Origin of the sequence: Bradyrhizobium tunisiense (genome assembly GCF_042263385.1) — a bacterium.
GTDB classification, from domain to species: domain Bacteria; phylum Pseudomonadota; class Alphaproteobacteria; order Rhizobiales; family Xanthobacteraceae; genus Bradyrhizobium; species Bradyrhizobium tunisiense.
In genome coordinates, this window is the sequence record NZ_JBHLEV010000001.1 from 1,526,238 (window position 1) to 1,582,477 (window position 56,240).

A 56,240-nucleotide genomic window follows, 5' to 3' on the forward strand; every position below is an offset into this window, starting at 1 on the left:
TCGCCAGGAACAGGTTCACCAGGCTGGCGATGACGATGCCGATCAGGCCCATGAACAGGAATGAGCCCATGGCGGTCAGGTCACGCTTGGTGGTGTAGCCGTAGAGGCTGAGCGCACCGAAGGTCGCCGCGGTGATGAAGAACACCCGCACGATCGAGGTGTGCGTGAACACCAGGAAGATCGACGACAGCGAGATACCCATCAGTGCCGCGAACACCCAGAACAGGATCTGGGCGGTCGAAGGCGCGAGACGGTTGATGCCCGCCGAGATCACGAACACCATCGCGAGCGGCGCCAGCATGAACAGCCACTTGAGGGGGCTCACGAACATCGCATAGCCGAACGGCGTCAGGAACAGCTTGCCGACGCGAACCGCGTCCGCCGTCGGAACGTCGGTCACGGCGGCCATGTAGACGCCGAGCGCGGCCAGGCCGGTGATGGCCAGGCCAATGCTCATGTAGTTGTAGATGCGCAGCATATAGGCGCGCAGGCCGGCATCGACCGTCGCGGCGTCAACACGCCCGGCGGCCCTGCCGAAAGGAGAAGCGTAGTTACGGTCTAGGTCCGACATGGTCGAATTCCCGTTGGTTGGTCCGTCCGGCATGAGGGTCGCCACGCCGCCGGTTCGTCAAATTCTATCTCGGATACCGATGCAAACCGACTAAATTCTGGCTAACAATCGGGGCTCCGAACCCACTCGATATGTGGGAAACTAACACATTCGCTGCAACCTTCCACGCGCGGCTGAATGTCGCCCTCCGCGGCAATCCTGACGCGAGCCTGACGAGCAGTCGTGGTTAATCCCGGGAATCGTGCGATTCCGCGCCCCCGCGGCCAGCCGCTTCAATTTGTCACAAATTCCGCAACACCGTCGCGGGCTTTTTGTTCAATGCCAGCAGCGTGCCGGCGAGCCCGAGCCCGACGGTGACGACCAGGGCGGCCATCACAACGCCCGCCGCGCTGCCGGCCTGCCAGACGAAGCTCAGCGTCATCACCCGCGTCACGATCATCCAGGCCGCGATGCTGCCGGAGATCACGCCGAACAATGCGGTGGCGAGCCCGATCAGGAGATATTCGAGCGCATAGGCGCCCAGCAGCCGCAGTCGCGTCGCGCCCAGCGTCTTCAGGATCACCGCATCATAGACCCGGTGGCGATGGCCGGCGGCGAGCGCCCCGCCCAGCACCAGGATCGCCGAGATCAGGGTCACGGCGCTCGCGCCGCGAATCGCCAGCGCCAGATTGGTCACCACCGAGCCGACCGTCTCCATCACCTCGCGCACCCGCACGCTCGTCACCATCGGATAGGCGTCGGCGACCTGCTTGATGATCTTGCCGTCGCCTGCCGCATTGCCGCCGGCTTCGGTCAGGGTTGCGATATGGGTATGCGGCGCGCCCTTGAAGGCGTTCGGCGAGAACACGAGAACGAAGTTGATGCCGAGTCCCTGCCAGTCGATGGTGCGCAGATTGCCGATTTTGGCCGGAATGTCGCGGCCGAGCACATTGACCACGATCTCGTCGCCGAGTTTGAGGCCCAATCCGTCGGCGATCTTCTTCTCCATCGAGACCAGCGGCGGGCCGGAATAGTCCGCGCTCCACCATTCGCCCTCGACCACTTTGGAACCCTTCGGCAGTTCGCCGGTGTAGGTCAGGCCGCGATCGCTCTGCAGCACCCACTCGGAATCGGTGGTCGGCTTGAGCTCCTCGGCGCGAACGCCCCGCGCCGCGACGATTCGTCCGCGCAGCATCGGCACGTCCTCGACCTTCGCCCCCGGCGCGATCTGGCGCAGATAGAGGTCGAACTGCTCGGCCTGCGGGCTCGGGATGTCGATGAAGAAGAACGAGGGCGCCTGATCGGGGAGGGCTGCGAGGAACTGCCGGCGCAGATTGCCGTCGATCTGCGTGATGGTGACGAGCACCGCGAGCCCGAGGCCCAGCGACAGCACGACCGAGGGCGTCAGCGCGCCCGGGCGGTGGATGTTGGCGATCGCAAGACGCAGCATCGGCAGCCGCGTTCGCGGCAACCGGCGGGCGGTTCCCATCAGCAGGACGGCGATGCCGCGCAGCAAAGCGAACACGACGACCGAGGACGCCACGAACACCGCGGCGATGCGCTTGTCGAACGAGAGCCCGATCACGACCGCGACGAGCAGCGCGATCACGACGCCCATGAATACGAGGTAACCCAGGCGCGGCCGGTGCCATTCGGAGCTGATGGTGTCGCGGAACAGGGCGGCCACCGGCACGTCATGCACCCGTCCGAGCGGCCACAGGCCGAAGGCGAGCGCGGTCAAAAGGCCATAGACGAAGGACAGCGCGAGCTCGCCGACATGCACGGCCGGCACCACCGGCAGCGGCAGCAGCTTGCCGAACAGGCCGACGATGGCGAAGGGCATGGCGGCGCCGAGCGCGAGGCCGATGATCGAGCCAATGCCTGCCAGCAGGAGAACCTGCGCCAGATAGATGCCGAAGACGTCGCGCCCGGTGGCGCCGACAGCCTTGAGGGCCGCGATCACTTCGAGCCGGCGGTCGATATGGCTCTTCACGGCATTGGCCACGCCGACACCGCCGACCAGCAGCGCGGCGAGGCCGACCAGGGTCAGGAACTCAGTGAACCGGCTGATGTTGCGCTCGAGCTGCGGCGACGCGTTGGAGCGGCTGCGGATCTCCCAGCCGGCCTGCGGCGCTGCGTTTCGCGCATCCGCGATGAAGGCTTCGGTGGCGCGCTCGCTGTTCGTGGCATCAGGCAGCTTCACCCGGTACACCCAGCGTACCAGGCTGCCGGGCTGGATCAGGCCGGTGGCGCGCAGGCCCGCCTCGCTGATCAGGAACCGCGGTCCGAAGCCGATGCCGCCGGCCAGCTTGTCCGGCTCGGCTTCGACCGTGCTGCGGATCTGGAAGGTCGCTGCGCCAATGGTGACGCGATCGCCGGTCTTCAGCGACAGCCGCGCCAGCAGCGTCGGATCGGCGGCCGCGCCGAAGGCGCCGTCACGTTCCGCAAGCAGATCGGGCATCGCCAGCTGCGGCGCAAGCTTGAGCTGGCCGAGCATCGGATAGGTGTCGTCGACCGCCTTCATCTCGACCAGCGCGAGCTGGCCATCGGCCGCGCGCGCCATGCCGCGCAAGGTGGCGGCGGTCGACACGGTGCCGCGCGAGCGCAGGAAAGCGACCTCTTCAGGTTTCGCTTCGCGCTGGAACAGCACGAAGGAGACGTCGCCGCCGAGCAGCGTGCGGCCCTCGCGGGCAAGGCCGTCGGAGAGGCTGGCCGACACTGAGCCGACGCCGGCGATTGCCATCACGCCGAGCGCGATGCAGGCGATGAAGACATAGAAGCCGCGCAGGCCCCCGCGCAATTCGCGCAGCGCATAACGCAGCGACAGCGCGACGCCGCCCGGCTTGGCGAAGGATTCGACCGCCGTGCTCATGCCGGCGCCGACTGCGTGTCGATGCGGCCCGAGCGTAGCCGGATCACGCGGTCGCAGCGATGCGCGAGCGAGGAATCATGCGTGACCAGCACCAAGGTCATGCCGCGCTCGGCATGCTTGCTGAACAGGAGATCAACGATCTGCTTTCCCGTGGCCTCGTCGAGATTGCCGGTCGGCTCGTCCGCGACGAGGATGGCGGGATCGGGCGCCAGCGCGCGGGCCAGCGCCACGCGCTGCTGCTCGCCGCCCGAGAGCTGCGTCGGATAATGATGCAGGCGATCGCCGAGCCCGACCGATTGCAGCTCCTGCGCCGCGCGCTTGGCGGCGTCCGGATTGCCGGCGAGTTCGAGCGGCACCGCGACGTTCTCCAGCGCCGTCATGGTCGGTATCAGATGGAAGGACTGGAAGACGATGCCGACCTGGCGGCCGCGGAAGCGGGCCAGCGCGTCCTCGTCGAGGGCATTGAAAGGCGTGCCAGAGACCACCACCTCTCCGCTATCAGGACGCTCCAGCCCCGCCATCACCATCAGCAGCGTGGATTTGCCCGAGCCTGACGGGCCGATCAGCCCGATCGTCTCGCCCGAGGCGACCCGCAAGCTGATATCCTTGAGGATGTGAACGCGTGCCGCGCCCGTACCCAATGAGAGATTGACGTTGGAAATGGCGATGGTGTCCGCGGCAGCGGCGAGCGAAGAGGGTTCGATGCGAGTGTCCATGGTCCGGTCATATGGCAACTCCGATAGCGCGGTCGAGAGGCGTTACCGATTGTTCATGCACATAGCCGTGTTGATGCTCGCTTTGATGACGATTGCGACAAGCGCGTCGGCACAGGCACAGCCGGCGGCCAAGCCGATCAAGCTGGTGGTTCTCGGCGATTCCTTGAGTGCCGGTCTTGGCCTCCCGGCCCAGGAGGCGTTCCCCCAGAAACTACAAAAAGCCTTGAAGGCCAAAGGCATAGCCGTCGACATGACCAATGCCGGGGTGTCCGGCGACACCACCTCCGGCGGCCGCGACCGGCTCGACTGGTCGGTGCCCGAGGGAACCGAAGGCGTCATCGTCGAGCTCGGCGCCAACGATGCGCTGCGCGGCATCGATCCCGATTTGACGCGGGCCGCGCTCACCGACATCATCCAGCGGCTCAAGGCGCGCAAGATCGCGGTGATGCTGTGCGGCATGCTGGCGCCGCCCAACTACGGCGCCGATTATGCCGCGCGCTTCAATTCGATTTATCCGGAGCTCGCGCAGAAATTCGACGTGCCGCTCTATCCCTTCTTCCTCGATGCCGTCGCCGCCGATGCCAAGCTCAACCAGCCCGATGGCATTCATCCGACCGCTGAAGGCGTCGACATCATCGTTGGCAGGATCATGCCCACCGTGGAGGCATTCATTGGCACGATCGCTGGGCAACGAAGTTGAAGCGCAGGCAGCGCCAACCTTCATACCCAGGGTTTTACCGGGGTAGGGCGCGCGATGCTTCGCAGAGTCACACAACTGCGATAGGAATCAGGGTACCGGTGATTCGTCGCCGGCTCTAATTTGGATATGATCCTGCTCGAAGGATCGTACCCAAGCATCGGGAGTGCGAAACGATGCCGCGTTTGTTCACGGGTCTGGAAATTCCGGCCGAGATCGGCCAGTCGCTTTCCAACTTGAGGGGTGGCCTTCCCGGCGCCCGGTGGATCGATCCCGAAAATTATCACGTCACCCTGCGCTTCATCGGCGATATCGACGGCGTCTCCGCCAACGAGATCGCCTCGATGCTGTTTCGCGTCGATCGCAAGCCGTTCGAGGTGAAGGTGCAGGGGCTGACGAGTTTTGGCGGCCGCAAACCGCGCGCAGTCGTTGCGACCATCGCACCGAGCAAGCCGCTGATGGAGTTGCAGGCCGAGCTCGAACGCATGATGCAGCGGATCGGTCTCAACCCGGAGGGGCGCAAGTTCATCCCGCACGTCACGCTGGCCCGGCTGCACGACGCCACCGACCGCGACGTCGCCGATTATCTCTCGTTGCGCGGCTACTTCCCGAGCAAGGCGTTCATGGCGGAGCGTTTTGTGCTGTTCTCATCGCGGGCTTCCACCGGCGGCGGGCCGTATGTGGTCGAGGACGCCTACGAGCTGTGTGAGTAGCGCTGCTCTTGTGCCCCGGACGCAGCGCGCCACGACGTGGTGCGCTGCTGAGCCGGGGCCCATCGCTCCACGGAGGCGATGAACGAAACGATGGGTCCCGGCTCTGCGCAGCAGCGCAAGGGCGCTGCAGCGCGTCCGGGACACGAATGCGCATACCCCGTCCCCCAATTGACGGCTTGCAATTTCCGTCCGTCTCTGGCGGTAAAGGGCCATGCTCTCGACCCCAAGTTCCCCATTCAGCGAAGCCTATCAGGCCCAGATCGCCTCCGGCGCGATCGAGCCGGATGCCGCGCAGGCCGAGGTCGCCGAGGCCTATGCGGTGCTCGACCAGCGGCTCGCAAGCTATACGCCGCAACGCAAGCAGGGCCTGCTCGCCCGCCTGTTCAGCAGCGACAAGGACGAGGCGCCGCGCGGGCTCTACATCCATGGCGAGGTCGGCCGCGGCAAGACCATGCTGATGGACCTGTTCTTCCAGCACTCGACCGTCGAGCACAAGCGGCGCGCGCATTTCCACGAATTCATGGCCGACGTGCATGAGCGCATCTACGACTATCGCCAGGGCATCGCGCGCGGGGAGATCGCCGACGGCGACGTCATCGCGCTGACCGCGAATGCGATCTTCGAGGAGAGCTGGCTGCTCTGCTTCGACGAATTCCACGTCACCGACATCGCGGATGCGATGATCCTCGGGCGCCTGTTCGCCAAATTGTTCCAGCTCGGCACCGTCGTGGTCGCGACCTCCAACGTCGCCCCCGACGATCTCTACAAGGGCGGCCTCAACCGCTCGCTGTTCCTGCCCTTCATCAAGCAGATCACCGACCACTTGGACGTTGCGCGGCTCGATGCGCGCACCGACTTCCGGCTGGAGAAGCTCCAGGGCGTGCCGATGTGGCTGACGCCGGCGGGCGCTGATGCGGACGCAGCGCTCGACCGCGCCTGGTCGCGGATGTCGGGCGGCGCCAAATGCAGGTCGCGCGATATTTCGATCAAGGGCCGGATCCTGCACGTGCCGTGCTCGGCTCACGGCGTGGCACGGTTTTCGTTCGCCGACCTCTGCGAGAAGCCGCTGGGGGCATCGGACTACCTCAGGCTGGCGCACGATTATCACACCATCCTGGTCGACCATATTCCAGTGATGGATCTCTCCCAGCGCAATGCCGCCAAGCGCTTCATCACGCTGATCGACACGCTCTATGACAATGCCGTGAAGCTGATGGCGTCGGCCGACGCCAATCCGATCTCGCTCTACCTCGCCCATGAGGGCGTTGAGGCCATGGAGTTCAAGCGCACCGCCTCGCGCCTGATCGAAATGAGCTCGGAATCCTATCTGGCGCTGGCTCACGGCCGCAAGGATTCCACTGCCAGCGGCTCCACCAAGGGTCTGGTGGAGACTTAAGTCCTATTTGCCAGCGCTGTCATTCCGGAGCGCGACGAAAGTCGCGCGCCTGGAATCCATAACCACGTTGGGAGTATGGATTCCGGCCTCGTCGCTTCGCGACGCCCCGGAATGACTGGCTTGCGTGCCCGAGGCTGCGCCAAGCCCGACAAATGGGCATCCGGCGACTTGAACGGGGGAGGCGAAAAGGATAACCACCCTCTCAGTTTTCCCCTCCTTACGTGTCTAAAGGACAGGCTCACATGGCGCGCGACAAGATTGCTTTGATTGGCTCCGGTCAGATCGGCGGAACGCTGGCTCACCTCATCGGCCTGAAAGAACTGGGCGACGTCGTGATGTTCGACATCGCCGAGGGCGTGCCGCAGGGCAAGGCGCTCGACATCGCGCAGTCCTCGCCGGTCGACGGTTTTGACGCGCATTACACCGGCGCCAATTCCTACGAGGCGCTCGACAATGCCAAGGTCTGCATCGTAACCGCCGGCGTGCCGCGCAAGCCCGGCATGAGCCGCGACGACCTCCTCTCCATCAACCTCAAGGTCATGGAGCAGGTCGGCGCCGGCATCAAGAAGTACGCGCCCGACGCCTTCGTCATCTGCATCACCAACCCGCTCGACGCGATGGTCTGGGCACTGCAGAAGGCTTCCGGCCTGCCGCACAAGAAGGTCGTCGGCATGGCCGGCGTGCTGGATTCGGCGCGCTTCCGCTACTTCCTCGCCGACGAGTTCAACGTCTCGGTCGAGGACGTCACCGCCTTCGTGCTCGGCGGCCATGGCGACACCATGGTGCCGCTGGTGAAGTATTCCACCGTCGCCGGCATCCCGCTGCCCGACCTCGTCAAGATGGGCTGGACCTCGCAGGCGCGTCTCGACGAGATCGTCGACCGCACCCGCAACGGCGGCGCCGAGATCGTCAATCTGCTCAAGACCGGCTCGGCCTTCTACGCACCGGCCGCGTCCGCGATTGCAATGGCCGAGAGCTATCTGCGTGACAAGAAGCGCGTGCTGCCCTCGGCCGCGTACCTGAACGGCGAATACGGCGTGAAGGACATGTATGTCGGCGTGCCCGTGGTGATCGGCTCCAAGGGCGTCGAGCGCGTCGTCGAGATCGAGCTCGCCGGCAAGGACCGCGAGGCCTTCGATAAGTCGGTCGGCGCGGTGCAGGGTCTGGTCGACGCCTGCAAGAAGATCGCCCCCGATCTTCTCGGTCGCTAAGGCGCAACAATCCCCGCCGAAGACCGAAACCCGGTCTTCGGCGGTTTCATTTCCGGGGCCCGGTTGTCCGGACAGGTCCCGGTTCGGCAGTCCAGAGATCGATGTCAAAGAATCCGGGTTGCAGTTCCTGTGGTATATGGTATGCCAGCCACAAGACTGAGGTGGGCCCAAGAGGTCACCGCCCGCGGGTTCAGGGAGCGACCAAATGAATATCCATGAATATCAGGCCAAAGCGCTGCTGCATGAATTCGGCGTTCCGATTTCGCGCGGCGTAGCGGTTCTCAAGGCCTCGGACTCCGACGCCGCCGCAAGACAGCTTCCCGGCCCGGTCTGGGTGGTGAAGAGCCAGATCCATGCCGGCGGGCGCGGCAAGGGCAAGTTCAAGGAGGCGTCCGCGGGGGACAAGGGCGGCGTCCGCATCGCCAAGTCGGTCGAAGAGGTCAACGAATTCGCCAAGCAGATGCTGGGCGCCACGCTGGTGACCGTGCAGACCGGTCCCGCCGGCAAGCAGGTCAACCGTCTTTACATCGAGGACGGATCGAACATCGACAAGGAATTCTACCTCTCGATCCTGGTCGACCGCGAGACCTCGCGCGTCTCCTTCGTGGTGTCGACCGAAGGCGGCGTCAACATCGAGGACGTCGCACACAACACGCCCGAGAAGATCGTCACTTTCTCGGTCGATCCCGCCACCGGCATCATGGGCCATCACGGCCGCACCGTTGCGAAGGCGCTGAACCTGTCGGGCGACCTTGCCAAGCAGGCCGAGAAGCTCACCGCGCAGCTCTACTCCGCCTTCGTCGCCAAGGACATGTCGATGCTGGAGATCAATCCGCTCGTCGTCACCAAGGAGGGCGAGCTCCGCGTCCTCGACGCCAAGGTGTCGTTCGATGACAACGCCCTGTTCCGCCATCCCGAGATCGCGGTGTCGTTGCGCGATCTGACCGAGGAAGACGCCAAGGAAATCGAGGCGTCGAAATACGATCTCAACTACGTCACCCTCGACGGCAATATCGGCTGCATGGTCAACGGCGCCGGTCTTGCGATGGCGACGATGGACATCATCAAGCTCTACGGCATGTCGCCCGCCAACTTCCTCGACGTCGGCGGCAGCGCCAGCAAGGAGAAGGTCGCAGCCGCCTTCAAGATCATCACCGCCGATCCCAACGTGAAGGGCATCCTCGTCAACATCTTCGGCGGCATCATGAAGTGCGACGTGATCGCCGAGGGCGTCACGGCCGCCGTGCGCGAAGTCGGCCTCAGCGTGCCGCTGGTGGTCCGCCTCGAAGGCACCAATGTCGAGCTCGGCAAGAAGATCATCCGTGAGTCCGGCCTGAACGTGGTGCCGGCCGACAATCTCGACGACGCCGCGCAGAAGATCGTGAAGGCCGTCAAGGGAGGCTAAGGCCATGGCCCAGGACCATCTTGCCGCATCATCTCCGCTCGCCGAGCACGCGCGTCTGTCCGCGTTCGCCGGCGAATGGGATGGCGAAGAGGTGGTTTTCCCGTCGCGCTGGAATGCGGGCGGGCCGGCCACCTCGCGCACTGTCGCGCGCATGGATCTCAATGGATTTTACTTGATCCAGGACAGCGTCCAGATGCGCGCCGGCAAGCAGATCTTCGCCACCCACGGCATCTTCACCTTCGATCGCGACGACCGGACCTACAAACTGTTCTGGTACGATTCGCTCGGTTACACGCCACCCTCGCCCGCTTCCGGCGGGTGGGTCGGCAAGACCCTGACGCTGGTGCGCGGTTCGCTCCGCGGCAATGCGCGCCACGTCTACGAAATCATCAATGAGGATTCCTACTCGTTGAAGATCCAGTTCTCGCCGGACGCGGAAGGCTGGGCCGACGTGCTCACCGGCGTCTACCGCCGCATCCACTGACCTCTCACTCGTTAGTTCGCGAAAGCAGACCTCATGTCCATCCTGATCGACAAGAACACCAAGGTCATCTGCCAGGGCTTCACCGGCAAGAACGGCACCTTCCACTCGGAGGCCGCGATCGCCTATGGCACCAAGATGGTCGGCGGCACCTCGCCGGGCAAAGGCGGCTCGACGCATCTGGGCCTGCCGGTGTTCGACACCGTGCGCGATGCGCGTGAGAAGACCGGCGCCGACGCGTCGGTGATCTACGTGCCGCCGCCGGGCGCGGCGGACGCGATCTGCGAAGCCATCGACGCCGAGATCCCGCTGATCGTTTGCATCACCGAGGGCATTCCCGTCATCGACATGGTGCGTGTGAAGCGCTCGCTGGCCGGCTCCAAGTCGCGCCTGATCGGGCCGAACTGCCCGGGCGTCATGACCGCCGGCGAGTGCAAGATCGGCATCATGCCCGCCAACATCTTCAAGACCGGCTCGGTCGGCATCGTCTCCCGCTCCGGCACGCTGACCTATGAAGCCGTGTTCCAGACCTCCCAGGAAGGCCTCGGCCAGACCACCGCGGTCGGCATCGGCGGCGACCCGGTCAAGGGAACCGAGTTCATCGACGTGCTGGAAATGCTGCTCGCCGACCCCAAGACCGAATCCATCATCATGATCGGCGAGATCGGCGGTTCCGCCGAGGAGGACGCCGCCCAGTTCCTCAAGGACGAGGCGAAGCGCGGCCGCAAGAAGCCGATGGTCGGCTTCATCGCCGGCGTCACTGCGCCTCCCGGCCGCCGCATGGGCCATGCCGGCGCGATCATTTCGGGCGGCAAAGGCGATGCCGGTTCCAAGACCGAGGCGATGAAATCGGCAGGGATTACAGTGTCACCCTCGCCGGCGCGGCTCGGCCATACGCTTGCCGAAAAGTTGAAAAGCTAATTCACTTCTTCGTACTTTTCCGGGCGAAGTTTCGCAGCAAATAGGGTAAAGGGTGCCTGTCGCGCCGAGCCTCTGCCGGGGAGCTCGGCGTCAGCGCCGTTTGATATGCGCGAACCGAAATCGCCAGGAACTCCAGTATGTCTCGCCAGGACGCGAACGCAGCCTTTGCCTTGTCTTCCTTTTTGCAGGGCACCAACGCCACCTACATCGACGAAATCTACGCCCGCTACGAGAAGGACCCGTCCTCGGTCGACGCCGAGTGGCAGGAGTTCTTCAAGAGCCTCAACGACCAGCCGGCCGACGTCCGGAAGAACGCCGAGGGCCCGTCCTGGGAGCGCGACAACTGGCCGCTGACCCCGAAGGATGACCTGACCTCCGCCCTCGACGGTAATTGGGCTGAAGTCGAGAAGGCGGTCGGCGGCAAGATCGCCGCCAAGGCACAAGCCAAGGGCGCCGACATCTCCTCGGCCGACCTGCTCCAGGCCACGCGCGACTCCGTCCGTGCCCTGATGCTGATCCGCTCCTACCGCATGCGTGGTCACTTCCACGCCAAGCTCGATCCGCTCGGCATCGAAGCCCAGCGCAACCGCGAAGAGCTCGACCCGCGCACCTACGGCTTCAGCGAAGCCGATTTCGACCGCAAGATCTTCCTCGACCACGTGCTCGGCCTCGAATACGGCAGCTTGCGCGAGATCACCGCGATCTGCGAGCGCACCTACTGCCAGACGCTCGGCGTCGAGTTCATGCACATCAGCAACGCCGCGCAGAAGGCCTGGATCCAGGAGCGCATCGAGGGACCCGACAAGGAGATCTCGTTCACCCCTGAAGGTCGCAGAGCCATCCTGATGAAGCTGGTCGAAGCCGAAGGCTTCGAAAAGTTCTGCGACACCAAGTTCACCGGCACCAAGCGCTTCGGCCTCGACGGCGGCGAAGCCCTGATCCCCGCGCTCGAGCAGATCATCAAGCGCGGCGGCAATCTAGGCGTGAAGGAAATCGTGCTGGGCATGCCGCATCGCGGCCGCCTCAACGTGCTGACGCAGGTCATGGGCAAGGCGCACCGCGCGCTGTTCCACGAGTTCAAGGGTGGTTCGGCCAACCCGGACGCGGTCGAAGGCTCCGGCGACGTCAAGTATCACCTCGGCGCGTCCTCGGACCGCGAGTTCGACGGCAATCGCATCCATCTGTCGCTGACCGCGAACCCCTCGCATCTCGAGATCGTCGATCCCGTCGTGCTCGGCAAGGTGCGCGCCAAGCAGGATCAGCACGGCGATCCGCCCGACATGCGCATCTCGGTGATGCCTCTCTTGATGCATGGCGACGCAGCGTTCGCCGGCCAGGGCGTCGTCGCGGAATGTTTCGGCCTGTCCGACCTGAAGGGCTACCGCACCGGCGGATCCGTGCACTTCATCGTCAACAACCAGATCGGCTTCACCACCTATCCGCGCTACTCGCGCTCCTCGCCCTATCCGTCGGATGTGGCGAAGATGATCGACGCGCCGATCTTCCACGTCAACGGCGACGATCCGGAAGCCGTCGTATTCGCGGCCAAGGTCGCGACCGAGTTCCGGCAGAAATTCCACAAGCCCGTCGTCATCGACATGTGGTGCTATCGCCGCTACGGCCACAACGAAGGCGACGAGCCGGCTTTCACCCAGCCTGTGATGTACAAGCGGATCGCAGCCCATCCCTCGACGCTGACGCTCTACTCCAAGCGCCTGATCACCGAAGGCGTGGTCACCGAGGGCGAGGTCGACAAGCTGAAGGCCGACTGGCGCGCCCGGCTCGATGCAGAGTTCGAGGCCGGCACCTCCTACAAGCCTAACAAGGCCGACTGGCTCGACGGCAAGTGGTCCGGCTTCAAGATCGCCGATCAGGAAGAGGACGCCCGTCGCGGCGTCACCGGCGTCGATCTGCCTGTTCTGAAGGACATCGGCCGCAAGATCACCAAGGTGCCGGATGGTTTTCGCGTCCACCGTACCATCCAGCGCTTCCTCGACAATCGCGCCAAGGCGATCGACACCGGTGCCGGCATCGACTGGGCAACCGGCGAAGCGCTGGCGTTCTGCACGTTGCTGCAGGAAAGCCACCATGTCCGTCTGTCCGGGCAGGATTCCGAGCGCGGCACCTTCTCGCAGCGCCATTCGGTCCTGATCGATCAGGAGACCGAGAATCGCTACACGCCGTTCAATCATCTCGGCAACGAGCAGGGACATTACGAGGTCATCAACTCGCTGCTGTCGGAAGAAGCCGTGCTCGGCTTCGAATACGGCTACTCGCTCGCCGAGCCGAACACGCTGACGCTGTGGGAAGCCCAGTTCGGCGACTTCGCCAACGGCGCGCAGGTCGTGTTCGACCAATTCATCTCTTCGGGTGAGCGCAAATGGCTGCGCATGTCCGGCCTCGTCTGCCTCCTGCCGCACGGCTATGAGGGCCAGGGACCGGAGCATTCCTCGGCGCGTCTGGAGCGTTTCCTGCAGATGAGCGCCGAAGACAACATGCAGGTGGTCTACCCGACCACGCCGGCGAACTATTTCCACGCGTTGCGCCGGCAGCTCCACCGCGAGATTCGCAAGCCGCTGATCATGATGACGCCGAAATCGCTGCTGCGCCACAAGCGGGCGGTCTCGCGTCTCGAGGAGCTGGCGAAGGGCACGACGTTCCACCGCATCCTCTATGATGACGCCCAGATGCTGCCGAACGAGCCCATCAAGCTCGTTCCGGACGAGAAGGTCCGCCGCATCGTGCTGTGCTCCGGCAAGGTCTATTACGACCTCTACGAGGAGCGCGAGAAGCGCGGCATCGACGACATCTATCTGATGCGCGTCGAGCAGCTCTATCCGGTGCCGCTGAAGGCGCTGGTGGCCGAGCTGTCGCGCTTCAAGAAGGCCGAAGTGGTGTGGTGCCAGGAAGAGCCCCGCAACATGGGTGCCTGGCACTTCATCGAGCCCTATCTGGAATGGGTGCTGAACCAGGTGAACGGTGCGAGCCGGCGTCCGCGTTATGTCGGCCGCGCCGCTTCCGCTGCGACCGCCACGGGTCTGATGTCCAAGCATCAGGCGCAGTTGAAGGCGTTCCTGGACGAAGCACTGAGCTGAATTTCTTGAACTGCGCCATGCCCCGCCTTCGTGTGCAACCAGCGCACTGGAGCGGGGCATCCAACACGCCGTGACGTCCGTGCCCCGTACGAGCTCCCGGTTTGCTGGATGGCTTGCTTTTCGCAGGCGATGGCATCCGCACTTATGACCGCATTGGCGATCCCTAAGGACAAAGACCATGACTGAAATTCGTGTGCCGACGCTCGGCGAATCCGTCACCGAGGCCACCATCGGCCGCTGGTTCAAGAAGGCCGGCGATCCTGTCGCCGTCGACGAGCCCTTGGTGGAGCTCGAGACCGACAAGGTCACCATCGAAGTCCCGGCGCCCTCCGCCGGCACGCTGAGCGAGATCATCGCCGCCGATGGCGCCACCGTCGCGGTCGGCGCGCTGCTCGGCCAGATCACCGATGGTGCCGGTGCTGCGAAGCCCGCCGCCGCGCCTGCCAAGCCCGCCGCCGCAGCGGCTCCCGCGGCCGCCGCCGCTGCGCCGGCCCCGGCTGCGAAGGCGCCGCCGGCCGACGCCCCGCTCGCGCCTTCCGTGCGGAAACTGTCGGCCGAGAGCGGCGTCGATGCCTCGACCGTTCCGGGCTCCGGCAAGGACGGCCGCGTCACCAAGGGCGACATGCTCGCCGCGATCGAGCGTGCGGCCTCCGCGCCGACCCCGGTCAACCAGCCCGCCGCCGCCGTGCAGGTGCGCGCGCCCTCGCCGGCCGATGACGCCGCCCGCGAAGAGCGCGTCAAGATGACCCGCCTGCGCCAGACCATCGCGCGCCGCCTCAAGGACGTGCAGAACACCGCGGCCATGCTCACGACCTTCAACGAGGTCGACATGACCAACGTGATGGCACTGCGCGCGCACTACAAGGATGCGTTCGAGAAGAAGCACGGCAGCAAGCTCGGCTTCATGGGCTTCTTCACCAAGGCCGTCGTGCAGGCGCTGAAGGACATCCCGGCCGTCAACGCCGAGATCGATGGCACCGATCTGATCTACAAGAACTATTACCACATCGGCGTCGCCGTCGGCACCGACAAGGGCCTCGTCGTGCCCGTGGTGCGCGACTGCGACCACAAGTCGATCGCCGACATCGAGAAGGGCATCGCCGATTTCGGCCGCCGCGCCCGTGACGGCCAGCTCAAGATCGACGAGATGCAGGGCGGCACCTTCACCATCACCAATGGTGGAATCTACGGCTCGCTGATGTCGACCCCGATCCTGAACGCGCCGCAGTCCGGCATCCTCGGCATGCACAAGATCCAGGAGCGGCCGATGGTCGTCGGCGGCAAGATCGAGGTCCGCCCGATGATGTACCTGGCCCTGTCCTACGATCACCGCGTCATCGACGGCAAGGAAGCCGTCACCTTCCTGGTTCGGGTCAAGGAGAGCCTGGAAGATCCGGCGCGCCTCGTGCTCGATCTCTGATCCCTGATGCTCTGCGAGCGCCGCCGCCATTCGCGACGGCGCATGTCGAACCATGGAGGCGCGCGTGACGGATAAGGTCGTTGTCATCACCGGCGGCAGCCGCGGCATCGGGCGGGCGACCGCGATTGCCGCGGCCGCGCGCGGCTATCGGGTCGTGGTCGGCTACGCCAGCAACAAGAAGGCCGCCGATGACGTGGTCGCGCAGATCGCGGCCAGCAACGGCAAGGCCATCGCGGTGAAGTGCGATGTCGCCGAGGAACGCGACATCGTCGACCTCTTCAAGGAAGCCGACAAGTTCGGTACGCTCGGCGCCCTCGTCAACAACGGCGGCATCGTCGGCACGAGCGGCGTGCGCGTCGACGAGATGTCGGCCGAGCGCATCCAGCGCGTGATGGCGGTCAACGTCACCGGCTCGATCCTTTGCGCGCGCGAGGCTGTGAAGCGGATGTCGACCAGGCATGGCGGCAAGGGCGGCGTCATCGTCAATCTGTCGTCGGTGGCGGCCAAGCTCGGCGCGCCCAACACCTATGTCGATTATGCCGCTTCTAAAGGCGCGATCGATTCCTTCACCACCGGCCTCGGCTACGAGGTCGCCGGCGAAGGCATTCGTGTCGCGGGCATTCGCCCCGGCCTGATCGATACCGAAATTCACGCCTCCGGCGGCGAGCCCGACCGGCATCATCGTCTGGCCCACATGGTGCCGATGAAGCGCGTCGGCACCGCCGATGAAATCGCCAACGCCATCGTCTGGCTGATGTCGGACGAGGCCTCCTACGTCACCGCAGCCACTCTCGATGTGTCCGGCGGACGCTGACGCGCCGCGCGGACGCTGACGCATCCCATCACGCTAAACTCACGGGACTTCCTCTCATGGCTACCTACGATCTCGTCGTCATCGGCACCGGACCTGGCGGTTATGTCTGCGCGGTGCGCGCAGCCCAGCTCGGCATGAAGGTCGCCGTGGTCGAAAAGAACGCCACCCTCGGCGGCACCTGCCTCAATGTCGGCTGCATGCCGTCGAAGGCGCTGCTGCACGCCTCCGAGATGTTCGAGGAAGCCGGGCACTCCTTCGCCAAGATGGGCATCTCGGTGTCGTCGCCGAAGCTCGATCTCCCCGCGATGATGAACTTCAAGCAGCAGGGCATCGACGGCAACGTCAAGGGCGTCGAGTTCCTGATGAAGAAGAACAAGATCGACGTGCTCAAGGGCACCGGCAAGATCCTGGGGACCGGCAAGGTGGAAGTCTCCGTCGACGGCAAGTCGCAAGTTGTCGAGACCAAGAACATCGTGATCGCCACCGGCTCGGACATCGCGCGTCTGAAGGGCATCGAGATCGACGAGAAGCGCATCGTGTCCTCGACCGGCGCGTTGTCGCTGGACAAGGTCCCCGGCAAGCTGCTGATCGTCGGCGCCGGCGTGATCGGCCTCGAGCTCGGCTCGGTCTGGCATCGTCTCGGTGCCGAAGTCGTCGTCGTCGAATTCCTCGACCGTATCCTGCCCGGCATGGACGGCGAGATCGCCAAGCAATTCCAGCGCATCCTGGAAAAACAGGGCTTTGCGTTCAAGCTCGGCGCCAAGGTCACCGCGGTCGACAGCTCCGGCAAGACGCTGAAGGCGACGATCGAGCCCGCCGCCGGCGGCGCCGCCGAGACGCTGGAAGCCGACGTCGTGCTGGTCTGCATCGGCCGCGTGCCCTACACCGACGCGCTCGGCCTGAGGGAGGCCGGCGTTGCGCTCGATCCCCGCGGCCGCGTCCAGATCGATCCGCATTTCGCCACCAGCCTGAAGGGCGTCTATGCCATCGGCGACGTCGTTGCAGGCCCGATGCTTGCGCACAAGGCCGAGGACGAAGGCGTTGCGGTCGCGGAGATCATCGCAGGCCAGGCCGGCCACGTGAACTACGACGTGATCCCGGGCGTCGTGTATACGACGCCGGAAGTGTCCTCCGTCGGCAAGACCGAGGAGGAGCTGAAGCAGGCGGGCGTGGCTTATACGGTCGGAAAATTTCCCTTCACCGCCAATGGCCGCTCCAAGGTCAATCAGACCACCGACGGCTTCGTGAAGATTCTCGCGGATGCGAAGACCGATCGTGTGCTCGGCGTGCACATCATCGGCATTGAGGCCGGCGAGATGATCCATGAGGCGGCCGTTCTGATGGAGTTTGGCGGCAGCGCGGAAGATCTCGCGCGCACCTGCCACGCCCATCCGACCCGCTCGGAAGCCGTCAAGGAGGCCGCGCTTGCAGTGGGCAAGCGGGCCATCCATATGTAGCCACGCGCCCAGGAACCGAAACGGGCGGGAAACACATGCTGCGCCGCCTTCTTCAACCGGTCTGGGTCCTGCTTGCGATCGTCTTCCTGATCGAAGCCTGGCTGTGGGACCATCTCGAGCCGATCGTCGCGCGGATTGTGGCGGCCGTTCCGCTGGCGCGCTTCAAGCAGTGGCTGACGGATCGCGTCGATGCGCTGTCGCCGGCGATGACGCTGCTCGTGTTCGCGGTCCCCGTCATTCCGCTGTTTCCGCTCAAGCTGGTCGGCCTGTGGCTGCTCGCGCACGAATACTGGATCAGCGCGTTCTTCACGATCGTATTCGGCAAGTTGGTCGGCGTCGGCGTCACCGCCTTCGTGTTCGACGTGACGCGCGCCAAGCTCCTGGAGATGCGCTGGTTCGAGCGGATCTACGATCTCGTGCTGAAGGTGCGCGCCAAGGCGGCGGAGCTTGTCAACCCGATCAAGCAGCGCATTCGCGAGCTGATCGCCGGCGATGGCGAGGGCTGGTCGTCACGCACGCTGCGTATGATCCAGCGGTTCAGGAAGAGCGTGCACCAGGCGCGGTAGTCCCGCCGCTTATACATACTCGCTGTCATTGCCCGCGAAGGCGGGCAATCCAGAATTCCAGAGACGGCGAGCTAGAACCGAGGTGCCGTGGAGTGCTGGATGCCCCGGTCAAGCCGGGGCATGACACTGTCTGTGTGGTTTCAAGCGTGCGCAGCAGCGCCCGAATCCCTCAATGCAGATGCAGCAGATGCGGCCACCACAGGCCGAGCGCGGTCATGAGGAGGCCGGCGATCGTCAGCGCACCGCTGACATAGGCGAGCACGAGCATGCCGGTGATGATCGTCGCCGACGCCAGCACGATGCCGATCTGGAACGCGGCCGAGGCCAACTCGAAATGGTGGTATTTCGCGGTCGCCTCGTCGCGGGCGTGCTCGGCGTGCTTGGCTTTCTCCGCAAGTTGCTCGGTACCTTCGCCGGTCTCGGGCTCGGAGCGATAGCGCTGCGCGGTCTTGGTCCAATCGTCGATCTGCTTCTGCACGGTCGGCTTCATGGCCGCATCGTCGGCCAGCGAGCCCAGCGTCAGCTTGCCTTGCTCGGCCGCCGTGATCACCACGGTGCGGCGGATGCTCTTGGCCTGGAAGAACGCCCAGAGATTGGATGCCTCGACATTCTTGCTGATCGATTCGGTCTGGGCGCCTTTGCCCAGCGTCTCCGAGATCGCCAGGAAAAGCGCCAGAACGGCGATCAGGAGCGCGATCTTCTTGTTCGAGCCGGACGCGTGTTCGGCGTGCTCGGCATGCTCCATGCTTTCATGTGCGCCCATAAATCTCTCCTGCCTCGGTTCCGCAACGAATGACCGAACCGCGTGCGCCGCGCAAGAGGCACGAGAGCTATGACGAGAGTGTGTCAGTCTGTCGGCTGCGGAGCCTGCTGGGCAGGCGCGCGAGCGACACGTCGATCGTTCACCGCACCCGCTCCGCCGGAAATTCGACCGCATCCCCGAAGTCGGGCATGTCGTCATACGGCGTGACGAAGAAGCGTGGATGACGCGGTTCGAACGCGCTGCCGGTCAGGCAGGCAAAGACCAGCGGAAAGGTGTCGATCAAGGTGATGTCGTCCGGAGCGGCCGCGCGGCATTGCTTCGGCAGCCGTATAGCATCCAGAACGCCGAATCGTTCGTGGAGATCGGCATCCGACCAGGTCGAGGGCGAACGCTTGGTCTGGCCGCGGAAGTCCGTGCCATGATCCGACTGCAGGATGATCAGTGCGCCCGGATCTGACGACACGATCTTGTCGACAAGCGTCAGCGCCTGCGCGTTGGTGCAGCGGAGCTGGTCGAGGAAGGCCGGGCGGCTCGCGGGGTCCCAGCGCTGGAGGTCCGGGGCGGCCGGGCGCAAACCGCAGTCCGCCGTGAAGCGGAACGGTACATGCGGCACCAGGATGTGCGCGTACAGGAAGAACGGCGATGGTGTCGCCTGGACCTCATTCAGCAGATGGGTCAGGTCATCCACGCCGCCCCACGCAAACGGCGATTGCCGCCGACCGATGATCAAGTCGACGACCGGTGTGTTGGAGAGGATGGCGACGTCCGTTTCGTCCAGTCCGACGTTTCCGCGCAGGCATCGCGGCGCGTCGAATGCGCATTTGGTCAGGTTGTCATAGCCGTTTTCGAAGTGGACATAGCTGTATCCGGCCGAGGTGAGCCGGGCCACCGTCCGGTTCTTGCCTCGCACGATCGGATACAGCCGCTGCACCGGGAAAGCCTTGAGGTCCTTGCCTTCGCCATCGACGGTATAGTCGGCGTTGGCCGTGCTCGATATCGAATTGGCCGTCGCCTGAAAATTCGAGCGCGCGTTGCGAAATACCGTAAAGTCCTTTGCGCCGAGCGACGCGAGGAAGCCGCTGTTGTCGAATGAAAAATCTTCCTTGAGGACGTCCTGCCTTGGATAGGCGTCGAGCACGATCCAATAGATGTTGGGAGACATCGTGAGCTTCATCGCAGGTTCGCCGGCGCCCGGGACCGGGCGCGGCGCGCGCTGCTCCTTCACAAGCGCGGTCGCGATGCGGATGACGGGCTGGGCGGCAAACGCCAACGACGCCACCAGTGCGATTGTCACGAGTGCCGGATGGCGGATGACAATCAGGGCGCCGATGCCGGTGGCGACGGCCATCATGGTCCAGGCAATCGCGGCCCAGTCGCCGAAGCGGCCCTTCATCTCGTATTCGACCAGCTCGACGCGATAGGCGAAGAAGACGAAGATCGTCAGCCCGACCGCAAGAACGATGCGCCATGGTGGGACCTTGCGCAGCAGCAATGCGAGGCACACCGAGAGGACTGCGGCGATCGCCGCGATGCCGGCCGCGTATTGCAGAACACGCGACGGGTTCGCCAGCACGCTCATGTTTGCCGCGTAGAAATTGAGCAGGGCCATCGTGGACAGAAGCACGGCCGATGCGACCGCGCGGAGGAGGACGAATCTGTCGTTGGATCGGAGCGGCATTTCAGTCTCGACCGGCATGTCTTGTAAATTCATACAGGGTGCGGCCACCCGGGGTGAGCTCGAGCCGCCGCACGATCGTTGCATGGCGGGTCAACGCGCGCTCGAATTGGTCGCCGTCATAGCCATCGAAAACGTCGCGCCTCAATCGCAGCATGCGCTGGATCATCGGGTCGGACTTCGGAACGAACTCGATCACGCCGCGTGGCGCCAGTCCGACGAGCCAATCCAGCACCGACGGCAGCGGAATGTTCCGGCCGATGGCGAGATGGTGCACGATCGCGAGCGCGATGACGGCGTCAACGTTGCTGCGCGAATGCAGCCCCGAACGCTCGGTCTCCGCCCAGCCCTGACCGGGGCTTGGATTTGCCGCATCGCTGAACAGCGGGAGAAAGTCCAGATTGTCCGCGGTCGCGCGCGCCACCGCAATGTCGAGCGCGTTGAGATCGGCGTCGAACCCGATCACGGACCGGACCCGGTTTTGCAGAAGCGCTTGCGAATATCGACCGGTGTTGCATCCGATGTCCCACGCGCAGGCCAAGGTAATGTTCTGCGCAAAGCGGCTGACGAACTCTTCCTTCCTGCTTTCCTCGGTGTCGGAATATGAAAGATTGCCGCGCTCATATTGCTGCCATTCGGTCGGTCCGGCATCTTTCGGAGCGAGATTGGAGATCCAGCGCCGCAAGCGGCGCAACATCATCTGAAGCGCGGCTACGGGGAGCGGCTTTGGCGCGCGCGAGGGTTGATCCGGTGCGCGGCGCGCCCGTCGCTGAAAGCGGTCCGGAAGCGTGATGTTGGTCAGGATGTCCGGGGAGAACCACCGTTTGGGCCATCCGACCAGCGCCGCCATGTCGGCGGTCGGAATGCCCTCCAGCGCGCCGCGGTACCAGGCGTTGTGCGCGACACCGAGCAGGGCGCGCATCAGCAAGGGATTCACGAACTGCTCGACGAATTGCCGGTGGCCGTCCCAATAGTCGCCGTTGCGGTACGGCACGAACGAGGAAATGTCGATGAAGACCGGCCGGATTCCGATGAACTGAATATTGTACGCGGTCGCATCCGACAGCGTCAGGCCGTAGTCGAGCGCGAGCAGATGGACATCGAGATGGAGCAGGGCGGCGCGCTTGAGCAGCTCGAACGGCCATTCATACGGGTAGGAGATGAACGGGAGCCTTGGATGCTCCAGAACTTTCCGTCGACCCGATTCGGCATGAATCAGAGTCTGCGTCGCCTCGTCGGAGCCTGCATCCTCCGCGGCGACGATCCATCCTCTTTCGATCAGCGCCTCGTAGGCGCCCGACGATTTCAGCAGCAGGAAGTTGCGATAGGCGTCGTCGTCGACCGCGCGAAAGATTCGGCCTGCATGGGTGAAGACGTAGCCCGAGGGATCGCGGAACGATCCGGGATCACGCATCGCGGTCCGGTATCGATCTGTTGGTGGCGACGTCCGGCGACGATTTCGGGCGCCGGAAGAAGCCCATCACCCGCTTTCCGTAAGCGCGAATGGCGATCAGGCCGCCGGCGATGGCGGCAAGCAGCGCTTGCACGGCGAAGGCGCCGCTCCCCGGATCCAGATAGGCATAGGCACTGGTCGGCATCAGCACGGCGATTCCGGCCAGCGCCGCCACAGTCATTCCCGAAGAAATCTTGTTCATTTTCCACATACCATAGACGATAGTCGCGGGTTACACGGGCCGCCTATAGGTCTTTTGTACCATCCACCTACGCGCGTAAACCGAAATCCGCTCCATTCCGCCGGCCGTCAACGGTCTGTCTGCCGCTGCGCTGCGCATGGCCGACAGGTTCGCAGCCTCAGCGCCGCGGATGCGCGCTGGCATAGACTTCCAGCAGGCGCTCGGAATCGATGCCGGTATAGATCTGCGTGGTCGAGAGCGAGGAATGGCCGAGCAGTTCCTGGATGGCGCGCAAGTCCCCGCCGCGCGAGAGCAAATGCGTGGCGAAGGAATGCCGGAGCGCGTGCGGCGTGGCGCTGTCGGGCAGGCCGAGCGCACCCCGCAGCCGTTCCATCGCGAGCTGGATGATGCGCGGGCTCAAGGGGCCGCCGCGTGCGCCAACGAAGATCGGACCTTCGGCAGGCAGCGGATAGGGGCACATCGCGACGTATTCCTGTACCAGTTCCAGCACGTTCTGCAGCACCGGCACCATGCGGGTCTTGTTGCCTTTGCCCGTGACAACAAGCACGTCGCCTTCGCCCGGGCGCGGCACCTCGCGGCGCTTCAACCCCAACGCTTCGGAGATGCGCAGGCCCGATCCGTACAAGAGCGCCATCACCGCGGCATCACGCGCCAGAATCCAGGTCTCGCGATCCTCGCCGGCGCGCTCGTCGGCATCGGCAAGACGCTTGGCGGATGCCATCGGCAGCGGCTTTGGCAGGCTCTTGGCGACTTTCGGTGCGCGAATGGCAGAGAGCGCGCCGACCTTGCCCTTGCCTTCGCGCTCGAGAAAGCGGCCGAACGAGCGCAAGCCTGCGAGCGCGCGCATCAGCGAGCGGCCGGCAATGTCGTCGGCGCGGCGCATCGCCATGAAGGCGCGCACGTCGGTTGCTTCCAGCGCGGCGAAGCGCTCCAGCGTGACGCGCTCGCCCCAGTAAGCACAGAGGAAATCCAGGCATTGCCGCAAGTCGCGGCCATAGGCTTCCAGCGTCTTCGGCGACAGCCGCCGCTCGGCGCCGAGATGCGACAGCCAGCGCGTCATCTCCTGCGCGATCGAGGGATCGGCGCTCGCGAGCTCGATCTGTGGGGCGGCCGCTTTGCTCATGCGCTCTGGACGTGGTGATTCCCGACAGTATATCGCATCACACTCGTTTATCGTTCGCTAAGGCCGCCCCAGGGCGCTAGCCTTGAAGCCCCGGGTTCCGATTCTCCGTTCATGGATCATTCCTCGCGCAGCACGACCGCCCCCACCAACGCGACCGGCATGGTCGACGTGCTGGTGCCGGTCGCGCTCGACCAGACCTATTCCTACAAGGTGCCGCGCGGCATGGAGCTGAAGGCCGGCGATCTCGTCGGTGTGCCGCTCGGGCCGCGCGAGGTGCTCGCGGTGGTCTGGGGGGAAAACGCCAATCCCGATCCGCGCCTGCACAACCGTCTCAAGGAGGTCAGCGAGAAGCTCGACATTCCGCCGCTCAAGCCCGAGCTGCGGTCGGTGGTCGACTGGGTCGCCAATTACACGCTGAGCCCGCGCGGCATGGTGCTGCGCATGTGCCTGCGGATGGGCGAAAATCTCGGCCCCGAGCGGGTCCGCCCCGGCGTGCGCCTGGTCGGCGATCCGCCGCGACGGCTGACGCCGGCACGGGCGCGCGTGATCGAGGTGTTGTCGGACCGGCTGCTGCACGGCAAGTCGGAGGCCGCCAAGGCGGCAGGTGTGTCGGCCGGCGTGATCGATGGCCTCGTCGATGAAGGCACGCTCACGGTCGAACCGATGCCGCCGCCGGCGCCACCGCCCGTGCCCGATCCGGACTTCGGCCGGCCGGATTTCTCGCCGCTGCAGCGTGCCGGCGTGGATGCAATGCGTGCGCTCGCGGCCAACGGCACCTTTCACGTCGCGCTGCTCGACGGCGTCACCGGCTCGGGCAAGACCGAGGTGTATTTCGAGGCCGTTGCTGAAACGATCCGCCGCGGCAGGCAATCGCTGATCCTGATGCCGGAGATCGCGCTCACCGGCCAGTTCCTCGACCGCTTCGCGCAGCGTTTCGGGGTGCGGCCGATCGAATGGCACTCCGAGCTCACTCCGCGCACCCGCGCGCGCAATTGGGCGGCGATCTCAGGGGGCACCGCGCCGGTCGTGGTCGGCGCGCGCTCGGCGTTGTTCCTGCCCTATGCCGATCTCGGCCTCATCGTCGTCGATGAAGAGCACGACCAGGCCTACAAGCAGGACGAGGGCGTGCATTATCACGCCCGGGACATGGCGGTGGTGCGCGCGCATATCGCCAAGATCCCGGTCGTGCTGGCGTCGGCGACGCCCTCGGTCGAATCCGAGGTCAATGCGCGCAAGAACCGCTATCAGCGCATCGCGCTGCCTTCGCGCTTCGGCGGCCAGCACATGCCGCATATCGAAGCCATCGACATGCGCCGCGAGCCGCCCGCGCGCGGCCGCTTCATCTCGCCGCGGCTCGCCGGGGAGATCAGAGGTGCGATCGAAAGGCGCGAGCAGGCGCTGCTGTTCCTCAATCGCCGCGGCTATGCGCCGCTGACCCTGTGCCGTGCTTGCGGCCATCGCTTCGCCTGCACCATCTGCGATGCCTGGCTGGTCGATCATCGCTTCCGTCAGCGCCTGGTTTGTCATCATTGCGGCTTCTCGATGCCGCGCCCGCATCTCTGCCCGAACTGTTCGGCGGAGGAATCGCTGGTTGCCGTCGGGCCCGGCGTCGAGCGCTTGCAGGAGGAGGCGGCGGCGCTGTTTCCGGAGGCGCGCACCATGGTGCTGTCGAGCGATCTCATTACCTCGATCGAGACGATGCGGAGCGAGCTCGCCGAGATCGCGGAGGGGCGCGTCGACATCATCATCGGAACGCAGCTCGTCGCCAAGGGCCACAACTTCCCGCGGCTCAATCTGGTCGGCGTGGTCGATGCGGATCTCGGTCTCAGCAACGGCGACCCGCGCGCGGCGGAGCGCACCTGGCAATTGCTCAACCAGGTGATCGGCCGCGCCGGACGCGAGCAGGGCCGCGGCGTCGGCTATCTCCAGACCCACCAGCCCGACCATCCCGTGATGAAAGCGCTGATCGCCTGCGACCGCGAGGCGTTCTACGACAGCGAGATCGAGCTGCGCGAGAAGACGCTCTATCCGCCGTTCGGCCGGCTCGCGAGCCTCATCATCTCCGCCGGCGATCGCCCGAGCGCCGAAGGCCTTGGCCGCCGTCTCGTCGCGCTCGCGCCGCACGACGAGCGCGTCGTGGTGCTCGGGCCGGCGGAGGCGCCGCTCGCCGTGATCAAGGGCCGCTACCGCTTCCGCATCCTGGTGAAATCGGCGCGCGGCTTCGATCTGTCGGACTATTTACGCAATTGGCTCGCCGTCTGCCCGAAGCCGACGGGCAATCAGAAGCTCGAAGTCGACGTCGATCCACAGAGTTTTCTGTAGGAAATGGTTGCGTGCCCCGGACGCAGCGCAGCGTCCCTTCGACGGTGCGCTGCAGAGCCGGGGCCCATGTCGCAGCGGAGTTCGCGGCTCCTGGGTCCCGGCTCTACGCCGCAACGCTTGCGCGTTGCAGCCTGTCCGGGACACGACAGCACGTAAAAAAGCCCGCGGTCCCCCAAGACCGCGGGCTTGTTTCACGCACGCATCAAACTGATGAAAACTGCGCGCGTGATCTGAGGCGCCATCGCGCCTTAGGAGACGACTTCCGCGGTGACGCGGCCGACGCCGCGGCCGGTGAGGCCGATGGCGCGGGCAGCACCCGTGGAGAGATCGAGCACGCGGCCGCGAATGAACGGGCCGCGGTCATTGATGGTGACGACGACGCTCTGGCCGCCATGGGTGACGCGCAGCTTGGTGCCGAACGGCAGCGAACGGTGCGCCGCGGTCATGGCGTTCTGGTTGAAGCGCTGGCCCGAGGCGGTCTTGCTGCCGGACTCGTTGCCGTAAAAGGACGCGACGCCGGAGAAGCTGCGGCCGGTGCCGGAGGTCGGCGTCATCGACGCATTGGCGTTGCGCCAATCGGCGGTCGCGTTGGTGTCGGTCTGGGCGTGGTGGCGGTGATGATGATGATGCCGGTGATGCCGGGATTTGGCGGAAGCTTCGGTGGCAGTTCCACCGATGAGGAGAGTTGCGGCAACGAAAGCAATCGCCGTGCGCGGCCGGGTGACAGAGCCCAGCGTCTTCAAAGACAGCATTTAGTGGTCCCTAAGCTAGTATTGCCACATATGTGGCTAGTGGAGCCCCCATCAGTTTGTGAGCGGATTGGCGTTTCGATTCCTAATGAGGCGTGAATTGGGCAGTAAATCCCTTCTGTGTCGTCATGAAATATCTTGTTACCGCCACCGTATATTCATCTGATGTTCCGTAATCTTCGCCTTTAACGATTTGTTAACCTCTCGATTACACACGAATACTGTAAAACGAAGTCATCGCCTTCAGCGTTTAGAATTGGGTAAGTAATCGGCGAGTGGAACGGAGGACGCCAGAATCACGCCTCAGCGATCCGTGTTCATGGCCGCTATGCGCTGGGGGCAGGAACCAACGAGGACGCTCGCGGCGAGGCTTCGCGACAATTCCGTGGCGGCAGCTCGCCACCGGTCCTTGCAGGTCGCCACCAGTCCTTGATTGACCAGGCTTGCCTTATTGATCGGAGGTCCTTGCACCGATCGATGTGTTGCAGCGTGCGACGAACTGGCGACAGAACCTCGTGCCTTTAATTTGGCGTCATGTTGCACCTGCGCGCCTGCTATGTTAGCAAAGCCGCGATTTTAACGAGCCCGGCACGTCCCGTGCTGGTCGAAAATCGAAGTCCCGCTTGAATTCCAAGGGCTTGGATCGCTTGGCGCCGCTTCGTGGCGACGGTTTTTCCCTTGCGAGTTTGACAGCAAAAAGAGCGCGTCTGTGGCTGCAGAAGATACGTCCGTTTCAGGTGTGTCCGGTCGTTATGCAACGGCCTTGTTTGAACTGGCCCGCGACCAGAAAGTGGTCGACGAGGTCAAAGCCGATCTCGAGAAATTCGAGGCCATGCTGAACGAGAGCGCCGATCTGAAGCGCCTCGTCCGCAGCCCGGTTTTCGCGGCCGATGCCCAGTCCAAGGCCCTGTCGGCCGTCCTGGCCAAGGCCGGGATCGCCGGCATCTCCGCCAATTTCCTGAAAGTCCTGACCGCCAATCGCCGCCTGTTCGTGGTGGCCGACGTCATCCGCGGCTACCGCGCCCTGGTCGCCCGGTTCAAGGGCGAGGTGACGGCTGACGTCACCGTGGCGGAAACGCTTTCGGACAAGAATCTCGACGCCCTCAAGGTTGCCCTGAAGTCGGTGACCGGCAAGGACGTCGCGCTCAACGTGAATGTCGATCCCTCGATCATCGGTGGCCTCGTCGTCAAGCTCGGCAGCCGCATGATCGATAGTTCGCTTCGCACCAAACTCAATTCGATCAAGCACGCGATGAAAGAGGCAGGCTGATGGACATCCGCGCCGCGGAAATTTCCGCGATCCTCAAGGACCAGATCAAGAATTTCGGCCAGGAAGCTGAAGTCTCCGAAGTCGGACAGGTGCTGTCCGTCGGCGACGGTATCGCTCGCGTCTATGGTCTGGACAACGTCCAGGCCGGCGAAATGGTCGAGTTCGAGAACGGCACCCGCGGCATGGCGCTGAACCTCGAAACCGACAACGTCGGCGTCGTTATTTTCGGCGCCGACCGTGAGATCAAGGAAGGCCAGACCGTCAAGCGCACCCGCGCCATCGTGGACGCGCCGGTCGGCAAGGGCCTGCTCGGCCGCGTCGTCGACGGACTCGGCAACCCGATCGACGGCAAGGGCCCGATCCAGGCCGACAAGCGCATGCGCGTCGACGTCAAGGCACCCGGCATCATCCCGCGCAAGTCGGTGAACGAGCCGATGGCGACCGGCCTCAAGGCGATCGACGCCCTGATCCCGATCGGCCGCGGCCAGCGCGAGCTGATCATCGGCGATCGCCAGACCGGCAAGACCGCGATCGCGCTCGACACCATCCTGAACCAGAAGCCGCTCAACGCGCAGCCCGACGAGAACATCAAGTTGTACTGCGTGTACGTCGCAGTCGGCCAGAAGCGTTCGACCGTCGCCCAGTTCGTGAAGGTGCTGGAAGAGCAGGGCGCGCTGGAATACTCGATCGTCGTCGCCGCCACGGCCTCGGATCCGGCACCGATGCAGTACATCGCGCCGTTCACCGGCTGCACCATGGGCGAGTATTTCCGCGACAACGGCATGCACGCCGTCATCATCTATGACGATCTGTCCAAGCAGGCCGTCGCCTACCGCCAGATGTCGCTGCTGCTGCGCCGCCCGCCGGGCCGCGAAGCCTATCCGGGCGACGTGTTCTATCTGCACTCCCGCCTGCTCGAGCGCGCGGCGAAGCTGAACAAGGACCAGGGCTCGGGCTCGCTGACGGCGCTGCCGGTCATCGAAACCCAGGCCAATGACGTGTCGGCTTACATTCCGACCAACGTCATCTCGATCACTGACGGTCAGATCTTCCTGGAAACCGACCTGTTCTTCCAGGGCATCCGTCCCGCGGTGAACGTCGGTCTGTCGGTGTCGCGCGTCGGATCGTCGGCGCAGACAAAGGCCACCAAGAAGGTCGCCGGCAAGATCAAGGGCGAGCTCGCGCAGTACCGCGAAATGGCGGCGTTCGCGCAGTTCGGCTCCGACCTCGACGCCTCGACCCAGCGCCTGCTGAACCGCGGCTCGCGCCTGACCGAGCTCCTGAAGCAGCCGCAGTTCTCGCCGCTGAAGATGGAAGAGCAGGTCTGCGTGATCTGGGCCGGCACCAACGGCTATCTCGATCCGCTCCCGGTCAGCAAGGTGCGCGCGTTCGAGGACGGTCTGCTCTCGTTGCTGCGCGGCAAGCACGTCGATATCCTCAATTCGATCCGTGACACCCGCGACCTCACCGACGACACCGCTGCCAAGCTGAAGTCGGTTGTCGAAGGTTTTGCGAAGAGCTTCGCGTAAATAGGCCGTCGTGGCCGGGGCAAAGCGCGAAGCGCGTCTTCGCAACTGAAGTCCCGGCCGTCGACGCACCATCGCGTGGAGACGAAGAATTGGATGCCCGGGACGAGCCCGGGCATGACGACAAGACAGGGTCGCGGTCCAGCCACAGGCTGATCGCCGGGGTGAACGAAGAATGGCGTCACTTAAAGACATGCGCGTGCGCATCGCCTCCACCAAGGCGACGCAAAAGATCACCAAGGCCATGCAGATGGTCGCTGCGTCCAGGTTGCGCCGTGCCCAGCAGGCGGCCGAGGCTGCACGTCCCTACGCCGACAAGATGAGCGCGGTGATCTCCAACATTGCCGCCGCTGCCGCCGGTTCGCCCGGCGCGCCGGCGCTGCTTGCCGGCACCGGCAAGGACCAGGTCCACCTGCTGCTGGTCTGCACCGGCGAGCGCGGTCTGTCCGGTGCCTTCAATTCCTCGATCGTGCGTCTTGCGCGCGATCGCGCCCAGTCGCTGATGGCGCAGGGCAAGGAGGTCAAATTCTTCTGCGTCGGCCGCAAGGGCTATGAGCAGCTCCGCCGCCTGTTCGACAAGCAGATCGTCGAGCATCTCGACCTGCGCAGCGTTCGTCAGCTCGGCTTCGTCAACGCTGAGGACATCGCCAGGAAGGTGCTGGCCCGTTTCGAGAACGGCGAGTTCGACGTCTGCACGCTGTTCTACGCGCAGTTCAAGTCGGTGATCGCCCAGATCCCGACTGCGCAGCAGATCATTCCGCTGGTCGTGGAAGAGAAGGCGGCGAACGCGCCGTCGACGTCCTACGAATATGAGCCGGAGGAGGACGAACTCCTGTCGGGCCTGTTGCCGCGCAACATCGCGGTGCAGATCTTCCGCGCGCTGCTGGAGAACAACGCCTCGTTCTACGGCGCGCAGATGAGCTCGATGGACAACGCCACCCGCAACGCCGGCGAAATGATCCGCAAGCAAACCCAGATCTACAACCGAACCCGTCAAGCCCAGATCACCAAGGAGCTGATCGAGATCATCTCCGGCGCCGAGGCGGTCTGACGCACGAACCAACGACGGTCGTTCAAGTAAAGAATTTCGAAGGAGAGCTTCATGGCTACAGCAGCTAACCAGGTCGGTCGCGTCACCCAGGTGATGGGCGCCGTCGTCGACGTTCAGTTCGACGGCGGTCACCTCCCGGCCATTCTCAATTCGCTGGAAACCAAGAACGGCAACATCCGCCTCGTGCTGGAGGTTGCGCAGCATCTCGGTGAGTCCACCGTGCGCACGATCGCGATGGACGTGACCGAAGGTCTGGTGCGCGGCCAGGAAGTGACCGACACCGGCCAGCCGATCCGCGTTCCGGTCGGCGAAGGCACGCTCGGCCGCATCATCAACGTCATCGGCGAGCCGATCGACGAAGCCGGCCCGGTCAAGTCCGAAGCGCTGCGCCCGATCCATCAGGACGCGCCGAGCTACACCGACCAGTCGACCGAAGCTGAAATTCTCGTCACCGGCATCAAGGTCGTCGATCTCCTGGCTCCCTATGCGAAGGGCGGCAAGATCGGCCTGTTCGGCGGCGCCGGCGTCGGCAAGACCGTGCTGATTCAGGAGCTGATCAACAACGTCGCGAAGGCGCACGGCGGTTACTCCGTGTTCGCCGGCGTCGGCGAGCGCACCCGCGAGGGCAACGACCTCTATCACGAGTTCATCGAGTCCAAGGTCAACGCCGATCCGAAGAATCCGGATCCGAGCGTGAAGTCGAAGTGCGCGCTGGTGTTCGGCCAGATGAACGAGCCGCCGGGCGCCCGCGCCCGCGTCGCGCTCACGGGTCTGACCATCGCGGAAGACTTCCGCGACAAGGGCCAGGACGTGCTGTTCTTCGTCGACAACATCTTCCGTTTCACCCAGGCTGGCTCGGAAGTGTCGGCGCTGCTCGGCCGTATTCCGTCGGCGGTGGGTTATCAGCCGACGCTCGCCACCGACATGGGCGCGCTGCAGGAGCGCATCACCACTACGCAGAAGGGTTCGATCACCTCGGTGCAGGCCATCTACGTTCCGGCCGACGACTTGACCGACCCGGCGCCCGCGACCTCGTTCGCGCATCTTGACGCGACCACCACGCTGTCGCGCTCGATCGCCGAAAAGGGCATCTACCCCGCGGTGGATCCGCTCGACTCGACCTCGCGCATGCTCTCCCCGCTGGTCGTCGGCGAGGAGCACTATGCGGTTGCCCGTCAGGTCCAGCAGGTGCTGCAGCGCTACAAGGCGCTCCAGGACATCATCGCCATTCTCGGCATGGACGAGCTTTCGGAAGAGGACAAGCTGACGGTGGCCCGCGCCCGCAAGGTCGAGCGCTTCATGTCGCAGCCGTTCCACGTCGCCGAAATCTTCACGGGATCGCCGGGCAAGTTCGTCGAGCTCGCCGACACCATCAAGGGCTTCAAGGGCCTGGTCGAAGGCAAGTACGACCACCTGCCGGAAGCCGCCTTCTACATGGTCGGCACCATCGAAGAAGCCGTCGAGAAGGGCAAGAAGCTGGCGGCGGAAGCCGCCTAAGCGGGCGAATAGCGAATAGGGAGTGGCGAATAGCTGCTCCCTGTTTCAACCGCTCGCCATTCGCCACTCACCATTCGCAGGTTTCTTATGGCCACCTTCCATTTCGATCTCGTCTCTCCGGAAAAGCTCGCCTTCTCGGGCGAGGTCGATCAGGTCGACATCCCCGGCGTCGAGGGTGATTTCGGCGTGCTGGCCGGGCATGCGCCGGTCGTGGCCGCGATCCGGCCCGGCATTCTCACCATCACCACCGGCGGGCGCCACGAGAAGATCATCGTGCTCGGCGGTCTCGCCGAAGTCTCCGAAAAGGGCCTGACCGTGCTCGCCGACGTCGCGACGTCGCTGGCCGAGCTCGACCGCATCCAGTTCGCCGCGACCGTCGCGGAGATGGAAGAAGACTTGAAGGAGCACGAAGGCAGCGAGCTCGATCAGGCGATCGAGCGGCTCGACCACTTCAAGAGCATCCAGCAGCAGCTCACCTCGACGGCTATGCACTAAGCCCCGGGGCACCGCTCCGGGGCTTTGGGCCTATCAATTGCCGAACAAGTTCAGCGCTCGTCACCAACCGTGGCGGGCGCTGAACTTTGTTGCACCACGCGTGCGATAGCGGCAGGCTCCCTTGCGGATTTTGTTCCGGGGCGCGCCCGCAAGGAGGGAATGCGAAATGGTGCGTCCCTCGAGCGCAAATCTCCGACGAAAATCCTCAAATGATTTCAGCCCCATTCTACTGTGCATGGGGTTGTTTTCGCAGGTCAGTTTCCGAAGTCCGCAAACTCTCGCGCCACGGCCTGATAGACCTCACGCCGGAACGGCACCACGATGTCCGCTATGCGGTCGAGACGTTCCCAGCGCCAGGCATCGAACTCCGCGGGCTGGTCGTTGCGCGGCGTCAGCGGGTCGATCTCGTCATCCTTGCCGGTGAAGCGCAGCGCGAACCATTTCTGGCGCTGCCCGCGAAACTTCGCCAGCCGGTGCGTCTGCGGGCCGTCGTAAGGCGGGAATTCGTAGGTCAGCCAGTCGGTCTCGCCGAGATAGTCGGCGCTGACGACGCTGGTCTCTTCCCACAGCTCGCGCATCGCGGCGTCGCGCAGATTCTCGCCCTCGTCGACGCCGCCCTGCGGCATCTGCCAGTCGAGCCCCGGCAGGATGATCTCGGGGCCGTCGCCCTTGAAGCGGTGGCCGACCAGCACGCGGCCATCGGCATTGAAGAGGGCAATCCCCACGTTGGGGCGGTAGGGTTTTTCGTTCGTCACGCGAGCATCCTCATCGTCATTCCGGAGATGCCTTAGCATCGAACCCGGAGCGACAATTGATTCATTGATCCGCCAGTGCGGAAAACTCCTCGACCACGCGCTCATAGACCGGGCGCTTGAAGGGAATGATCAGCCCGGTCAGATTCTGCATCGGCTCCCAGCGCCAGCTTATGAACTCGGCCTTGTGGCCGCCGCCGCCGGGCCTTTCGACGTTGATCTCGCTGTCCTTGCCGGTGAAGCGCACCGCGTACCATTTCTGGCGCTGGCCGCGGTAGCGGCCCTTCCAGGCGCGCCCGGCGACGGTGCGCGGAATGTCGTAAGTGAGCCAGTCCGGGACCTCGCCGAGCCGCTCGACCGAGCGCACGCTGGTCTCCTCATAGAGCTCGCGCTTGGCGGCCTCCCAGGTGTCTTCGCCGGGATCGACGCCGCCTTGCGGCATCTGCCAGACATGGGTGTCGTCGACATGTTCGATGCCGCCGGCGCGGCGGCCGATGAACACCAGGCCTTTCGGGTTGATCAGCATCACGCCGACGCAGGTCCGGTAGGGCAGATCCTCGTAACGTGCCATTCCGCCAGACCTCTCGCATGCTGTCGGTAGCCAATGGCCCCGCGAGGACCCGTGCCCTACCAATCCGTTGATTTTAGCTGGATTTTGATTTCAGCATCGCGGTTGTCAATGGCACCAAAAGAATACCCCGGTCGCCCAACGTCTTGGTCCAGGCGGCGATGCGCTCGATCGAGACGGGCAGGGCGGAGGCCGTCCCGACCGCCGCGCCGCGTTCGCGGGCCGCGGTTTCGAGCTTGTTCAGGGCGCGGTCGATCTCGGTCGGGGTCGGCACCACGTCGATCGCGATGTCGCCCTTGCCGAACGGCATGGCCTGGTTCGCCGCGGCCTGGGGCGCGATGCTGCGGGGCGAGGAGCCGTCGTCGAAGAAGCCGAGGCCGCGCTTGGCCGCCTCGCGGATGATCGGCTGCATCGCCGGCTCCGTCGCGATGAAGCGGGCGCCCATGAAATTGGCGATGCCGGCATAGCCCTGCATCCGGCTCAAATGCCAGTACAGGCGGTCCATGTTCTGGTCGGCGCTGAGCGAGGTCAGCAGCGTCTGCGGTCCCGGATCGTTGTCGGGGAAGTCGTAGGGCTCCATCGGGATCTGCAGGAAGATCTCGTGCCGCTGCGCGCGGGCCCGTTCGGCGAGCTTGCCGGGATCGGCGCCGTAGGGCGTGAAGGCCAGCGTCACCGCCGGCGGCAGCTTCATGATGGCGTCGGTGGTCTTGGCGGCGCCGACGCCGAGGCCGCCGATCACGATGGCGACCACCGGCATCTTCGCGGCTTTGGCGCGGTCGGCGTCTGCCGCGTAGACGTTGAACGGCTTCAAGTCGCCGGCGACCACCGGGATCATGCCGTAGCGTGACTTCTCCAGCAGTTTTGGATTGATCCCGGCCATGACGGGCGGCGGCGCCGACGCCGCGGCATCGCCCTTGTCAGCGGCTTCGCCACCGATGACCACGTCGTGGCGGGCGCCGGTGGAGCCGTCGATCATGGTGATGGTCTTCTGCTCCCCGGCAGGGGCCTGCTTCGTCGCTTCGCTGGTCTCGGGCTTGCCCTCTGGCTTGGTGTCCGACCCGTGGCCTGCGGCGGCGGGTTTCTCGTCCGCTGCCTTGTCCGTCGGCTTGATCGCGATCCGCGTCATCGGCTCGCCGCCAAGCGGATCCTTGTTGAAGATCGCGAAGCCGGCAAAGGTAACCAGGAACAGGCCGAGCAGGATGGCGAACAGCTGCATGGCCGTGAACGGCAGCCGCAGCCGGCGTTTCCGGCGCGGCTTGTCCTGTCCGAGCGGGGCGCTCAGATCATCGGCCGTTTCAGTCATGCGCGATCCCGAATCACTCGCGATGACGATACCACGCCGGGGTCAAGCGACGGCAGGCCGGGATAGGCCGGGGATGCCAGGAGTTCGAAGCAACCAGGAGTTCGAAGCAACCAGGGGTTCCAAGCAAAAAGGGCGGCTCCAGGAGCCGCCCTTCTCTTCAGACCTTAACGACGCCAGGACCTAGTTCGCCGCCTTGGGCTTGTCGGTCGTGGCCTTGTTGTCGCCGCCAGGGGCCGGCGCGGCGGATGCGCTGTTCTTGATACCGTGCAGCAGGTCGCCGGCGAGCTTGAGCGCCTTGTCGTCCTTGGCGTCCGGCGGGACGTAGGACTGCGAGCCGGTCTTCTCGTCGCCGTCGTTCTTGAGATGGCCGCGCAGCGAAGCTTCGCCCTTGGTGTCGGTGCGCGACTTCAACTCGTCCGGCACGTCCTGCAGCACTTCGATGTCGGGCACGATGCCCTTGGCCTGGATCGACTTGCCCGACGGCGTGTAATAGCGCGCTGTGGTCAGACGCAGCGCGCCATTGCCGCTTCCGAGCGGAATGATGGTCTGCACCGAACCCTTGCCGAACGAGCGCGTGCCGACGATGGTCGCGCGCTTGTGGTCCTGCAGCGCGCCGGCGACGATTTCCGACGCCGAAGCCGAGCCGCCATTGACCAGCACGATGACCGGCTTGCCCTTGGTGAGGTCACCTGAATGCGCGGCGCGGCGCTGGGTTTCCTCGGCATTGCGGCCGCGGGTCGAGACGATCTCGCCCTTCTCCAGGAAGGCGTCGGAGACAGTGACCGCTTCCTCGAGCAGGCCGCCCGGATTGTTGCGGAGGTCGATGATGTAGCCCTTGAGCTTGTCGCCGATCTGATTCGAGAGGTTGCCGATCTCGCGCTTCAGGCCTTCGGTGGTCTGCTCGTTGAAAGTGGTGACGCGGATATAGGCGATATCGTCCTGCTCGACACGCGCGCGCACCGAGCGGACGCGGATGTTGTCGCGCACCAGCGTGACGTCGATCGGATTGTCCTGGCCCTTGCGGATGATCTTGAGCTTGATCTTGGTGTTGACCGGGCCGCGCATCTTCTCGACCGCCTGGTTCAGGGTCAGGCCCTGCACCGCCTCGTCGTCGAGATTGGTAATGATGTCGTTGGCCATGACACCGGCGCGCGAGGCCGGCGTGTCGTCGATCGGCGAGACCACCTTGATGAGGCCGTCTTCCATCGTGACCTCGATGCCGAGGCCGCCGAATTCACCGCGGGTCTGCACCTGCATGTCGCGGAAGCTCTTGGCGTCCATGTAGCTCGAATGCGGATCGAGGCCGGTGAGCATGCCGCTGATGGCCGATTCGATCAGCTTGGTGTCGTCGGGCTTCTCGACATAGTCGGAGCGCACGCGCTCGAAGACATCGCCGAACAGATTGAGCTGGCGATAGGTATCCGCGGTGGCGGCTCGCGCGCTCGAACCCATGAACACCGCGCGCGGTTGCGTCACGAACAGCGTCAGTGCCGCACCGGTGGCTGCGCTGAGGAGGATTACTGAAGTCTTGCGCATCATCCGCGAACCTTCTCGCCTTCATTTGCGGCCCACCATGGGCCTGGATCGATTGGAGTGCCGTCCTTACGGAACTCGACATACAGCACAGGTTGGCTCGCGTTCGTCGCGAGAATGGAAGCGACCTGAGAGGTCGACCCCATGGTCGCGACCGGCTCCCCCGTGAGCACAAACTGTCCGATGTTGACCGAAATGCGCTCCATCCCGGCGATCAGGACATGATACCCGCCCCCGGCGTTGAGGATCAAGAGTTGTCCATAGCTGCGGAACGGGCCGGAATAGACCACCCAGCCGTCACACGGCGTTGTGACTTGGGAGCCGGGCTTGGTCGCCAGCGAAATGCCCTTCTGGACCCCGCCGACCCCGTCGGAACCGCCAAAATCCCTAATCTTGTTACCGTTAACTGGAAGCGGCAGGAGGCCCTTGGCGGAGGCGAAGGCAATCGCGGGGGTGGTCCGGGACCGGTCCTTGAATGCGCCCGGGCCCGATTTGGCGCTGGCGGCCGCCTTGGCCTCGGCCAGCTTTGCCGCCTCGGCGGCCTTCTCGGCCGCCTTGGCGGCGCTTTGCAGGTCCTGCTCCATCTTGGTGATCAGGCCCTGGAGATCGCCGACCTGCTTTGAAAGCATGATCGCGCGCGCGTTCTCGGCGTCGAGATCCTTTTCGCGCCCCGCCTGCTGGCGCTGCCGCTCGTCGACGAGGGCGGTGAGCCGGGTCTGGTCGCTGCGGACCCGGTCGCGGTCAGAGGCGAGCTGGTCGCGCTCGGTGGCGATGGACTTGCGCAAGGCCACGAGCTCGCCGAGCTCGCCTGCGATCTTTTCGGCGCGGCCACGCAACTCCGGCACCACGGCGCCGAGCAGCATCGCCGTGCGCAGCGATTGCAGCGCATCTTCGGGCCGCACCAGCAGCGCCGGCGGCGTCCGTCGCCCGGCCCGCTGCAGCGCCGCCAGCACCTCCACGATGTCGGCGCGGCGCGAATCCAGCGATGCGCGCATCGCCTGCTCGCGTCCGTTCAGCGCGCGCAGCCGTGCTTCGGTCTCGTCGATCTTGCTCTCCACGCTGCGCACATTGGCGGCGGTGTCGATCAGCTGCTGGTTGAGCTGGGTTCGGTCCTGGCCGAGCGCGGTGATCTCGGCCTTGAGCTTGGCCTGCGCTTCCTCCGCGCTCTTCTGCCTGGCGCGCGCGGCTTCCAGCTCCTGCTCGCGCTGCTTGATGGCATCGGGCGAGACGGCTGCGGCTTGCTGTGCCGGGTTTGCCGTCTGAGCTTGCGCAAGGCTTATATACGCTTGCGCGAGGCTTGCGCCGGCGACGCTCGTGATCAGCAACAGGTTGAGGAGCGGCGCTCGCATCGTGTCGGCAAGGTGCTCGTTATGCGCGCATCACGCGCGGTGATAGGGGTGGCCGGCCAGAATGGTGGCGGCCCGGTAAAGCTGTTCCAGAAGCATGACGCGGACCATTTGGTGCGGCCAGGTCGCAGAGCCGAACGCGATCGCGAGCTTGGCCTTACGGCGCAATTCGGGCGAAAGTCCGTCCGCCCCTCCGATCACGAAGATAGTATGTGCGGCACCTTCATCGCGCCAGCGGCCGAGATGCCGTGCGAATACGGTGGACTCGAGATTCTGGCCGCGCTCGTCGAGCGCCACCAGGATCGATTTTTCCGGAATATGAACCGAGATTGCCGCGGCCTCCTCAGCCATCCGCGTCGCGGTGTCGCGCGCGCGGCTTTCGGGGATTTCGTGGACCAGGAGCTCGCGGAATCCGAGCTTGCGGCCGGCCTCGTCGAACCGCTCGAAATAGCGGTCGGCAAGCTCCCGTTCGGGGCCCTGCTTTAGCCGGCCCACCGCAATGACAGCCACACGCATGGATTCTTCGGAGCCGTGTTTTAAGACCGCGCGCGATAAGCGCGCGCACGACGCTAGCATGCGCGTCAGCCGATTCGAAATCGGCCCGATGAGCCTAGATCGCCTTCGCCGCCCCTGGGCCCTGCGTGTACAATCGCTCGAGATTGTAGAACTCGCGGACTTCGGGTCGGAATACGTGCACGATCACGTCGCCGGAATCGATCAACACCCAGTCGCAATTGGGCAAGCCCTCGACGTGGATGTTCTTGATGCCGTTCTCCTTGAGGCCCTTGGCGACGTTTTCCGCGATCGCGCCGACGTGCCGGTTCACCCGGCCGGTGGTGACGATCATGTAGTCGGAGTACGCCGATTTGCCGCGAAGGTCGATGGTGACCGTCTCTTCCGCCTTCATGTCGTCGAGGCGGGAGAGGATCAGGCTCAGCGTCTTGTCGGCGTCGGGTTGCGCCTTCAAGGCCGCAGCTTTGGTCGATGTTTTACGCGCCGGCTTGGCAACCTTGGGTAAAACAGACTCTGTCTTGGACAATACAGATGTGGTCAGGGACCATTCCTTTCACTGTATCGCGAACGCCGAATCCGGCGCTCACTGGTTACACTACATCATGTGGGGTTAAGGGTTTCAATATGCCAGAGAGCCCCGGGGGGCCCCTCCATGTCCGCACGGTCTGACTCACTTCGTACCTTTCCAGCTTCCGTCCGGGTTCCGTAAGCCGGTTGAAGAGAGATTCAGCTTCATTCCCGTCAGGAAGACCCAGGCCGGCGCCGGTCGATCCGCAAGCAGCGCTGCCTCGTTCTCCGGCAGGCGGTACCGCCGGAGTGCCTGGGCGGCCGGGGAGGCCAGGGCGCGAAAGCTCTGCGGCGGGCGATCGATGACCGCCATCGGCACCTGGCCGGCGATGCGCCGCCAGTGCTGCCAACGATGGAATTGAGCGAGGTTGTCGGCGCCCATGATCCAGACAAAGCGCAAGCCCGAGAGGCGGCGGCGCAAGGTGGTGATCGTGTCGATAGTATAGCGGGTACGAATGACGGATTCGAGACAGCTGACCTCGATCCGCGGGTCGTCGGCAATTTCGCGCGCCGCGTGCATGCGCTCGCCGAGCTCATGCAGCGTGCCGTTCTCCTTCAGCGGATTGCCTGGCGTCACCAACCACCACACGCGATCGAGCTGAAGGCGCTTCAGCGCGAACTGGCTGATGGCGCGATGGGCCTGGTGGGGCGGATTGAACGAGCCGCCGAGCAGGCCGATGCGCATGCCCGAGGTGTGGGTCGGTATGGCCTGCGCGAAGAAACGTGGCGCGACGAAATTGTTGCTCAATGCCCCGCGCCCCGCGACTTTACGGCCGCGTCTGCCCGGTGCCGCGAACGCGATATTTGAAGCTCGTCAATTGCTCGGCGCCGACAGGGCCGCGGGCGTGGAAACGGCCGGTGGCGATGCCGATCTCGGCGCCGAAGCCGAACTCGCCGCCATCGGCGAACTGCGTCGAGGCGTTGTGCAGCACGATCGCGGAATCGACCTCGCTCAGGAATTTGTTCGCCGCCGCCTCATCCGCGCTCACGATCGCATCGGTGTGGTGCGAGCCGTGGTTCTGGATGTGCGCGATCGCGCCATCGACACCGTCCACCACCTTCGCCGCGATGATCGCGTCGAGATATTCGGTGTCCCAATCATCTTCGCTCGCAGGCTTTACGCGAGCATCGATCTTTTGGACGGCATCGTCGCCGCGCACCTCGCAGCCGGCCTCGATCAGCATCTCGACCAGCGGCTTCAGATTCTTGCCGGCAGCGGCGCGATCGACCAGCAGCGTCTCGGCCGCGCCGCAGACGCCGGTGCGGCGCATTTTGGCGTTGAGCACGATCGACTTCGCCATGGCGAGGTCGGCACTGGCGTCGACATAGACGTGATTGACGCCTTCGAGATGCGCGAACACGGGCACGCGCGCTTCCTGCTCGACGCGTGCGACGAGGCTTTTTCCGCCGCGGGGCACGATCACGTCGACGGCGCCGTTCAATCCCGACAGCATCATGCCGACCGCCGCGCGGTCGCGCGTCGGGACCAGCGTGATCGCGGCTTCAGGCAGGCCGGCTTCGCGCAGGCCCTGCACCAGGCATTCATGGATGGCGCGGCACGAGCGGAAGCTGTCGGAGCCGCCGCGCAGGATCACGGCGTTGCCCGACTTCAGGCACAGCACGCCGGCATCCGCCGCGACATTGGGCCGGCTCTCGAAGATCACGCCGACGACGCCGAGCGGCACGCGCACGCGCTCGATCGTCATGCCGTTCGGCCGCTGCCAGCTCTCGGTGACGATGCCAATCGGGTCGGCAATGCCGCGCACGATGCCGATGCCTTCGGCCATGCCTTCGACCCGCGCCGGCGTCAGCGTCAGGCGGTCGATGAAGGCGGAGGTGGCATTGCCGGAGGCGCGCGCCTCCGCGACGTCCTCGGCATTGGCGGCGAGAATCGCCGCAGCGTTCGCGGTGATCGCCCGCTCCATGGCCTCGAGCGCCCGGTTCTTCTGCTCCGGCGGCGCCAGCGCCAGCACGCGCGCGGCAGCGCGGGCACGGGTCCCGAGATCGGTCATCAGCGCCAGGAGATCGCTGGTCCGATCGGCGTTGCCGTCAACGGCTTTGAGGGGGGCGGCCATGGGGTTCAACCTTCTGCTAAGGCGGTGTCCTAGCACGGAAATCCCGCATTTGCGAAGGGCGGGGAGGGTATGGCAGGGGCCCGGTCGGGTAGGACGAGGCCCGGACGACGGACCGGCCCCGGCGTCACGGAGGCGGGCGCCTTACCCGCCCACCACCAGATCATCGCGGTGGATCATCTCCGACCGCCCGCTGATGCCGAGGATGGCCATCACGTCCGGGGAGGAGCGGCCCTTGATCCGCTCGGCGACCTCGGCGTCATAAGCGATCAGGCCGCGGCCGATCTCGCTGCCGTCGGGGCCGCGCACGATCACGGCATCGCCGCGGGCGAACTGGCCCTCGACCTTGATCACCCCGGCCGGGAGCAGGCTGGCGCCGGCGCGCAGCGCCGTCACGGCGCCGGCATCGATCGTCAGCGTGCCCTTCGGCTCCAGCGTGCCCGCGATCCAGCGTTTTCGCGAGGTGATGGGGTTGGCCGGCGTCAGGAACCAGGTGCAGCGGCCGCCATCGGCGATCGCCTGCAGGGGATGCTCGATCTTGCCGGAGGCGATCAGCATATGCGTGCCGCCTGTCGTCGCGATCTTGGCGGCCTCGACCTTGGTGCGCATGCCGCCGCGCGACAGCTCGGACTCGGCGTCGCCCGCCACGGCCTCGATCTCCGAGGAGATGCTCTCGACCACCGGAATCAGCTTGGCGTCCGGGTTGTTCTTCGGCGGAGCATCGTAGAGCCCGTCGATGTCGGACAGCAGCACCAGCAGGTCGGCGCTCGCCATGGTGGCGACGCGCGCCGCGAGGCGATCGTTGTCGCCGTAGCGGATCTCGTTGGTCGCCACCGTGTCGTTTTCGTTGATCACGGGGATGGCGCGCCACTCCAGCAGCTTGCCGATGGTGGAGCGGGCGTTGAGATAGCGGCGGCGCTCCTCGGTGTCCTGCAGCGTCACCAGGATCTGCCCGGCGCCGATGCCGTGGGCGCCGAGCACCTCCGACCAGATCCGCGCCAGCGCGATCTGGCCGACCGCGGCAGCGGCCTGGCTCTCTTCCAGCTTCAGCGGACCACGCGGCAATTTGAGACGGCTGCGGCCGAGCGCGATCGAGCCGGAGGAGACGACGAGAACGTCGCGGCCCTCGCGGTGCAGCTTGGCCATGTCGTCCGCCAGTGCCGCCAGCCAGGACGCCCGCACCTCGCCCCTGTCGGAATCGACCAGCAGCGCTGAGCCGACCTTGACGACGATGCGGCGGAATTGACTGAGTTCGGGGCTGGCCATAGTGCGCCTGGACGATCTGCTCTGCATTGGAAACGGCGGAGCGAGACAGCGGCGCCGATAGGCCCGCTTTTGCAGCAGGACGATGGCCGGCGCAAGGCGGGCCGGATGGTAAACGGCGAATGTGGGCCTTGTCGTGGACGCGGCTCTGGTTCTAATTGATGCCAACCAAAAATGGGCCAAAGGGGGAAACGAATGGATCGCCGCAAATTCATGACCGGATGTCTTGGAGGCTCTCTTGCGGGATCTCTTGGCCTGCCGCTGCTGGCGCAAACGGGTGGCGCGCAAGCGCAGGCGGGACTGAGCAAAATGATCTTCCCGTTCGCGGCCGGCGCGGGCGGCGACACGTTGTGTCGGTTGATTGCGCAGGAGATGGCGCCAACGCTGCAGCGGACCATCGTGGTCGAGAACCGCACCGGCGGCGACGGCCTGATCGGCATCAAGGCGGTGAAGGGCGCTAGCCCCGACGGCAGCATGGTGCTGGTGACGACGGGGCCGACCATGTATCTGCTGCCGATGGTGGAGACGACGCCGAGCTTCGACACCGCCAAGGACTTCATGCCGGTGTCGCTGCTGGCGCGGTTCGAATTTGCCGTCGTGATCGGCCCGGCGATCGACGCCACGGATTTCAAGGGATTTGTCGCCTGGTTGAAGGCGCATCCGGACAAGACCTCGTTCGGGGTGCCGAGCAACGGCACCATTCCGCACTTCATGGGCTCCAAGCTCGAGAAGGAACTCGGCATCCCCCTGACCCGCGTGCCCTATCGCGGCAGCGCGCCGATCCTCAACGACCTCGTCGGCGGCCATCTCTCGTTCGGCATCGTGACATTGGCGGATGCGCTGCCTCAGCATCGCGCCAAGGGCGTCAGGATCGTCGGAGTCAGCAGTGCGGAACGTTCGCCGTTCGCACCCGAGGTTCCGACGCTGAAGGAGAGCGGCATCGATCTCGTTGCCGATGCCTGGTATGGCATGTGGCTTCCCGCCGGCAGCCCGCCGGAGTTTGCGAGCAAGCTCGGCGCGGCCGCGAGCGCCGCGCTCGCCAAGCCCGAGGTGAAGGAGAAGCTGACGGCGATTGGTCTCATCCCGGTCGGCTCGACGCCGGACGGATTGACCAAGGAGCTCGCCGCGAACATCGCGCTGTGGCAGCCGATCGTGAAGGCGACGGGCTACAAGATCACGAACTGAGTCGCCGCCCGCGCGTCATGCTCCGCCGTCATGGCCGGGCCTGACCCGCCCATCCACGCGCTTCAGCGATCGACGCAAGACGTGGATGCCCGGGTCAAGCCCGGGCATGACGAGCTGAGAGAGCTTCGCGCTCGCTCTTTTTCCTCATCCTGAGGAGCCGCGTAGCGGCGTCTCGAAGGATGAAAGGCCCGGCTGCCGCAGCGGGGCCCGCATGGTTCGAGACGGCGCTGGCGCGCCTCCTCACCATGAGGGTCTACATCTTCCCGCGCTGCGTGATCCCGTCCTTGATCGCCGCGAGCTCTTTCTCATCCCAGATGCCGATCAGGACGCCGTTCTTCACCTGGAGCTGGTTGTCCGCATAAGCCGCGATCTTCTCGCGCGGCGTGGTGATGTGGCCGCTCGGATGTAGCGCCCAGTCGAACAGCTCGGCCTGGAGCCGCGCGATGATGCCGGCGCATTCGGGATCGTCGCCGCGATCCAGATACTCTTCCGGATCGTTCTCGAGATCGTACAGCATCGGCCGGAAGCCGGAGGCGTGGATGTACTTCCAGCGGCCGTCGAACACCATGAACAGGCGGCAGCGCTCGATCGGCTGGTTCAGCTTCAGCCGCACGTCCTGCATGGCGTAGTCGTATTCGGAGAACGCGACCTTGCGCCAATCCGGCGGTGTGGAGCCGCGCAGCAGCGGTAGCAGCGAGCGTCCCTCGAGGATGTGGCCCGGCACCTTGCCGCCGAAATAATCGACGAAGGTCGGCGCAAGATCGATCGCCTCGACCAGCGCATCGCTGCGCGTGCCGCGCGTCGCGTCGGCTTCTTTCGAAGGGTCGATGATGATCAGCGGGATCTTCGCCGACTGTTCGTGGAACAGATCCTTCTCGCCCATCCAGTGATCGCCGAGATAGTCGCCATGATCGGAGGTGAACACGATCATCGTGGTGTCCAGCAGGCCGCGCGCCTCCAGGAATTTCATCAGCACGCCCATCTGGTCGTCGATCTGCGTGATCAGGCCCATATAGGTCGGGATCACCTTCTCGCGGGCCTCATCGCGCGCCATGTTGCGGGAGTAGCGCATGTCCATGTACGCGCCGAACACCGGATGCGGATTCTGCCGCTCGCGCATCGAGCGGATCACCGGAATCATGTCATTGGTGGAATACATGCTGGCGTAAGGCTCTGGCGCGATATAGGGCCAATGCGGCTTGATGTAGGACAGATGCAGGCACCACGGCCGGCCGTCGGTCTCGGCTTCGCTGATGAAGTCCATGGCGCGCCGCGTCATATAGGGCGTCTCGGAATGCTCGTCCGGCACGCGCGCCGCCTTGTCGGCATGCACCAGCAGCCAGCCGTTCTGCAAGCTACCGTCTACCGCCGCGCCTGAATTGGCCCAATGCTCCCAGGGATTGGTGGCTTCAAAACCGTGCTTACGCAGATAGTCGTCGTATTTCGGCCGGGGCCGGCCGGTCGGATGCAGGCCGTCGTCGCGCTCGTAAGGTTCAAAGCCGCATTCGGCGACGTGCACGCCGATGACGGATTCCGGGGAAATGCCGAGTGCCTTCATGCCTTCGATATCAGGGGCCATGTGAGTCTTGCCGACCAGCACGTTGCGCACGCCGATCTTCTTGAGGTGATCGCCGAGCGTGGGCTCGCCGACGCGCAGCGGCCAGCCGTTCCAGTGCGAGCCGTGCGAGCGCATATAGCGGCCGGTGTAGAACGACATCCGCGACGGCCCGCAGATCGGCGATTGCACATAGGCCTTGCTGAACAGCACGCCGCGCTTGGCCATGGCGTCGATGTTCGGCGTCTTCAGCGTGGGATGGCCGGTGCAGCCGAGATAATCATAGCGAAGCTGGTCGCACATGATCCAGAGAACGTTCTTCGCGCGCGCCATGCGTCATCCCTGCATTTTCTTGATTGTTTGATGCTGCGATATCGAGGGCGCGAAGGCAAGCCGGTGAGGTGCATGCCCCAGCCGCACGCACCGCTGTCGTCCCTGCGAACGCAGGGACCCATAACCCCAAGGATTAGTTTGGCGAAGATTCGCAGTTCGGTACTGCGGCCATCCGCAATCGAGAGATCACGAGGTATGGGTCCCTGCGCCCCGTGCGCAATTGCGCACTAGGCAGGGACGACAATGAGCCTACGCCGACCAGGGCTCCGCCTCGGCCGCGCTCTTCGCCTTGGCCGACACCGGGGCCTCGCCGATCACCTCGACGAGCGCGCGCAAGGCTTCCTTGACGCCTTGGCCGGTGATACCGGACAGCAGCAGCGGGGTCTTCTTGGCCGCACGCTTCAGCCGCTCCTTCTGCTTCTTCAATTCGTCCGGCTCGACCGCGTCGATCTTGTTCAGCGCGACGATCTCGATCTTGTCGGTCAAGAGCCCGCCATAGGCATCGAGCTCCTTGCGCACCGTCTTGTAGGCCTTCCCCGCATGCTCGCAGGTGGCGTCGACGAGATGCAGCAGCACGCGGCAGCGCTCGACATGGCCGAGGAAGCGATCGCCGAGACCGGTGCCTTCATGCGCGCCCTCGATCAGGCCGGGAATGTCGGCGAGCACGAACTCACGGCCGTCGGCGTTCACGACGCCGAGTTGCGGATGCAGCGTGGTGAAGGGATAGTCGGCGATCTTCGGCCGCGCCGCACTGACCTTGGACAGGAAGGTCGACTTGCCGGCATTGGGCATGCCGACGAGGCCGGCGTCGGCGATCAGCTTCAGCCTCAGCCAGATCCAGCGCTCTTCGCCGGTCTGGCCGGGATTGGCGTTGCGCGGCGCGCGGTTGGTCGAGGTCTTGAAATGCGCGTTGCCGAAGCCGCCATTGCCGCCCTCGGCCAGCACGAACTTCTCGCCGACCTCAGTGAAGTCGTGGATCAGCGTCTCGCGGTCCTCGTCGAAGATCTGCGTGCCCAGGGGAACCTTCAGCACGATGTTCTTGCCGTTGGCGCCGTGGCGGTCCGAGCCTGAGCCGTTCTCGCCCTTCTGGGCCTTGAAGTGCTGCTGGTAGCGGTAGTCGATCAGCGTGTTGAGGCCGTCGGCGACCTCAATGATGACGTTGCCGCCGCGGCCGCCATTGCCGCCGGACGGGCCGCCGAATTCGATGAACTTCTCGCGGCGGAACGCCACGCAGCCGTTCCCGCCGTCACCGGAGCGGATATAGACCTTTGCTTCGTCGAGGAATTTCATGGGCCAAAGGTAGGCCAGCCGTCCCCGCGCGGCAACCCGGATGGACCCGCAAATCGGCCGAATTTCTCGCGATTTCGCCCGTTGCTTAACCTTCCGGCCGCCGCCGGATCAGGAATTTCTGCAGGCCGTCCAGCACCAGCTCCCTGCGCTGGTTGAATATCGTGCTGCCCAGCGTCACCACGCCGGTGGTACGGCCCGGCACGAGCTCGGTGACCTCGAGCGCCGGATAGAGGGTGTCGTCGGCGAAAACAGGTTTGAGAAACCGGCTCGATTGCTCGAGGAAGCCGACCAGCGACTCCTCGACCATGAACGGAAACAGGCCGGCGCCCGGCGCGGTGTGGATCAGGGTCTGGAAGCCGTGGGCGAGCAGATGCGGCATGCCGCGGCTGCGGCAATATTCCAGATCGTAGTGCACGGGATGGGTATCGCCGCTCGCAGTCTGGAACGCCGCGAAGATCGCCGAGGTCTGGGTCCGGCTCGGCAGCACGAAGCGTTCGCCGACGACGAAATCCTCAAACCAGCGTTGCGTGGGGATCATGCGGTGCCGGGCCGGATCGAAATCAGTCATGTCAAAAGCTCTTTTGTCGGTGCGGCTCTATCGCTACCGCGATGCGAAGAGTGCGACAATCCGTTCAATTCGGCGTTGCGGGCTTGTCCAGCGCGCCCACGTCATTAAAACGGCCGCTAGCGACTCGATTTGCCGGTTTCCTGACGCTCTCTCCGCCGTTCATTGCGAGCACAGCGAAGCAATCCAGACTGCCGCCGCGGAAAGATTCTGGATTGCTTCGCTGCGCTCGCAACGACGACCCCCGACAGTGCAATCAATGCCCTTCTTCAAATCTCTCTCCGCCTATGACGATCGCTCCGCGCGCCTGGCCGGCATCGGGCTCATGGTGCTGTCGATCTTCATGTTCTCGTTCGGCGACGCCATGGGCAAATTCCTGGTCGGGACCTATTCGGTGGGACAGCTCCTGTTTCTGCGCGCCTGCGCGGCGCTGCTGCTGCTGTCGCCGCTGATCTGGAAGCAGCGTCACCAGTTCCTGCATCTGGAGCGGCCGCGCCTGCAATTCGTTCGCGTCGTGCTCTCGACGCTGGAAGTGGCGGCCTTCTTCCTTGCGACCGTTTACCTGCCGCTGGCCGACGTCATCACCTATTATCTCGCCGGGCCCATCTTCGTCACCGCGATGTCGGCGATCTTCCTGGGCGAGAAGGTCGGCTGGCGGCGCTGGACCGCGATCCTGATCGGCTTCTGCGGCGTCTTGATCGCGCTGCGGCCGTCGGCGCAGACCGTCAGCCTGCCGGCCCTGATCGCGCTCGGCGGCAGCCTGTCATTCGCGACGTTGATGCTGATCACGCGCAGCCTGCGCAAGACGCCCGACATCGTGATGGCGTCCTCGCAATTCGTCGGAACGTTTTCGCTGGGTGCGGTGCTGTCGGCGTTTCACTGGGTGCCGCCGACATCGGGCAGCCTCGTGATCTTCGCCGCCGCAGGGCTCGTTTCCGTCACGGCGTTGTTCTGCGTCAACCGGTCGCTGAAGCTCGCGCCGGCGAGCGTGGTGGTGCCCTATCAATATTCGATGATCGTCTGGGCCGTGATCTTCGGCTTCGTCGTGTTCGGCGACGTGCCGTCCATGGCGACGCTGATCGGCGCCGCCATCATCATCGGCGCCGGGTTCTACATCTATCTGCGCGAGCGGGATTTGGGGCGCGAGCCTGCGGACGTGAATCCGCCGGCGTAGCCCCACCCCCGCTGTCGTCCCGGACAAGCGAAGCGCAGATCCGGGACCCATACCCACAGGGAGAGGTTTTGCGAAGACTCGGGGTGGGAGTTTTGCCTCACACGCCGCCCTGTGGTTATGGGTCCCTGCGTTCGCAGGGACGACAGTTGTGAATGTCGCGGCGCCCTTCGCCTACCTCACCCGCCGCGCGCTGCTCCAGCTCTTCAGCGAGGCCCACACCCCGCGCGACAGGCGGAAGCAGTCGACCGGCGTCGACGAGCCCAGCGCCAGGAAGCGGTGCAGCTGCACGCCGCTCCACTGGAAGCCGCACTTCTCCAGCACGTTGCGCGAGGCCGGGTTGGTGACGCGCGCGCCGGCATGAAGATGCTCGTCCTCGAACTCCTCGAAGAAGAAGTCGATCGCGCCGCGCGCGGCCTCGGTGGCGAAGCCCTGGCCCCAATGCTCGACGCCGAGCCAATAGCCGAGCTCGGCATCGCCGGGCCTCGAGCAGTCGATGCCGACCATGCCGACCGGCCCGGTGTCGTGCTCGATCAGGAACACGGTCTCGCTGCCGAGCGCGGCGGTGGCGCGGACGAATTCGACGGCGTCGTCCTGCGAATAGGGATGCGGCAGGCGGCGGGTGTTTTCCGCGACGCGGCGGTCGTTGGCGAGCCGGGCGATGGTCCTGACGTCGGCAAGCGTCGGCCGCCGCAAGGTCAGCCGCTCCGTGGCGACGACGCTGGGTCTCGCCTCGGCCAAGGTCACGCTCGAGAAATCCTGCAACATGTCCGGCTCCGTGAAAGTCACTAAGTCAAAGTGAGCAAGTCAAAAGAAAAGGGGAGGCCGGTTTCCCGCCTCCCCTGGAGCCTTCGATCTCGATGATCTGGACTCCGCCGGTTCAGTGGGACCGGCGGACTCCAATTTGATCCACCGTCTATTCAGCAGCCTCTGCGATCGGGAGCACCGATACGAAAGTGCGGCCGTTGGCTTTGGCCTGGAACGTGACGCGACCCTCGATCTTGGCGAACAGAGTGTGGTCCGTGCCCATGCCGACATTAAGGCCGGGGTGCCAGGTGGTGCCGCGCTGACGCGCAATGATGTTGCCGGGAATCACAACTTCCCCGCCGAACGCCTTGATACCGAGGCGCTTGCCCTTGGAATCGCGTCCGTTACGCGATGAACCGCCTGCTTTTTTGTGAGCCATGGCCCGTCTCCGAAATCCTGCGTATGTCTAGATCAATTCCTTGACGGAATCATTTCAAAATTTCTCACGCATCAATTCGTGAATTGGCGTGATCGATTTTGCGTTACTCGGCGGCTTCCGCTGCCGGCTCCTTCGCCACCTTCTCCCGCTTCGGACGCGGTCCCTTGGTGGGCTTGGCGCCGTCGGTCAGGATCTCGGAGATGCGCAGAACTGTGATCTCGTCGCGATAGCCGCGCTTGCGGCGCGAATTCTTGCGGCGGCGCTTCTTGAACGCGATGACCTTGGGGCCGCGCTTGTGGTCGAGCACCTCGACCGCAACGGAGGCGCCTGCGACCGTCGGAACGCCCAGCACCGGCGTGTCGCCGCCGACCACCAGGACTTCATTCAACTGCATGATCGAGCCGACTTCGCCTTCGATCTTGCCTACTTCGAGAACATCATCCGGCTCGACGCGGTATTGCTTGCCGCCGGTTTTGATGACTGCGAACATCGTTTTTTCTCCGTGTTCAATCCCGGCCTCGCGACGGATTGTCGGGGCCGGCTTTTTGCCAGTCGCTATGGGTTTATGCGAGTTTTGTGCGGGCGGGAGTTATCCCATTGAAAACCCACGCAAAAACAAGCGGCGCGAGAAACGCCCCGCGCCGGCTGTGGGACTTATAGCCGCCGCCCGCGCCAAGTCAAGGAAAACTGCCGGAATTTGAAGGATTTGGCCCGTCTTCCGGCCCGCAGCCAAATCTCTGACGGCTTTGCAACAAACCGGTTCCCAGCCCGTTAGTCCGGCCGGAACAGGCAAGCGGGCAAGGGCTCTTCAATGGCAACGGACGAACTGGTCAAGACGACGACGGGCATCGCTCATCACGGCGCCGAGCGGCTGCCGTCGGTGGACGTCGACGGCTTCAACATCGAGATCAAGGACGAGGACGGCTTCCTCGGCGACCGCGCCAGCAGGGGCGCCTTCCGCGACATCCTCGACCGCTGGCGCAAGCCGCTGCGCAAAACAGGCGAGGACCCGTTCGGCAAGGAGCCCTCGGAGAGCATCAGCAAGAAGACGCTGGACGCCATCCTCATCGGCGACGACGTCGAGGCCTCCGCGGTGGTGCACAGCGCCATCGAGGACTTTGCGCAGGAGCTTGCTTACGTCACCCGGCGCTTCCTCAAGACAAAGGCCTGGGCCAAGACCGAGCGCATCGTGGTCGGCGGCGGCTTTCGCGATTCTCGGCTCGGCGAGCTCGCGATCGCGCGCACCGAGATCATCCTGAAATCCGAGGATTTCAAGATCGACCTGCAGCCGATCCGCCATCATCCGGATGAAGCCGGCCTGGTCGGCGCGCTGCATCTGGCGCCCTCCTGGATCTTCGAGGCCCATGACAGCATCTTGGCCGTCGACATCGGCGGCACCAACATCCGCTGCGGCCTGGTGGAAACCGGCTGGAAGAAGGCAAAAGACCTGTCGAAAGCCAAGGTCGTGAATTCGGAGTTGTGGCGTCATGCCGACGACGAGCCGACGCGCGAAGGCGCGGTGAAGCGTCTGATCAAGATGCTGAAGGGGCTGATCACGGAGGCGGAAAAAGAGGGCTACAAGCTCGCACCCTTCATCGGCATCGCCTGCCCGGGCGTGATCAATGCGGACGGCTCGATCGAGAAGGGCGCGCAGAATCTTCCCGGCAATTGGGAGAGCAGCAAGTTCAACCTGCCGGCGAGCCTGCTCGAGGGCATTCCGCAGATCGGCGATCATGACACCGCGATCCTGATGCACAATGACGGCGTGGTTCAGGGGCTGTCCGAAGTGCCGTTCATGCAGGACGTCGACCGCTGGGGCGTGCTGACCATCGGCACCGGTCTCGGCAATGCCCGCTTCACCAACCGCCGCAAGGAGAACGGCAAGGACAAGGACTCCACGGACAACGGCAAGAAAAAGGACAAGGACAGCAAGAAGGGCGACTGAAGCGGCGAAGCCGAACGAGGGTCGCGGCGGCCGTTCACCTCTCCCGAAGGGAGAGGTCGAATGGCATCGAGAGATGCCATCGGGTGAGGGGTTGCGGTCCCCAGCTCGCCATGCCCTCCGGTGTGACCGGAGCGGGCGCCCGAGTAACCTTGACCGGTTAGGTTAAGGACCGGATTGCGTTGCGGGCCGCCCGCCGCACGCTAGGGTCGAATCGTCGCCTCACCTGGCCTGCGAAGCCGCCCTTCCTGGTCAGCGTTTCAATGAGCGGCACGGGACCGCCAGTATTTACCGCGTCTGGCGGTCCCACCCCGTTTTACGGCGCGCGCGAGCGGGCTCCTCAGCCAGACCCCATCGCTTCAGCAAACCATCGCGCAACGACCCGAGCCCCTCATCCTGAGGGCCCGCCGCAGGCGGGCGTCTCGAAGGATGGCCGCGAGACGAATGGCCCGCTCCGAGAGCCGCCGGCATCGCACCCCTTCGCCCAATGGCATGGATGATTCGGCTCGGAGGCGCAGCGCCTCGCCCGGCAAGTACCAGTCGCCGCGTTGCCCGGCACAAATCGCGCGAAATGCCGCCGAAACCTCCCGCTCCAGCCGCTGAGCCACAGGCCCGGCCGAAAACGGAGCTGATTTTCACCCTCCCAGCCTTGTCTGGCCCGCCATCCTCGCCTATTAACGCCCCCAACCACAGGGGCCGAGCCTCTACATGGCGCCTTCAGGAGAGGTGGCAGAGTGGTTGAATGCACCGCACTCGAAATGCGGCATAGGTGCAAGCCTATCGGGGGTTCGAATCCCTCCCTCTCCGCCACGAATTCGCCGAAACCGCTGAAATTCCGGCTTAACCTACAAAAACAAGGCTTTCTGAAAAAGTCCCGTGGTACACGCAGGTGATTACCGTGAGCCGTTTTCGCATGATCGAGCCGTGGGTCAAGCCGCGTTCGGAGTTCTGCTGGTCTCGCCGCCGCACGCCCGCGCGCTACCGCGGCTTTGGCATGCCGGCCGAGATCAAATCGGCTTGAAAACCAAGGATTGGGACGAGGCCGTCATGCGCGCCGCCGAAACTCTCGCATCCGCAGATCGTGGCGCTGGCGGGAGAGGTTCTACTGGAAGACCGCCGGGACGCACGCGGACCAGCCGGGCGCACTCCTGCAGTGGCGGCAGCGAAGATCGACCGACGGGGATTCGGCGGTGTGCTCACGCGGTCCGCCACCCGATGTTCACAACCAAATGAAAGCAGAAGACGCGGTACCGCGCTATTTCTGAGGGCGACCGGGAGTGACGCCCCCGGGGTGCAGCGGCCATGACAAGAGCACGCCTATCTCGTTACGCCGAGCAACGCTTCGTCCCGGACGACTTGTGACCGCAAGCCACAAAGAATGACCGGCATCGCGCGGTGCCGAACCTTGAAACCGCTTGGTCCAAGCCCCTCCAAATAGAAAGGAGTGTCGCTATGCACCTGAGCATTTCGATAGATCCACGTGTGGCCATGGCCCTCGTGTATCTCGTAGCAACGACCCTTTGATAGGGGAGCCCGCACACCGGCCAATGTGCGGGCTCAATCGTTTCGGGCCTGTGGCTCCTCGACATCCAGCATCCCATACAGCACGTCGCTGGCCTCGCGAAACATGTTCTCGGCGGCCGTCGACGCGTGCGTTCCGAAGTTTGGGACCGGCGGCATGGCAAACACCCTCGGCGTCAGGTCGGGCGGGATGCCGTTTGCATGAAGATTGTAGAGCGACAGGTAGAGCGCGTGGAGAAAGCCCAGCATCTCCTTCACCTCGTCGATGTTCGTCTTGGCCATCAGCGCGTCGGCGCCGGCGCTGGTGACCCCCTTATGCGCGAACACCTTGTGCCGGATGTCGCGGTAGGTCTTCTTGTAGATCCCGCGCCACTTCGCGACTTCCTTCTTCATCGCGCGCACGTCCGAGACGATGAGGTCGTATTTGGTCGAGGCGTAGGCGGCCGCGTCGGCCGGCGTCATGCCTTGCACGATGCGGCGCTGCTGCAGTCCCGCCCGGCTGAGGACGCCGATGTTTCCGGAGACGGACGCCATCAGCGTGTTGATGGTGTGCAGCGATTTCGGGTCCGGATCGAAGATGCGCCCGAGCACCACGAATGCGGACATCAGCAGCGCGTAACGCGTCGTCCGCCAGAACATGGCGGTCTCCTGCATCTTCTGGAGCACGTCGGAGTTCTTGAACGGCACCAGCTGCGTCGCAAGGTAGCCATAGAAGTATTGCTGCGCGGACTCCTCCTCGCTGCGGAACATCTCCATTTCGTGCTCGATAGGCGGAGGTGGCATCGTCACCGTTTGGGACATGGCCACGCCTTCTTTAGGGCATCCGGGAACATGATCGCCGGCAGCCCGTCGCGTTTGTCGGGATTGTCCTTGAGGTAGGCGCAGAACACGTCGGTGACTTGCTCGAGCGTGGCGCGGCCCGGCTTGCAGTAGCCGGCGACGCGGTTAATCGCGAAGTCGACCTCGATGTCGTTGTTCGGCATGTCCTTGCCAAAGTGCCGCCCGGAATCGATTACCGCGGCGGCGTGGGCGGCCGAGTCGTAAAGACCAGCCACGTAGCTGAAGGCGGCATGCCGATCGTTGCGGCACCAGTCGTAGACGTCATTGCCGGAGTAGAACGCCGTCGGCGGGACCTCGACCGCGAGCGCCGGCGTCGACAGGGACATCAGAAGTGCTGCGGCCGCGACTCTCATCACTTGGCCTTCCGTTTCTTCGCATTCTTCTTGGCCTTCTTTGCCGGCGTCGGCTCGAAGTCGCCGACCTCGAGCCAGTCGCGGCGGCCGTCGACGTTCAGATCGCAACGGAGCATGCGGAGGCGTCCGACGAGATCGTGCCTGCTGGCGGCCGAGCCGTTGAACCGAAGCATGTGCCGCCCTCCGATGTCCGAGAAGCGCTTCACGCTCCCGACCTCGACGAGAACCGTCTTCTCCTGGTGGCGCCCCATCGCCAGGCCAGCCTCGAACAGAACGTTCGGCCGGGCCTGGCCCTGGGGCTTGCCCTCAGAATTCTTCTCGTCGCGACTGACGAACTGGTCCTTGAGCTGCACAAGGTCGTCCGGCGAGAACAGCACGAGCACCGCCTGGGCCTGGTCCATGACCTCGTCGATGACGTCGCCGACGAAGGGGTTGGCGCCACGGCGGGCACGGCGGATCGCCTGCTCCCATTCCAGAGGCTCGAGACCGATGGCTCGCAAGAACGCGAACATGGAATCGCGCAGTGTCATGTCGCGGCCATGCACGACGAAGACCGTCTTGCCGGTGGTGCGGCGCTTCGACTTCTTCGCGACCGACTTCCGTGCCGGCGCAGCAGCTGCCGGTGGAGGCGCTGCGGGTTCGCGACGCCGCTGACCACCGCCGGCACCCAGGAATCCGCTGACAGCGTTGCGCTGGTCAGGCGTGGAGAAGCGGTTGACGTTCAGGTTCTCGCGCATGCCCAGCAAGATCGCGGCGAGGTTGCGCTCCAGGCCAGTCTCGTTGGCCACGCGCTGGATGTGCGGGTAGACGGCCCTGTCGGAGATCCCGAGATGGGCGGCGAGGCGAGCTATCAGATCTTGATTGATGCGTGCCAAGCTACCGCCGTCCGTTGCGGCGCTGGCGCGCGACATTGACGTAGTTGGGGCCGACATCCAGCAGGGCCGCGATCTGGCGGGAGGTGAAGCCGATCGCGTCTAGCTTCAGCGCGGCGGCCTCCTTGTCGTCGACGTCCTTGACGTACATGAGCGCAAGCAGTCCGGCGATCTTGTCCATCGCCGTCGTTCCCTGCGGTTGGGCCTCCGCCTCAGCGGCGGGAGCCGCGCGCTTTTTTGGCGCTCCTTTTGCCGGCCTTCTTGCCACCTTTGTTTCTCCGGAGGCGCTTGAGTTCGTTCACCGACGCCAGCGTCGATCCGGCCGCCTCGGCCGAATCCTTAGTTGGCAGTCCGAGCGATTCCAGGAAGTCGACGCGAGCCAGCACGTCCCGGAACTTGTCGCGGTCGCTCTCGGCCGCCTTGGACATGGCCAGCCGTGCCAGCGACCGTCCGATGACGGGCAGCCAAGTCGCGTATTCCGAGTCCTCGTCGGCCATGCGGGTGCCTGTGGTTGAGCGAATCGCAGCTGGAATGGTGGCGATCCCGGTTCCGGGAGTCCAGACTTCCATGTCCGGGAAGCTGGACTATCCATCGAGAAATGACTCGAATTCAGTAGGTTAAGTCCACGTTTTTGGCCTGCCAAAGCGTTGCCTAAGGCTCAGGACCACTAGCCGGTTTTCGGCCCGAATGATCGAGGGTACTCCGCCCTCATTGACCAGGTTGACGGCGAGGCCAGAAGCTCGTCGCATGCTTGAGGCGCGGGGGGCTAAAAGAAGGTAATGGGGCGAAGAGGTCGGGCAGGCCCTAAACGCCCTGAAATCGGCCGAGCTTGAAAGACAGAATCGTTCGCCCAAGTGGTACACAACGGTGGTCGCAAACCTCCGCCGACCTTTTTAAGAATGCCTCGTTTTGGCGGCTTTTTCGCCCATCCGTGGCGGTCGGTCGGAATCCCTCCCTCTCCGCCAGTCAAATTGAAATTGCCGATTAGCAGCGAGCTCTTTGAAGCCGTTGCCGGCTCAATCCAGCAACAGCTTGTCCGGCGTCAGGGGCAGATCGCGGATGCGCTTGCC

The 56,240-nt window shown here is 64.7% G+C and carries 53 protein-coding genes and 1 tRNA gene (2 of these 54 cut by a window edge); 23 read left to right on the plus strand and 31 right to left on the minus strand.

All coding sequences use genetic code 11. The features are described from left to right. From ACFDR6_RS07200 to ACFDR6_RS07210, 3 genes are all read right to left on the minus strand, one after another. Positions 1-571: the 5' portion of a Bax inhibitor-1/YccA family protein gene (locus ACFDR6_RS07200; protein WP_212082078.1), read on the minus strand. It extends 221 nt beyond the left edge of the window; 571 of the gene's 792 nt are visible here — the first part of the coding sequence; its start codon is at positions 569-571; its stop codon lies beyond the left edge, outside the window. A gap of 280 nt (positions 572-851) precedes the next feature. Continuing rightward, positions 852-3,422, minus strand: a complete 2,571-nt coding sequence (locus ACFDR6_RS07205) for an ABC transporter permease (protein ID WP_212082076.1) — start codon at positions 3,420-3,422, stop codon at positions 852-854. After that, entirely contained in the window at positions 3,419-4,138 is a 720-nt protein-coding gene (locus tag ACFDR6_RS07210; protein ID WP_212082074.1) for an ABC transporter ATP-binding protein, read from the minus strand. The genes ACFDR6_RS07205 and ACFDR6_RS07210 overlap by 4 nt, the downstream gene beginning before the upstream one ends. A gap of 55 nt (positions 4,139-4,193) precedes the next feature. Between ACFDR6_RS07210 and ACFDR6_RS07215 the strand changes: the two genes are divergently transcribed. The 12 genes from ACFDR6_RS07215 to ACFDR6_RS07270 all read left to right on the plus strand — a co-directional run bounded on the left by ACFDR6_RS07215 (position 4,194) and on the right by ACFDR6_RS07270 (position 18,314). After that, positions 4,194-4,838 carry an arylesterase gene (locus ACFDR6_RS07215; protein ID WP_375857859.1) on the plus strand — a complete coding sequence of 215 codons (645 nt, stop codon included), beginning with the start codon at positions 4,194-4,196 and terminating at the stop codon, positions 4,836-4,838. A gap of 173 nt (positions 4,839-5,011) precedes the next feature. Continuing rightward, entirely contained in the window at positions 5,012-5,548 is a 537-nt protein-coding gene (gene thpR / locus ACFDR6_RS07220) for an RNA 2',3'-cyclic phosphodiesterase (RefSeq protein ID WP_194405433.1), read from the plus strand. A gap of 211 nt (positions 5,549-5,759) precedes the next feature. Next, positions 5,760-6,944, plus strand: coding sequence for a cell division protein ZapE (gene zapE, locus ACFDR6_RS07225; protein ID WP_375857860.1), 1,185 nt, complete (start codon positions 5,760-5,762; stop codon positions 6,942-6,944). 242 nt (positions 6,945-7,186) lie between these two features. After that, positions 7,187-8,155, plus strand: coding sequence for a malate dehydrogenase (mdh, locus tag ACFDR6_RS07230; RefSeq protein WP_008145224.1), 969 nt, complete (start codon positions 7,187-7,189; stop codon positions 8,153-8,155). Between the two features lie 205 nt (positions 8,156-8,360). Then, complete coding sequence (sucC, locus tag ACFDR6_RS07235) at positions 8,361-9,560, plus strand: ADP-forming succinate--CoA ligase subunit beta (RefSeq protein WP_212082061.1); 1,200 nt, start codon at positions 8,361-8,363, stop codon at positions 9,558-9,560. A 4-nt stretch (positions 9,561-9,564) separates the two neighbouring features. Next, positions 9,565-10,044 (plus strand): DUF1579 family protein, encoded by a 480-nt coding sequence (locus ACFDR6_RS07240; RefSeq protein WP_375857861.1) that lies wholly within the window; start codon positions 9,565-9,567, stop codon positions 10,042-10,044. Positions 10,045-10,077: 33 nt separating this feature from the next. After that, positions 10,078-10,962, plus strand: coding sequence for a succinate--CoA ligase subunit alpha (sucD, locus tag ACFDR6_RS07245; RefSeq protein ID WP_212082051.1), 885 nt, complete (start codon positions 10,078-10,080; stop codon positions 10,960-10,962). A 137-nt stretch (positions 10,963-11,099) separates the two neighbouring features. Continuing rightward, complete coding sequence (locus ACFDR6_RS07250; RefSeq protein WP_375857862.1) at positions 11,100-14,057, plus strand: 2-oxoglutarate dehydrogenase E1 component; 2,958 nt, start codon at positions 11,100-11,102, stop codon at positions 14,055-14,057. A gap of 178 nt (positions 14,058-14,235) precedes the next feature. Further along, entirely contained in the window at positions 14,236-15,477 is a 1,242-nt protein-coding gene (odhB, locus tag ACFDR6_RS07255; RefSeq protein WP_375857863.1) for a 2-oxoglutarate dehydrogenase complex dihydrolipoyllysine-residue succinyltransferase, read from the plus strand. 52 nt (positions 15,478-15,529) lie between these two features. After that, positions 15,530-16,291 carry an SDR family oxidoreductase gene (locus tag ACFDR6_RS07260; protein ID WP_375857864.1) on the plus strand — a complete coding sequence of 254 codons (762 nt, stop codon included), beginning with the start codon at positions 15,530-15,532 and terminating at the stop codon, positions 16,289-16,291. Between the two features lie 56 nt (positions 16,292-16,347). Beyond that, positions 16,348-17,748, plus strand: coding sequence for a dihydrolipoyl dehydrogenase (gene lpdA, locus ACFDR6_RS07265; RefSeq protein ID WP_375857865.1), 1,401 nt, complete (start codon positions 16,348-16,350; stop codon positions 17,746-17,748). A 35-nt stretch (positions 17,749-17,783) separates the two neighbouring features. Further along, complete coding sequence (locus tag ACFDR6_RS07270; RefSeq protein ID WP_317241890.1) at positions 17,784-18,314, plus strand: hypothetical protein; 531 nt, start codon at positions 17,784-17,786, stop codon at positions 18,312-18,314. A 169-nt stretch (positions 18,315-18,483) separates the two neighbouring features. On the opposite strand, the gene ACFDR6_RS07275 is transcribed toward ACFDR6_RS07270, so the two are convergent. The 5 genes from ACFDR6_RS07275 to ACFDR6_RS07295 form a co-directional block, all read right to left on the minus strand. Next, a complete protein-coding gene (locus tag ACFDR6_RS07275; RefSeq protein ID WP_212082035.1) occupies positions 18,484-19,077 on the minus strand; it encodes a DUF4337 domain-containing protein in 594 nt (197 codons plus the stop codon). 139 nt (positions 19,078-19,216) lie between these two features. Beyond that, positions 19,217-20,755 (minus strand): sulfatase-like hydrolase/transferase, encoded by a 1,539-nt coding sequence (locus ACFDR6_RS07280; protein ID WP_375857866.1) that lies wholly within the window; start codon positions 20,753-20,755, stop codon positions 19,217-19,219. Position 20,756: 1 nt separating this feature from the next. Continuing rightward, a complete protein-coding gene (locus ACFDR6_RS07285; RefSeq protein WP_375857867.1) occupies positions 20,757-22,166 on the minus strand; it encodes a class I SAM-dependent methyltransferase in 1,410 nt (469 codons plus the stop codon). Continuing rightward, entirely contained in the window at positions 22,159-22,407 is a 249-nt protein-coding gene (locus tag ACFDR6_RS07290) for a hypothetical protein (RefSeq protein ID WP_317241893.1), read from the minus strand. The genes ACFDR6_RS07285 and ACFDR6_RS07290 overlap by 8 nt, the downstream gene beginning before the upstream one ends. A gap of 157 nt (positions 22,408-22,564) precedes the next feature. Next, the gene (locus tag ACFDR6_RS07295; RefSeq protein WP_212082024.1) at positions 22,565-23,530 is read right to left on the minus strand and encodes a tyrosine recombinase XerC; all 966 of its coding nucleotides are present in this window, start codon (positions 23,528-23,530) and stop codon (positions 22,565-22,567) included. 111 nt (positions 23,531-23,641) lie between these two features. On the opposite strand from ACFDR6_RS07295, the gene ACFDR6_RS07300 reads away from it, so the two are divergent. Then, positions 23,642-25,852 carry a primosomal protein N' gene (locus ACFDR6_RS07300; RefSeq protein ID WP_375857868.1) on the plus strand — a complete coding sequence of 737 codons (2,211 nt, stop codon included), beginning with the start codon at positions 23,642-23,644 and terminating at the stop codon, positions 25,850-25,852. Between the two features lie 248 nt (positions 25,853-26,100). Here the strand turns inward: ACFDR6_RS07300 and ACFDR6_RS07305 are convergent, their stop codons facing one another. After that, on the minus strand, positions 26,101-26,604 hold the full coding sequence (locus ACFDR6_RS07305; protein ID WP_317241895.1) for a septal ring lytic transglycosylase RlpA family protein: 504 nt from the start codon (positions 26,602-26,604) through the stop codon (positions 26,101-26,103). 706 nt (positions 26,605-27,310) lie between these two features. Between ACFDR6_RS07305 and ACFDR6_RS07310 the strand changes: the two genes are divergently transcribed. The 5 genes from ACFDR6_RS07310 to ACFDR6_RS07330 all read left to right on the plus strand — a co-directional run bounded on the left by ACFDR6_RS07310 (position 27,311) and on the right by ACFDR6_RS07330 (position 32,440). Continuing rightward, a complete protein-coding gene (locus ACFDR6_RS07310) occupies positions 27,311-27,871 on the plus strand; it encodes a F0F1 ATP synthase subunit delta (protein WP_212082011.1) in 561 nt (186 codons plus the stop codon). Further along, complete coding sequence (gene atpA, locus ACFDR6_RS07315; RefSeq protein WP_212082009.1) at positions 27,871-29,400, plus strand: F0F1 ATP synthase subunit alpha; 1,530 nt, start codon at positions 27,871-27,873, stop codon at positions 29,398-29,400. The genes ACFDR6_RS07310 and atpA overlap by 1 nt, the downstream gene beginning before the upstream one ends. A 172-nt stretch (positions 29,401-29,572) precedes the next feature. Continuing rightward, positions 29,573-30,448, plus strand: a complete 876-nt coding sequence (locus tag ACFDR6_RS07320) for a F0F1 ATP synthase subunit gamma (RefSeq protein ID WP_212082007.1) — start codon at positions 29,573-29,575, stop codon at positions 30,446-30,448. Positions 30,449-30,499: 51 nt separating this feature from the next. Then, on the plus strand, positions 30,500-31,945 hold the full coding sequence (gene atpD, locus ACFDR6_RS07325; protein ID WP_212082005.1) for a F0F1 ATP synthase subunit beta: 1,446 nt from the start codon (positions 30,500-30,502) through the stop codon (positions 31,943-31,945). An 87-nt stretch (positions 31,946-32,032) separates the two neighbouring features. Next, positions 32,033-32,440, plus strand: coding sequence for a F0F1 ATP synthase subunit epsilon (locus ACFDR6_RS07330; protein ID WP_375857869.1), 408 nt, complete (start codon positions 32,033-32,035; stop codon positions 32,438-32,440). Between the two features lie 254 nt (positions 32,441-32,694). On the opposite strand, the gene ACFDR6_RS07335 is transcribed toward ACFDR6_RS07330, so the two are convergent. From ACFDR6_RS07335 to proB, 10 genes are all read right to left on the minus strand, one after another. After that, on the minus strand, positions 32,695-33,195 hold the full coding sequence (locus tag ACFDR6_RS07335) for an RNA pyrophosphohydrolase (protein ID WP_317241896.1): 501 nt from the start codon (positions 33,193-33,195) through the stop codon (positions 32,695-32,697). 61 nt (positions 33,196-33,256) lie between these two features. Then, the gene (locus ACFDR6_RS07340; protein WP_212081999.1) at positions 33,257-33,763 is read right to left on the minus strand and encodes an RNA pyrophosphohydrolase; all 507 of its coding nucleotides are present in this window, start codon (positions 33,761-33,763) and stop codon (positions 33,257-33,259) included. A 73-nt stretch (positions 33,764-33,836) separates the two neighbouring features. Further along, the gene (locus ACFDR6_RS07345) at positions 33,837-35,063 is read right to left on the minus strand and encodes a divergent polysaccharide deacetylase family protein (RefSeq protein ID WP_375857870.1); all 1,227 of its coding nucleotides are present in this window, start codon (positions 35,061-35,063) and stop codon (positions 33,837-33,839) included. 180 nt (positions 35,064-35,243) lie between these two features. After that, complete coding sequence (locus ACFDR6_RS07350) at positions 35,244-36,602, minus strand: S41 family peptidase (protein WP_212081995.1); 1,359 nt, start codon at positions 36,600-36,602, stop codon at positions 35,244-35,246. After that, positions 36,599-37,945, minus strand: a complete 1,347-nt coding sequence (locus tag ACFDR6_RS07355; RefSeq protein ID WP_375857871.1) for a murein hydrolase activator EnvC family protein — start codon at positions 37,943-37,945, stop codon at positions 36,599-36,601. Before ACFDR6_RS07355 ends, ACFDR6_RS07350 begins: the two co-directional genes overlap by 4 nt. A gap of 30 nt (positions 37,946-37,975) precedes the next feature. Beyond that, positions 37,976-38,458 carry a 23S rRNA (pseudouridine(1915)-N(3))-methyltransferase RlmH gene (gene rlmH / locus ACFDR6_RS07360; protein ID WP_375857872.1) on the minus strand — a complete coding sequence of 161 codons (483 nt, stop codon included), beginning with the start codon at positions 38,456-38,458 and terminating at the stop codon, positions 37,976-37,978. Between the two features lie 94 nt (positions 38,459-38,552). After that, the gene (gene rsfS, locus ACFDR6_RS07365; protein WP_027515020.1) at positions 38,553-38,909 is read right to left on the minus strand and encodes a ribosome silencing factor; all 357 of its coding nucleotides are present in this window, start codon (positions 38,907-38,909) and stop codon (positions 38,553-38,555) included. A gap of 216 nt (positions 38,910-39,125) precedes the next feature. After that, positions 39,126-39,770 carry a nicotinate-nucleotide adenylyltransferase gene (locus ACFDR6_RS07370; RefSeq protein ID WP_375857873.1) on the minus strand — a complete coding sequence of 215 codons (645 nt, stop codon included), beginning with the start codon at positions 39,768-39,770 and terminating at the stop codon, positions 39,126-39,128. Between the two features lie 19 nt (positions 39,771-39,789). Then, entirely contained in the window at positions 39,790-41,097 is a 1,308-nt protein-coding gene (locus ACFDR6_RS07375) for a glutamate-5-semialdehyde dehydrogenase (protein WP_375857874.1), read from the minus strand. A gap of 141 nt (positions 41,098-41,238) precedes the next feature. Beyond that, positions 41,239-42,360, minus strand: a complete 1,122-nt coding sequence (proB, locus tag ACFDR6_RS07380) for a glutamate 5-kinase (protein ID WP_212081984.1) — start codon at positions 42,358-42,360, stop codon at positions 41,239-41,241. 192 nt (positions 42,361-42,552) lie between these two features. Here proB and ACFDR6_RS07385 point away from each other — a divergent pair, with 192 nt between their 5' ends. Beyond that, positions 42,553-43,542 (plus strand): Bug family tripartite tricarboxylate transporter substrate binding protein, encoded by a 990-nt coding sequence (locus ACFDR6_RS07385; RefSeq protein WP_375857875.1) that lies wholly within the window; start codon positions 42,553-42,555, stop codon positions 43,540-43,542. A gap of 253 nt (positions 43,543-43,795) precedes the next feature. On the opposite strand, the gene ACFDR6_RS07390 is transcribed toward ACFDR6_RS07385, so the two are convergent. The 3 genes from ACFDR6_RS07390 to ACFDR6_RS07400 all read right to left on the minus strand — a co-directional run bounded on the left by ACFDR6_RS07390 (position 43,796) and on the right by ACFDR6_RS07400 (position 47,288). Further along, positions 43,796-45,430 carry an alkaline phosphatase family protein gene (locus ACFDR6_RS07390; RefSeq protein WP_375857876.1) on the minus strand — a complete coding sequence of 545 codons (1,635 nt, stop codon included), beginning with the start codon at positions 45,428-45,430 and terminating at the stop codon, positions 43,796-43,798. A gap of 249 nt (positions 45,431-45,679) precedes the next feature. Further along, complete coding sequence (gene obgE, locus ACFDR6_RS07395; RefSeq protein ID WP_375857877.1) at positions 45,680-46,720, minus strand: GTPase ObgE; 1,041 nt, start codon at positions 46,718-46,720, stop codon at positions 45,680-45,682. 85 nt (positions 46,721-46,805) lie between these two features. Next, positions 46,806-47,288 (minus strand): MaoC family dehydratase, encoded by a 483-nt coding sequence (locus ACFDR6_RS07400; RefSeq protein WP_212081969.1) that lies wholly within the window; start codon positions 47,286-47,288, stop codon positions 46,806-46,808. A 256-nt stretch (positions 47,289-47,544) separates the two neighbouring features. Here ACFDR6_RS07400 and ACFDR6_RS07405 point away from each other — a divergent pair, with 256 nt between their 5' ends. Then, the gene (locus ACFDR6_RS07405; RefSeq protein WP_375857878.1) at positions 47,545-48,459 is read left to right on the plus strand and encodes a DMT family transporter; all 915 of its coding nucleotides are present in this window, start codon (positions 47,545-47,547) and stop codon (positions 48,457-48,459) included. A gap of 171 nt (positions 48,460-48,630) precedes the next feature. Here ACFDR6_RS07405 and ACFDR6_RS07410 read toward each other — a convergent pair whose 3' ends face one another. The 3 genes from ACFDR6_RS07410 to rplU form a co-directional block, all read right to left on the minus strand. Next, the gene (locus tag ACFDR6_RS07410) at positions 48,631-49,224 is read right to left on the minus strand and encodes a GNAT family N-acetyltransferase (protein WP_212081965.1); all 594 of its coding nucleotides are present in this window, start codon (positions 49,222-49,224) and stop codon (positions 48,631-48,633) included. 148 nt (positions 49,225-49,372) lie between these two features. After that, on the minus strand, positions 49,373-49,642 hold the full coding sequence (gene rpmA, locus ACFDR6_RS07415; protein WP_011083253.1) for a 50S ribosomal protein L27: 270 nt from the start codon (positions 49,640-49,642) through the stop codon (positions 49,373-49,375). A gap of 103 nt (positions 49,643-49,745) precedes the next feature. Beyond that, positions 49,746-50,132, minus strand: a complete 387-nt coding sequence (gene rplU, locus ACFDR6_RS07420; RefSeq protein ID WP_212081963.1) for a 50S ribosomal protein L21 — start codon at positions 50,130-50,132, stop codon at positions 49,746-49,748. 321 nt (positions 50,133-50,453) lie between these two features. Between rplU and ACFDR6_RS07425 the strand changes: the two genes are divergently transcribed. From ACFDR6_RS07425 to ACFDR6_RS07435, 3 genes are all read left to right on the plus strand, one after another. Beyond that, positions 50,454-51,587 carry an ROK family protein gene (locus ACFDR6_RS07425; protein ID WP_375857879.1) on the plus strand — a complete coding sequence of 378 codons (1,134 nt, stop codon included), beginning with the start codon at positions 50,454-50,456 and terminating at the stop codon, positions 51,585-51,587. 717 nt (positions 51,588-52,304) lie between these two features. After that, positions 52,305-52,394, plus strand: a tRNA-Ser gene (locus tag ACFDR6_RS07430). Between the two features lie 88 nt (positions 52,395-52,482). Further along, on the plus strand, positions 52,483-52,605 hold the full coding sequence (locus tag ACFDR6_RS07435; RefSeq protein WP_375857880.1) for a hypothetical protein: 123 nt from the start codon (positions 52,483-52,485) through the stop codon (positions 52,603-52,605). Between the two features lie 536 nt (positions 52,606-53,141). Here ACFDR6_RS07435 and ACFDR6_RS07440 read toward each other — a convergent pair. From ACFDR6_RS07440 to ACFDR6_RS07465, 6 genes are all read right to left on the minus strand, one after another. After that, positions 53,142-53,906, minus strand: a complete 765-nt coding sequence (locus ACFDR6_RS07440; RefSeq protein WP_375857881.1) for an AbiU2 domain-containing protein — start codon at positions 53,904-53,906, stop codon at positions 53,142-53,144. After that, complete coding sequence (locus tag ACFDR6_RS07445) at positions 53,891-54,298, minus strand: Rap1a/Tai family immunity protein (protein ID WP_375857882.1); 408 nt, start codon at positions 54,296-54,298, stop codon at positions 53,891-53,893. The genes ACFDR6_RS07440 and ACFDR6_RS07445 overlap by 16 nt, the downstream gene beginning before the upstream one ends. Next, positions 54,298-55,173: a TIR domain-containing protein gene (locus ACFDR6_RS07450; RefSeq protein ID WP_375857883.1), complete on the minus strand. Its 876-nt coding sequence runs from the start codon at positions 55,171-55,173 to the stop codon at positions 54,298-54,300. The genes ACFDR6_RS07445 and ACFDR6_RS07450 overlap by 1 nt, the downstream gene beginning before the upstream one ends. 1 nt (position 55,174) lies before the next feature. After that, positions 55,175-55,351 (minus strand): hypothetical protein, encoded by a 177-nt coding sequence (locus ACFDR6_RS07455; RefSeq protein WP_375857884.1) that lies wholly within the window; start codon positions 55,349-55,351, stop codon positions 55,175-55,177. A gap of 31 nt (positions 55,352-55,382) precedes the next feature. After that, positions 55,383-55,667, minus strand: a complete 285-nt coding sequence (locus ACFDR6_RS07460; protein ID WP_375857885.1) for a hypothetical protein — start codon at positions 55,665-55,667, stop codon at positions 55,383-55,385. Between the two features lie 519 nt (positions 55,668-56,186). Further along, positions 56,187-56,240 carry the 3' portion of a xanthine dehydrogenase family protein molybdopterin-binding subunit gene (locus ACFDR6_RS07465; RefSeq protein WP_375857926.1) on the minus strand. Its footprint extends 2,220 nt past the window's final position, so only the last 54 of its 2,274 coding nucleotides appear in the window; its start codon lies off the right edge, out of view — the gene reads right to left on this strand; the stop codon is at positions 56,187-56,189.

Bases quoted from the DNA above. Each gene is read 5' to 3' on its own strand.
- ACFDR6_RS07280 (WP_375857866.1), bottom strand. From the start codon at position 20,755: ATGCCGCTCCGATCCAACGACAGATTCGTCCTCCTCCGCGCGGTCGCA.
- ACFDR6_RS07440 (WP_375857881.1), bottom strand. From the start codon at position 53,906: ATGTCCCAAACGGTGACGATGCCACCTCCGCCTATCGAGCACGAAATG.
- ACFDR6_RS07300 (WP_375857868.1), top strand. From the start codon at position 23,642: ATGGATCATTCCTCGCGCAGCACGACCGCCCCCACCAACGCGACCGGC.
- ACFDR6_RS07345 (WP_375857870.1), bottom strand. From the start codon at position 35,063: ATGACTGAAACGGCCGATGATCTGAGCGCCCCGCTCGGACAGGACAAG.
- ACFDR6_RS07215 (WP_375857859.1), top strand. From the start codon at position 4,194: ATGCACATAGCCGTGTTGATGCTCGCTTTGATGACGATTGCGACAAGC.
- ACFDR6_RS07385 (WP_375857875.1), top strand. From the start codon at position 42,553: ATGGATCGCCGCAAATTCATGACCGGATGTCTTGGAGGCTCTCTTGCG.
- ACFDR6_RS07455 (WP_375857884.1), bottom strand. From the start codon at position 55,351: ATGGACAAGATCGCCGGACTGCTTGCGCTCATGTACGTCAAGGACGTC.
- ACFDR6_RS07445 (WP_375857882.1), bottom strand. From the start codon at position 54,298: ATGAGAGTCGCGGCCGCAGCACTTCTGATGTCCCTGTCGACGCCGGCG.
- ACFDR6_RS07330 (WP_375857869.1), top strand. From the start codon at position 32,033: ATGGCCACCTTCCATTTCGATCTCGTCTCTCCGGAAAAGCTCGCCTTC.
- atpA (WP_212082009.1), top strand. From the start codon at position 27,871: ATGGACATCCGCGCCGCGGAAATTTCCGCGATCCTCAAGGACCAGATC.
- ACFDR6_RS07340 (WP_212081999.1), bottom strand. From the start codon at position 33,763: ATGGCACGTTACGAGGATCTGCCCTACCGGACCTGCGTCGGCGTGATG.
- rlmH (WP_375857872.1), bottom strand. From the start codon at position 38,458: ATGCGTGTGGCTGTCATTGCGGTGGGCCGGCTAAAGCAGGGCCCCGAA.
- ACFDR6_RS07260 (WP_375857864.1), top strand. From the start codon at position 15,530: ATGGAGGCGCGCGTGACGGATAAGGTCGTTGTCATCACCGGCGGCAGC.
- mdh (WP_008145224.1), top strand. From the start codon at position 7,187: ATGGCGCGCGACAAGATTGCTTTGATTGGCTCCGGTCAGATCGGCGGA.
- thpR (WP_194405433.1), top strand. From the start codon at position 5,012: ATGCCGCGTTTGTTCACGGGTCTGGAAATTCCGGCCGAGATCGGCCAG.
- ACFDR6_RS07460 (WP_375857885.1), bottom strand. From the start codon at position 55,667: ATGGCCGACGAGGACTCGGAATACGCGACTTGGCTGCCCGTCATCGGA.
- ACFDR6_RS07425 (WP_375857879.1), top strand. From the start codon at position 50,454: ATGGCAACGGACGAACTGGTCAAGACGACGACGGGCATCGCTCATCAC.
- zapE (WP_375857860.1), top strand. From the start codon at position 5,760: ATGCTCTCGACCCCAAGTTCCCCATTCAGCGAAGCCTATCAGGCCCAG.
- ACFDR6_RS07320 (WP_212082007.1), top strand. From the start codon at position 29,573: ATGGCGTCACTTAAAGACATGCGCGTGCGCATCGCCTCCACCAAGGCG.
- sucD (WP_212082051.1), top strand. From the start codon at position 10,078: ATGTCCATCCTGATCGACAAGAACACCAAGGTCATCTGCCAGGGCTTC.
- ACFDR6_RS07290 (WP_317241893.1), bottom strand. From the start codon at position 22,407: ATGAACAAGATTTCTTCGGGAATGACTGTGGCGGCGCTGGCCGGAATC.
- ACFDR6_RS07390 (WP_375857876.1), bottom strand. From the start codon at position 45,430: ATGGCGCGCGCGAAGAACGTTCTCTGGATCATGTGCGACCAGCTTCGC.
- ACFDR6_RS07270 (WP_317241890.1), top strand. From the start codon at position 17,784: ATGCTGCGCCGCCTTCTTCAACCGGTCTGGGTCCTGCTTGCGATCGTC.
- ACFDR6_RS07400 (WP_212081969.1), bottom strand. From the start codon at position 47,288: ATGACTGATTTCGATCCGGCCCGGCACCGCATGATCCCCACGCAACGC.
- proB (WP_212081984.1), bottom strand. From the start codon at position 42,360: ATGGCCAGCCCCGAACTCAGTCAATTCCGCCGCATCGTCGTCAAGGTC.
- ACFDR6_RS07405 (WP_375857878.1), top strand. From the start codon at position 47,545: ATGCCCTTCTTCAAATCTCTCTCCGCCTATGACGATCGCTCCGCGCGC.
- ACFDR6_RS07250 (WP_375857862.1), top strand. From the start codon at position 11,100: ATGTCTCGCCAGGACGCGAACGCAGCCTTTGCCTTGTCTTCCTTTTTG.
- ACFDR6_RS07375 (WP_375857874.1), bottom strand. From the start codon at position 41,097: ATGGCCGCCCCCCTCAAAGCCGTTGACGGCAACGCCGATCGGACCAGC.
- rpmA (WP_011083253.1), bottom strand. From the start codon at position 49,642: ATGGCTCACAAAAAAGCAGGCGGTTCATCGCGTAACGGACGCGATTCC.
- ACFDR6_RS07275 (WP_212082035.1), bottom strand. From the start codon at position 19,077: ATGGGCGCACATGAAAGCATGGAGCATGCCGAGCACGCCGAACACGCG.
- ACFDR6_RS07295 (WP_212082024.1), bottom strand. From the start codon at position 23,530: ATGAGCAAAGCGGCCGCCCCACAGATCGAGCTCGCGAGCGCCGATCCC.
- ACFDR6_RS07305 (WP_317241895.1), bottom strand. From the start codon at position 26,604: ATGCTGTCTTTGAAGACGCTGGGCTCTGTCACCCGGCCGCGCACGGCG.
- lpdA (WP_375857865.1), top strand. From the start codon at position 16,348: ATGGCTACCTACGATCTCGTCGTCATCGGCACCGGACCTGGCGGTTAT.
- atpD (WP_212082005.1), top strand. From the start codon at position 30,500: ATGGCTACAGCAGCTAACCAGGTCGGTCGCGTCACCCAGGTGATGGGC.
- ACFDR6_RS07285 (WP_375857867.1), bottom strand. From the start codon at position 22,166: ATGCGTGATCCCGGATCGTTCCGCGATCCCTCGGGCTACGTCTTCACC.
- rplU (WP_212081963.1), bottom strand. From the start codon at position 50,132: ATGTTCGCAGTCATCAAAACCGGCGGCAAGCAATACCGCGTCGAGCCG.
- obgE (WP_375857877.1), bottom strand. From the start codon at position 46,720: ATGAAATTCCTCGACGAAGCAAAGGTCTATATCCGCTCCGGTGACGGC.
- ACFDR6_RS07240 (WP_375857861.1), top strand. From the start codon at position 9,565: ATGGCCCAGGACCATCTTGCCGCATCATCTCCGCTCGCCGAGCACGCG.
- ACFDR6_RS07210 (WP_212082074.1), bottom strand. From the start codon at position 4,138: ATGGACACTCGCATCGAACCCTCTTCGCTCGCCGCTGCCGCGGACACC.
- odhB (WP_375857863.1), top strand. From the start codon at position 14,236: ATGACTGAAATTCGTGTGCCGACGCTCGGCGAATCCGTCACCGAGGCC.
- ACFDR6_RS07350 (WP_212081995.1), bottom strand. From the start codon at position 36,602: ATGATGCGCAAGACTTCAGTAATCCTCCTCAGCGCAGCCACCGGTGCG.
- ACFDR6_RS07355 (WP_375857871.1), bottom strand. From the start codon at position 37,945: ATGCGAGCGCCGCTCCTCAACCTGTTGCTGATCACGAGCGTCGCCGGC.
- ACFDR6_RS07410 (WP_212081965.1), bottom strand. From the start codon at position 49,224: ATGTTGCAGGATTTCTCGAGCGTGACCTTGGCCGAGGCGAGACCCAGC.
- sucC (WP_212082061.1), top strand. From the start codon at position 8,361: ATGAATATCCATGAATATCAGGCCAAAGCGCTGCTGCATGAATTCGGC.
- ACFDR6_RS07205 (WP_212082076.1), bottom strand. From the start codon at position 3,422: ATGAGCACGGCGGTCGAATCCTTCGCCAAGCCGGGCGGCGTCGCGCTG.